Source organism: Vibrio mediterranei (genome assembly GCF_900088415.1).
In the GTDB taxonomy this organism is placed as follows: domain Bacteria; phylum Pseudomonadota; class Gammaproteobacteria; order Enterobacterales; family Vibrionaceae; genus Vibrio; species Vibrio mediterranei.
In genome coordinates this window covers 173,015-230,685 of the sequence record NZ_FLLQ01000007.1, presented here as the reverse complement: position 1 = coordinate 230,685, position 57,671 = coordinate 173,015, and the positions used below count along the sequence as shown (strand labels likewise).

Annotated in this window: 47 protein-coding genes (2 of these 47 running past the window's edge); 10 read left to right on the top strand and 37 right to left on the bottom strand. The window is 43.4% G+C overall.

The window, feature by feature from the left end; genetic code table 11:
* Together cydD and trxB are read right to left on the bottom strand one after the other, a co-directional pair.
* Nucleotides 1-1,479, bottom strand: partial view of a heme ABC transporter permease/ATP-binding protein CydD gene (gene cydD / locus VME0621_RS19745; protein ID WP_062459411.1) — the 5' portion only. Its footprint begins 309 nt before the window's first position; 1,479 of the gene's 1,788 nt are visible here — the first part of the coding sequence; its start codon is at nt 1,477-1,479; its stop codon lies off the left edge, out of view.
* Nucleotides 1,480-1,594: 115 nt separating this feature from the next.
* On the bottom strand, nt 1,595-2,548 hold the full coding sequence (gene trxB, locus VME0621_RS19740; protein WP_062459414.1) for a thioredoxin-disulfide reductase: 954 nt from the start codon (nt 2,546-2,548) through the stop codon (nt 1,595-1,597).
* Between the two features lie 515 nt (nt 2,549-3,063).
* Between trxB and VME0621_RS19735 the strand changes: the two genes are divergently transcribed.
* Entirely contained in the window at nt 3,064-3,723 is a 660-nt protein-coding gene (locus VME0621_RS19735) for a 2OG-Fe dioxygenase family protein (RefSeq protein WP_172427923.1), read from the top strand.
* The gene (locus VME0621_RS19730) at nt 3,707-4,930 is read left to right on the top strand and encodes a cysteine desulfurase-like protein (protein ID WP_062459419.1); all 1,224 of its coding nucleotides are present in this window, start codon (nt 3,707-3,709) and stop codon (nt 4,928-4,930) included. The genes VME0621_RS19735 and VME0621_RS19730 overlap by 17 nt, the downstream gene beginning before the upstream one ends.
* Before the next feature lie 46 nt (nt 4,931-4,976).
* Here the strand turns inward: VME0621_RS19730 and VME0621_RS19725 are convergent, their stop codons facing one another.
* From VME0621_RS19725 to VME0621_RS19715, 3 genes are all read right to left on the bottom strand, one after another.
* A complete protein-coding gene (locus VME0621_RS19725; protein ID WP_062459421.1) occupies nt 4,977-5,801 on the bottom strand; it encodes a DUF2797 domain-containing protein in 825 nt (274 codons plus the stop codon).
* Between the two features lie 65 nt (nt 5,802-5,866).
* On the bottom strand, nt 5,867-7,558 hold the full coding sequence (locus tag VME0621_RS19720) for a GGDEF domain-containing protein (protein WP_062459424.1): 1,692 nt from the start codon (nt 7,556-7,558) through the stop codon (nt 5,867-5,869).
* The gene (locus VME0621_RS19715; RefSeq protein WP_062459426.1) at nt 7,555-8,607 is read right to left on the bottom strand and encodes an extracellular solute-binding protein; all 1,053 of its coding nucleotides are present in this window, start codon (nt 8,605-8,607) and stop codon (nt 7,555-7,557) included. Before VME0621_RS19715 ends, VME0621_RS19720 begins: the two co-directional genes overlap by 4 nt.
* Before the next feature lie 343 nt (nt 8,608-8,950).
* Here VME0621_RS19715 and VME0621_RS19710 point away from each other — a divergent pair, with 343 nt between their 5' ends.
* Genes VME0621_RS19710 through VME0621_RS19700 form a run of 3 tightly spaced genes read left to right on the top strand, consistent with a single transcriptional unit; the run spans nt 8,951 to nt 14,205 of the window.
* Complete coding sequence (locus tag VME0621_RS19710; RefSeq protein ID WP_062459428.1) at nt 8,951-10,660, top strand: type I secretion system permease/ATPase; 1,710 nt, start codon at nt 8,951-8,953, stop codon at nt 10,658-10,660.
* A complete protein-coding gene (locus VME0621_RS19705) occupies nt 10,657-11,961 on the top strand; it encodes an HlyD family type I secretion periplasmic adaptor subunit (RefSeq protein WP_062459431.1) in 1,305 nt (434 codons plus the stop codon). The genes VME0621_RS19710 and VME0621_RS19705 overlap by 4 nt, the downstream gene beginning before the upstream one ends.
* 30 nt (nt 11,962-11,991) lie before the next feature.
* The gene (locus tag VME0621_RS19700) at nt 11,992-14,205 is read left to right on the top strand and encodes a hypothetical protein (protein WP_062459434.1); all 2,214 of its coding nucleotides are present in this window, start codon (nt 11,992-11,994) and stop codon (nt 14,203-14,205) included.
* A gap of 98 nt (nt 14,206-14,303) precedes the next feature.
* Here the strand turns inward: VME0621_RS19700 and VME0621_RS19695 are convergent, their stop codons facing one another.
* The 3 genes from VME0621_RS19695 to VME0621_RS19685 all read right to left on the bottom strand — a co-directional run bounded on the left by VME0621_RS19695 (nt 14,304) and on the right by VME0621_RS19685 (nt 17,140).
* Nucleotides 14,304-14,957 carry a SanA/YdcF family protein gene (locus VME0621_RS19695; protein ID WP_231892978.1) on the bottom strand — a complete coding sequence of 218 codons (654 nt, stop codon included), beginning with the start codon at nt 14,955-14,957 and terminating at the stop codon, nt 14,304-14,306.
* Between the two features lie 71 nt (nt 14,958-15,028).
* On the bottom strand, nt 15,029-15,352 hold the full coding sequence (locus tag VME0621_RS19690; protein ID WP_006070787.1) for a DUF3392 domain-containing protein: 324 nt from the start codon (nt 15,350-15,352) through the stop codon (nt 15,029-15,031).
* A 99-nt stretch (nt 15,353-15,451) separates the two neighbouring features.
* Nucleotides 15,452-17,140, bottom strand: a complete 1,689-nt coding sequence (locus VME0621_RS19685; RefSeq protein WP_006070785.1) for an NAD-dependent malic enzyme — start codon at nt 17,138-17,140, stop codon at nt 15,452-15,454.
* 192 nt (nt 17,141-17,332) lie between these two features.
* On the opposite strand from VME0621_RS19685, the gene VME0621_RS19680 reads away from it, so the two are divergent.
* Both VME0621_RS19680 and VME0621_RS19675 read left to right on the top strand, forming a co-directional pair.
* Entirely contained in the window at nt 17,333-19,687 is a 2,355-nt protein-coding gene (locus tag VME0621_RS19680; RefSeq protein ID WP_062459437.1) for a DEAD/DEAH box helicase, read from the top strand.
* A 241-nt stretch (nt 19,688-19,928) separates the two neighbouring features.
* Nucleotides 19,929-20,315: a hypothetical protein gene (locus VME0621_RS19675; RefSeq protein ID WP_006070783.1), complete on the top strand. Its 387-nt coding sequence runs from the start codon at nt 19,929-19,931 to the stop codon at nt 20,313-20,315.
* 71 nt (nt 20,316-20,386) lie between these two features.
* Here VME0621_RS19675 and VME0621_RS19670 read toward each other — a convergent pair whose 3' ends face one another.
* The 6 genes from VME0621_RS19670 to VME0621_RS19650 form a co-directional block, all read right to left on the bottom strand.
* Nucleotides 20,387-21,493 carry a phosphoribosylaminoimidazolesuccinocarboxamide synthase gene (locus VME0621_RS19670; RefSeq protein WP_062459440.1) on the bottom strand — a complete coding sequence of 369 codons (1,107 nt, stop codon included), beginning with the start codon at nt 21,491-21,493 and terminating at the stop codon, nt 20,387-20,389.
* A gap of 247 nt (nt 21,494-21,740) precedes the next feature.
* Nucleotides 21,741-22,151: a hypothetical protein gene (locus VME0621_RS19665; RefSeq protein WP_038230269.1), complete on the bottom strand. Its 411-nt coding sequence runs from the start codon at nt 22,149-22,151 to the stop codon at nt 21,741-21,743.
* Nucleotides 22,152-22,437: 286 nt separating this feature from the next.
* The gene (locus VME0621_RS26320) at nt 22,438-22,626 is read right to left on the bottom strand and encodes a hypothetical protein (protein ID WP_006070780.1); all 189 of its coding nucleotides are present in this window, start codon (nt 22,624-22,626) and stop codon (nt 22,438-22,440) included.
* Between the two features lie 139 nt (nt 22,627-22,765).
* Entirely contained in the window at nt 22,766-23,788 is a 1,023-nt protein-coding gene (locus tag VME0621_RS19660) for a J domain-containing protein (RefSeq protein ID WP_167542834.1), read from the bottom strand.
* Between the two features lie 42 nt (nt 23,789-23,830).
* A complete protein-coding gene (locus VME0621_RS19655) occupies nt 23,831-24,514 on the bottom strand; it encodes a DUF2786 domain-containing protein (RefSeq protein WP_038230272.1) in 684 nt (227 codons plus the stop codon).
* Nucleotides 24,515-24,653: 139 nt separating this feature from the next.
* Complete coding sequence (locus tag VME0621_RS19650) at nt 24,654-25,328, bottom strand: DUF3334 family protein (RefSeq protein WP_062459446.1); 675 nt, start codon at nt 25,326-25,328, stop codon at nt 24,654-24,656.
* Nucleotides 25,329-25,614: 286 nt separating this feature from the next.
* Here VME0621_RS19650 and ydiJ point away from each other — a divergent pair, with 286 nt between their 5' ends.
* The 3 genes from ydiJ to VME0621_RS19635 are packed head-to-tail and all read left to right on the top strand — an operon-like array spanning nt 25,615 to nt 29,749.
* The gene (gene ydiJ, locus VME0621_RS19645) at nt 25,615-28,653 is read left to right on the top strand and encodes a D-2-hydroxyglutarate dehydrogenase YdiJ (RefSeq protein ID WP_062459449.1); all 3,039 of its coding nucleotides are present in this window, start codon (nt 25,615-25,617) and stop codon (nt 28,651-28,653) included.
* 54 nt (nt 28,654-28,707) lie between these two features.
* Nucleotides 28,708-29,172, top strand: a complete 465-nt coding sequence (locus VME0621_RS19640) for a methyltransferase family protein (protein ID WP_062459452.1) — start codon at nt 28,708-28,710, stop codon at nt 29,170-29,172.
* A gap of 46 nt (nt 29,173-29,218) precedes the next feature.
* On the top strand, nt 29,219-29,749 hold the full coding sequence (locus VME0621_RS19635) for a hypothetical protein (protein ID WP_006070774.1): 531 nt from the start codon (nt 29,219-29,221) through the stop codon (nt 29,747-29,749).
* Nucleotides 29,750-29,823: 74 nt separating this feature from the next.
* Here VME0621_RS19635 and VME0621_RS19630 read toward each other — a convergent pair whose 3' ends face one another.
* From VME0621_RS19630 to VME0621_RS19520, 23 genes are all read right to left on the bottom strand, one after another.
* Entirely contained in the window at nt 29,824-30,549 is a 726-nt protein-coding gene (locus VME0621_RS19630) for a DUF3581 domain-containing protein (RefSeq protein ID WP_006070773.1), read from the bottom strand.
* Between the two features lie 52 nt (nt 30,550-30,601).
* On the bottom strand, nt 30,602-31,378 hold the full coding sequence (locus VME0621_RS19625) for a protein kinase domain-containing protein (RefSeq protein WP_062459455.1): 777 nt from the start codon (nt 31,376-31,378) through the stop codon (nt 30,602-30,604).
* A 2-nt stretch (nt 31,379-31,380) separates the two neighbouring features.
* Complete coding sequence (gene tssM / locus VME0621_RS19620; protein WP_062459458.1) at nt 31,381-34,776, bottom strand: type VI secretion system membrane subunit TssM; 3,396 nt, start codon at nt 34,774-34,776, stop codon at nt 31,381-31,383.
* 35 nt (nt 34,777-34,811) lie between these two features.
* Entirely contained in the window at nt 34,812-35,990 is a 1,179-nt protein-coding gene (gene icmH, locus VME0621_RS19615; protein ID WP_062459460.1) for a type IVB secretion system protein IcmH/DotU, read from the bottom strand.
* 3 nt (nt 35,991-35,993) lie between these two features.
* The gene (gene tssK, locus VME0621_RS19610; protein ID WP_062459463.1) at nt 35,994-37,325 is read right to left on the bottom strand and encodes a type VI secretion system baseplate subunit TssK; all 1,332 of its coding nucleotides are present in this window, start codon (nt 37,323-37,325) and stop codon (nt 35,994-35,996) included.
* Between the two features lie 23 nt (nt 37,326-37,348).
* Nucleotides 37,349-37,840: a type VI secretion system lipoprotein TssJ gene (gene tssJ / locus VME0621_RS19605; RefSeq protein ID WP_038230288.1), complete on the bottom strand. Its 492-nt coding sequence runs from the start codon at nt 37,838-37,840 to the stop codon at nt 37,349-37,351.
* Nucleotides 37,840-38,787 carry an FHA domain-containing protein gene (locus tag VME0621_RS19600; protein ID WP_038230290.1) on the bottom strand — a complete coding sequence of 316 codons (948 nt, stop codon included), beginning with the start codon at nt 38,785-38,787 and terminating at the stop codon, nt 37,840-37,842. Before VME0621_RS19600 ends, tssJ begins: the two co-directional genes overlap by 1 nt.
* A gap of 2 nt (nt 38,788-38,789) precedes the next feature.
* Complete coding sequence (locus VME0621_RS19595; protein WP_231892977.1) at nt 38,790-39,455, bottom strand: transporter substrate-binding domain-containing protein; 666 nt, start codon at nt 39,453-39,455, stop codon at nt 38,790-38,792.
* 55 nt (nt 39,456-39,510) lie between these two features.
* Nucleotides 39,511-40,554 carry an ABC transporter substrate-binding protein gene (locus VME0621_RS19590; RefSeq protein ID WP_062459465.1) on the bottom strand — a complete coding sequence of 348 codons (1,044 nt, stop codon included), beginning with the start codon at nt 40,552-40,554 and terminating at the stop codon, nt 39,511-39,513.
* Nucleotides 40,551-43,142: an MFS transporter gene (locus VME0621_RS19585; RefSeq protein ID WP_062459468.1), complete on the bottom strand. Its 2,592-nt coding sequence runs from the start codon at nt 43,140-43,142 to the stop codon at nt 40,551-40,553. Before VME0621_RS19585 ends, VME0621_RS19590 begins: the two co-directional genes overlap by 4 nt.
* A gap of 16 nt (nt 43,143-43,158) precedes the next feature.
* Nucleotides 43,159-45,765, bottom strand: coding sequence for a type VI secretion system ATPase TssH (gene tssH / locus VME0621_RS19580; protein ID WP_062459471.1), 2,607 nt, complete (start codon nt 45,763-45,765; stop codon nt 43,159-43,161).
* Between the two features lie 44 nt (nt 45,766-45,809).
* Complete coding sequence (locus VME0621_RS19575) at nt 45,810-46,766, bottom strand: type VI secretion system baseplate subunit TssG (RefSeq protein ID WP_062459474.1); 957 nt, start codon at nt 46,764-46,766, stop codon at nt 45,810-45,812.
* Nucleotides 46,757-48,517, bottom strand: a complete 1,761-nt coding sequence (gene tssF, locus VME0621_RS19570; RefSeq protein WP_062459477.1) for a type VI secretion system baseplate subunit TssF — start codon at nt 48,515-48,517, stop codon at nt 46,757-46,759. Before tssF ends, VME0621_RS19575 begins: the two co-directional genes overlap by 10 nt.
* Nucleotides 48,510-48,926, bottom strand: coding sequence for a type VI secretion system baseplate subunit TssE (gene tssE / locus VME0621_RS19565; protein ID WP_031495885.1), 417 nt, complete (start codon nt 48,924-48,926; stop codon nt 48,510-48,512). The genes tssF and tssE overlap by 8 nt, the downstream gene beginning before the upstream one ends.
* Complete coding sequence (locus VME0621_RS19560; RefSeq protein WP_062459480.1) at nt 48,923-50,320, bottom strand: type VI secretion system contractile sheath domain-containing protein; 1,398 nt, start codon at nt 50,318-50,320, stop codon at nt 48,923-48,925. Before VME0621_RS19560 ends, tssE begins: the two co-directional genes overlap by 4 nt.
* 56 nt (nt 50,321-50,376) lie before the next feature.
* The gene (gene tssC / locus VME0621_RS19555) at nt 50,377-51,855 is read right to left on the bottom strand and encodes a type VI secretion system contractile sheath large subunit (protein ID WP_006070758.1); all 1,479 of its coding nucleotides are present in this window, start codon (nt 51,853-51,855) and stop codon (nt 50,377-50,379) included.
* On the bottom strand, nt 51,852-52,358 hold the full coding sequence (gene tssB / locus VME0621_RS19550; RefSeq protein WP_006070757.1) for a type VI secretion system contractile sheath small subunit: 507 nt from the start codon (nt 52,356-52,358) through the stop codon (nt 51,852-51,854). The genes tssC and tssB overlap by 4 nt, the downstream gene beginning before the upstream one ends.
* Before the next feature lie 19 nt (nt 52,359-52,377).
* On the bottom strand, nt 52,378-52,899 hold the full coding sequence (locus VME0621_RS19545; protein ID WP_006070756.1) for a type VI secretion system tube protein Hcp: 522 nt from the start codon (nt 52,897-52,899) through the stop codon (nt 52,378-52,380).
* Between the two features lie 32 nt (nt 52,900-52,931).
* The gene (locus tag VME0621_RS19540; protein WP_062459483.1) at nt 52,932-54,311 is read right to left on the bottom strand and encodes a type VI secretion system protein TssA; all 1,380 of its coding nucleotides are present in this window, start codon (nt 54,309-54,311) and stop codon (nt 52,932-52,934) included.
* A 226-nt stretch (nt 54,312-54,537) separates the two neighbouring features.
* Nucleotides 54,538-54,840, bottom strand: a complete 303-nt coding sequence (locus VME0621_RS19535; RefSeq protein ID WP_038230304.1) for a PAAR domain-containing protein — start codon at nt 54,838-54,840, stop codon at nt 54,538-54,540.
* Entirely contained in the window at nt 54,837-55,421 is a 585-nt protein-coding gene (locus VME0621_RS19530; protein ID WP_062459486.1) for a DUF6931 family protein, read from the bottom strand. Before VME0621_RS19530 ends, VME0621_RS19535 begins: the two co-directional genes overlap by 4 nt.
* Complete coding sequence (locus tag VME0621_RS19525) at nt 55,421-57,412, bottom strand: type VI secretion system Vgr family protein (protein WP_062459489.1); 1,992 nt, start codon at nt 57,410-57,412, stop codon at nt 55,421-55,423. Before VME0621_RS19525 ends, VME0621_RS19530 begins: the two co-directional genes overlap by 1 nt.
* Before the next feature lie 144 nt (nt 57,413-57,556).
* Nucleotides 57,557-57,671, bottom strand: the 3' end of a protein-coding gene (locus VME0621_RS19520) for an MFS transporter (protein WP_006070751.1). It continues 1,094 nt past the right edge of the window; the window shows 115 of its 1,209 coding nt (coding positions 1,095-1,209); the start codon falls outside the window, past its right edge; it ends in the stop codon at nt 57,557-57,559.

Sequence of the window (57,671 nt, the reverse complement as noted above, 5' to 3'; positions counted from 1 at the left end):
CGCGATACGCTGAGCTTGACCGACCGAAAGACCTCCGGAACGATCGGTAACTTGATAATCCAAACCATGTTTTTCGACAAACTCAGCCGAGAACGACGCCAAAAGAGCATTGTTGACTTGCTCTTGGTTAACATCATTATTACCTAGGGTGATGTTGTCGCGAATCGTTCCGTGAAGTAGCAGTGGGTTTTGGCCAACCCAGCTGATGTTTTTACGCCAGTCGGTTTGGTCGAGATCTTTAAGTTCAATACCTGCCACTTTTAATGAGCCTTGATACGGCATAAAACCTAAAATAGCGTTGACCAGACTGGTTTTGCCTGCGCCGCTCGGGCCGACTAACGCCGCGGCTTCGTTGGCGCTTATTTTGAAGCTAATTGGACCGACAAGGCGAGTCCCCTCAGGGCTGAAAACTTCTAAATCTATTGCTTCGATAGAGATGCTTTGAGGGTGAGAAATGTTCTGACTGCCCTGTGGTAATGCGGTAACTTCTGTATCCAAGAACTCGACAATACTTTCTGCAGCACCGACGGCTTGTGCTTTAGCATGGTAGAAAGTACCTAAGTCGCGCAGTGGCTGATAAAACTCAGGCGCTAAAATCAAAATGAATAAGCCAGCGAACAAGGTAACGCCGACACCATAATGACCAAAGTTAAGCTCACCAATATAGCTGAAGCCAAAATAGACGGCAGTTATGGCGATGGAGATTGATGTAAAGAACTCCAAAACCGCAGACGAAAGGAAGGCAAGTCGCAATACATCCATTGTGCGTTTACGAAATACTTCAGACGCACCACGTAGTACCTCTGTCTCAGTTTCTGTGCGATTGAAGAGACGAATTGTTGTCATGGATTGCAATCGGTCATAAAAGTGACCAGAAAGACGTTGTAAAGCCTTAAAGTTTTTACGGTTAGCGTCGGCAGCCTTCATTCCGACGAATGCCATAAACAGAGGAACAAGTGGTGCGGTGACAAGGAAAATTAGACCGGCAGCCCAGTTGATAGGAAATACAACGATAAGGATGATAATAGGGACAGCAACAGCGAGGGACATTTGCGGCAAGTACTTAGCGAAGAAATCTTGCATTTCTTCCACCTGTTCAAGAACTAGTGTTGCCCATGTGCCAGCAGGTTTGCCTTTTATATAAGTTGGTCCTAGTTCGCGTAACTTATCAAGGATGAGTTGCCTTATGTAACAACGTATCTGCTCGCCACATTTGAATCCAGCGATTTCGCGCCCCCAAGCACATCCAGCACGCCCAGCAACGGCTACTAGTAACCCTAAGAAGTGCGGAATGAGTTCATATTTGTCGACATGCTCAATAATGAGTTGGTGCAATATTGTGGCGATAAGCGCAGCTTGCGCTAGCAAAAACAGGCTTGAAAGAACGCCAAGGCCAATCGCAATAGCGAGCCAGCGTTTAGCAAGCTTACTTTGCGTCTTGAGCCAATTATTCAAGCTCCGTTGTTTTTTCTTATCCATGTAGAAGGCTTAATGAGTATTATTATTAGAAGAAACGGCGATTATACAAAAAGAAACCCACAGGGCATACCTATGGGTTTCTTGTTTTCAAAAATAATGAGACGAAATGTTAAATTTATGACTGTGCGTCAAGGAAACGCTCAGCATCTAACGCTGCCATGCATCCTGTTCCGGCTGAAGTAATCGCTTGGCGGTAGTTATGGTCCATCACGTCGCCAGCAGCGTAAATACCGGGAATGCTTGTTTGCGTAGCATTGCCTTCTAGGCCGGATTTCACAACAATATAGCCGTTGTTCATTTCAAGCTGACCTTCGAACAAGTCAGTATTCGGCTGATGACCAATGGCGATAAATGCACCCATAACATCAATGTGTTCAATTTCTTCTGACTGTGTATCTTTAATTCGTACGGCAGTGACGCCCATATCATCACCAACGACTTCTTCCAACGTACGGTCGGTATGCAGGACGATATTGCCTGACTCTACTTTGTCCATCAAACGCTTAACGAGAATCTTTTCCGCACGGAATGTGTCTCTACGGTGGATTAGGTGAACCTCTGAAGCGATATTCGATAGATAAAGAGCCTCTTCAACAGCGGTATTGCCGCCGCCAACAACCGCAACTTTCTGGTTGCGATAGAAGAAACCGTCACATGTCGCACAAGCTGAAACGCCACGTCCTTTGAACGCTTCTTCTGATTCTAGGCCAAGGTATTTGGCTGATGCGCCCGTTGAGATGATAACTGCATCGGCAGTATAGCTCTGAGAGTCTCCAAACAACTTAAACGGGCGAGTACTGAAATCGACTTTATTAATGTGATCGAAGATCATCTCGGTTTCAAATTTCTCAGCGTGCTCTTTCATACGATCCATTAGAGCAGGGCCCGTTAACCCTTCGGCATCACCTGGCCAATTTTCCACTTCAGTGGTCGTTGTGAGCTGTCCACCTTGTTGCATTCCAGTCACTAGAACAGGATCGAGGTTGGCACGTGCCGCATAAACAGCCGCGGTATAACCAGCAGGGCCAGAACCTAAGATAAGCAATTTACAGTGTTTTGTGTCAGCCATTTTGTTGTCTCACTTCAGTCATTCTTATTGCACCTTCTATCGGTGCATCTTAATTACCTAATATATTGGGGTTACGGTGAATTAATCAATACTAGATTTGTGATAACTGATGTCATTTTGAGCAGTTAGTTGTTAATCGAACGCATCAAATGCATATTTTCCCTTTGTACCGTCCGATTAGAGATAAATACTAGGATTGATAATCTAGATGGTGGCTAACACTTTGACGATTCACCTTTGCAAAGACGATGAGTTAATAGTTGTTTTTGTCATATGCCATTGTTAAATAACATGATTTTTTCTTGTCTAGTTAACAATGCTAGGTTTTTAGTGGGTTGAAATTGATAATTAGAATATGTTGCTGCCCAATAACTTTATTGTAGATAATCATGCCTTTTTGTTCGAATGTATGGTTTAAAAGGCTGTGAAATGTTGATCTTGCAGAATTGTTAATATTTAATGGCTTGTAAATAAAATGTGAAATACATTGTTTTGCATAACATTGAAAGGAGTTAATGATGCTACATAGTGTTGAAAGTACATTACATCTTACTAGTCTGAGTGGTCGTTCCACTGAGCAGCTGGCACCATCTTTTGCAACGCTACCTAACACGGAACATGCTGACGGAAAATATCGCTTACGTCGTTATTCGGTGGTGCGCTTTGAAAAAGGTCAAATTGCAGACAAAGGTGATAATTGCTTTGTTCAGTCTGAGCATTTTAACCACTTTCAAGGCGATGTGATTAGACAGTTTGAACCTGTTTTAGAATCGACTTTGCAGAGCTCTGCGATGCTGGAACTGGTTACGCTTTTTGTTAACACGAATGCCTTACCTGACGGACAGGAAATTGAAATTCATCAGATGAGGATCGCAGCGGTTTACGATGAAACTGAGGTTGCTCCAGAAGGTGTACATCAAGATGGATTTGACCATATTGCCTTGGTCGGTATTGGTCGAGAAAACATCGTAGGCGGTGAGATCATGCTCTACAACGATAATGGCGAAGCTCCGTTTTTCAGAAAAGTACTGGAAAATGGGGAAGTAGCTATCCTTGACGACTCTAAGCTTTGGCACAATGCTCAGCCAATCCGCTGTATTGATAATCAAAACGCAGGCTACATGGACGTGTTTGTATTAACCGCTAAGGATATGCGCAATGCACTTCACTCCTAGTTCTGCTCGAGAGCACTTTTCTGCTCTTCATCAATCGTATAACGGCCAGTCAGTGGTATTCCTTGATGGCCCCGGAGGTTCTCAAGTACCAGGCTCAGTTCTTAAAGCCATGACGGATTACCTTGGCCAGTACAATTCCAATTTAGGCGGTCACTACTTTTCTAGCAAAGAAACAGTGGAGCTTGTTGCAAAAGCCCGCCACCATGGAAAAGCACTATTTAATGCCGAAGAAGTGGACAACATCGTGTTTGGCGCCAACATGACATCGTTGACGTTCCAGTTGAGTAGAGCGATTGCGAGAAACTGGCAACCTAATGATGAAGTCATCGTTACGGCGCTGGACCATTACTCAAATGTATCAAGCTGGCAACAAGCTGCAGAAGATAGAGGTGCGGTGGTCAAGCAGGTTAAAGTCGATGAAAGTGACTGCTCTTTGGACTTTGAACATTTAGAGAGTCTCATTTCTGAAAAAACCAGATTGATCGCCGTGACTTACGCGTCCAATACCACTGGTTCTATAACTGATATTAAGCGTATTGTGGAGCTGGCAAAACGGGTAGGGGCACCAGTCTTTGTCGATGCGGTGCACTTTGCGCCACATGCATTGATAGACGTACAAGACCTAGAGTGTGATTTTTTGGTCTGTTCTGCATACAAGTTCTTTGGACCTCACTTGGGGTTAGCTTATATCTCACCGACTTGGTTGCAGTCATTGAAACCATATAAAGTGGAACCTGCAACAGATATTGGCCCTGGGCGCTTTGAAACTGGTACGCAAAGCTTTGAAGCAATGGCTGGCTTCATTGAGGCGGTTCGTTACATAGCGAGCTGGGGTAAAGGGCAGAGTTTACGGCAACAACTTGTGTCCGCGTTTAAGGATATTGGTCACCATGAAGAACAAATAAGTCGCTACTTTTTGGAGCGACTATCGCGATGTGATTCGTTAAGCCTTTATGGGATAGCTGATTCGGCTCATAGCAGGCGCACACCGACATTTGCCCTTCGTTCAAGTGAGCATTCACCAGAATTGATGGCAAAATCTCTTGGTGAACAAAATATTTGTGTATGGAATGGGCACTTCTACGCACTAGGATTAGTCAAACAACTCGGACTAGAAGATAAGGGTGGTGTATTGCGGGTTGGTTTTATGCATTACAACACTCTCGAAGAAGTTGATCGATTTTTCGATGCCATAGAAAATATCTAGTGATAGAAAAGCCCGCGTTTGCGGGCTTTTCTTTAGATTTTTTGCGTTAGGCGGAAACTTCAACTTCATAGGAGGTGAACTTACGAATATTGATCACGCCAGTATCAAAGATTAAATACTGTCCTTTGATACCTTGTAACGTTCCTGTCACCACGGGCTCTTTATCAAAGTTATGCGACTTAATCTTGGTTGGATAAACTTCAACTGGATAGCTGATAGGTGTAATCACTTCGCTCAGTATTTCTATCGAATCGTCACCATATTGAGCTTTAATTTCTGCAATTTTGTCGGCGACAAGTGGTAATAGTTCTTGCGCTTTTTCTGCCAACTCCATCGGGTCACCATCTTGCTTTAATAAGGTTCTCCAGTTGGTTTTATCGGCAATATGCTTGGCAAGTTCAACTTCGATTAAGCCGGATATCTGACGCGTTTTAACTTTCAGAATCGGTAAACCTTGTGTTGCCCCTTGGTCTATCCAACGAGTAGGAATTTGCGTATGACGTGTAATACCCACTTTCAAGCTGGAGGTGTTAGATAAGTAGACGAAATGATCAACCATGCAATTGGCTTCGCCCCACTCGGGTTCACGACAAGTTCCTTGGTCATAGTGGCAAGTTTCAGGCTTCATAATGCACATATCGCAGCTTGCTAGCTTTTTCATGCAAACAAAGCAATGGCCTTGTGAATAGCTCTTCTTTGTTTTTTTGCCACAAGAGCTACAGAAAATGTTACCAGTATGGGTAAGGGTCAGCGTCTTTCCAATAAACGAGGTGAGTTCTACTTCTTGTTCACCAACGGGTAAACGGTATTGAACTTGCGAATCTAGAGAGGCACGCATTTTGGACAGCGTACCTGAGGCTAATAGTGACATGACATTACTCTTTTAGTTGTTTTGCCCAGTGTAGCAAAAACAAGAGTTAGAATCTGTCGAAAAAACTATCGAAAGGGAGTGTGCCAATAAGTTTGAGCATGGCCATTTTTCTTTGCTTCATACATAGCTTTATCAGCCAATTGAATGAGTTCTATGGGCTGATTAGAAGATTCTGGGTAAATGGCAACACCTATACTAAGTGATAGATTTTGATGGTGTAATCTTTCACAGCCAACGAGTCTCTCCATCGACTGATGCAGCTTGTCGCAAATCGTATGTATGATAGTCAATTGTCTAAGATTTGAAAGCAAGATGATGAACTCGTCACCACCATGCCGACATACCAGATCACTGCTACGCAGCTCTCCAGCCAGAACATGAGCTATTTTCTTTAAGAGTTCATCTCCGGCATGGTGTCCGATATGGTCGTTGACTAGTTTAAAGTTATTAACATCAACAAACAGTAGTGCAAAGTGAAGTTGATTGATTCGATGGTGTTGGATTTCGTTCTCTAACCGAACAGAAAAATCTTTTCTGTTCGGCAGGCCTGTTAAATCATCCTTGCGAGCAAGTTCTTGAAACTTTTGTTCCGAGTTCTTGAGCTTTTCATACTGGACGTTGAGATTGTTTTGAAGGTAATTGAGTGCTTGCGCGACATCTCCAATCTCATCTCGTTGGTTATATTGATAAGGAGCTGTTTTCTTTCCCAACGTAATCCTTTGTGCAAAGGAGGCAATGTGAGTGAGGGGCAGCGTAACGTATCGAAATAGAGAAAATGAAAGTACAGATGCGATTGACAGCAATACCATAGTAGTAATCAGTACGCTCTTGATTGTGTTTTCCCGCCACAGGCTACCGATGGAGTCTTGTCTGACGTGGCCCAAAATATAGGCACTCGAAGTTTGATGGATCTGAAACTTTGCTAACGCGAAGCTTGCGTAATACAAGCTGTTATCTTTAGTGTTCGTATTTAGTTCAAAGAAGCTTGAATGTCCGTGATTAACGGTTGTCAGCGCATTTGGGTAGTCATTCTGGACTTGTTCAACTTTTCCTTTCATAAAGCTAAACTGCTTGTCTATTTCTGGATGAAGCAAGTAATCTCCTTTGGTATTAGCGATCATAAACATCGTCGAGTCACCCATTAAAGAAGTTGCGTTTTCCATTAAGCTTTTGATATCGATAGTGAACAATAAAGATGTACTTTCATCACTCTTGAGATTGAGAGGATAAACGATAAATACGTAAGGCGTAGATTCATGATGAACGATACGGTCATAATGGGTTGAAACTGGAGAGACGTAGATTTCTCCCCCATGAATTTTCGTAGCTTCGACAAACAATGGAATATGAGTAAGGTTGTTGAGCTCATTTGGTTCTACAGCATGTATATTTTTGTTAGACCCTGTTTGAATTCTGAGGATTTCTCTAAGTGCTGTGTTTTGGTGGATAATCGAGACACTGTTATAGGTTGAGTTGTTTTGAAGAAATGGAATGATGGCTGCTGCCAGCTCAGTTTTAGCATACTGTTTGTCGAGCTTATCTTTGACCAACATCGCTAACATATCATTGCTTCGCTCAATATCTTGAAGTTTCTCCTGCAAAGCGCGAATGGCAATTCCTGTGGTTTGTGTCATTTTTGTTTTGATATTATCGGCAAGCAGTGCCTTAGAGCCTTGATAGCTTTGCCAGGCTAGAATTGAAAATGAAATTAACAGTGTGCATGTGAACATCAGTGTAATTTTCGTGGAAAGCTTCATTGCCTCGCTCTCTTGGTATGTTCCATTACCTTGGGAAGTGGTTTACCGCTGTACACTGAATCCCACATGGCTTCACGTTTTTCCGGTGATTCTACTGGTGAAAGCCATATCAACTTTTCCTTATTATCGCTTTCAGAAAACTGGTTAAGAGGACTTTGTAGTCCATGACGCTTAGTTAGTTCAAGTTGAACCCATGGTTCTAGCACAAAATCAATCCAGCGGTGAGCAAGTTCAGTTTGTTTGGAAGTAGACAAGATTGACCAACAATCTAACCAAGCCAATGCTCCCTCTTTTGGAATCGTATATTCTATATTGGCACCCGTCTTTTTCAGCGAATCAACTTGTTGATGGCCAAAATTCGCAAACATAATTGATAGTTCAAAGCGATTAAATAGCTCTGTTGCCTCCTCGAGTGAACGATAGAACGTTAACGTATTCTCTCTCAGTGATATCAGTTTCTTAGCAATGAGCTCGTCGTCAGACTTTGGAATCTGAAAAGGATCGGGCAGCTTCAATGCCAGCGCAGCTAAACTCACATTATGCGTCCCGCCATCATATCCAAGCGCCTTGTGATGGTATTCCGGTGACCAGAAGTCTTGCCAGGAAGTTGGAGCAGATTTTACACGATCGACATTGTAGATGATTCCCATTGATGAATAGGTATAAGGGAGGCCGTAGATATTACCGTTAAAGGTGATTTCTGGGTTTGTTGACAGTGGTGCGAATTGATTGCTAATCCATTTACTATTTTCTATCTTGTATATGTCGATTGGAACAAATTTTCGCAATTTGATATATCGTTGTAGCTCAGAGGAATTTAGGGCAACAAGGTCATAATCTTGGTTTCTATCATCAAGTTTCTCCCTTAACTGTTTGTCATTATTTACATAAGTCACTTCAATATCGATGTTATTTTTATTTTCGAAAATAGATACAATATCTGTGTCGGTATATCCATGCCAAGATAATATTTTTAAAATCTCTTTTCCGTAAACAATATGACTGAAGAAAATCATGCACAAAATTGGTGCAATATAAATGCGCATCATGATAATGCCTAGGTTAATTAGCCTTTTAGATTATATGAATCAGTCATCTCTAATTTCAAATTGTTAGTCTGGTATTAAACGAAAGTTTATTAATATAGTTATCAAAATGCGATTTATATCACAATGTTGCTGATTTGTGTGACTTGTAATGCATTAATTATGTAATTGTTGTGCAAAGGGTCTCAAAAAGTGGAACAAGTGTGGTTGGTTAGGGTTAGCCGAGCATTTTGTAAATAAAATGTCAGAAATAGGTCTAATATCGAAGTCGGCAATATTTAAATAATTCCTTTGTCATTCTTATTTATTAAATCAATGACAGGATAAATAACCGTCTGAGGCTAACATGACGTCTACTTTAAGCAAGGATGCTGGTAGTTTTAATAATACGCAGTACTTTAAAATAAACAAGAAAGTTCTTATTTTTATTACCGTGGTTTCTATTTCGGTAAATGTGCTTTTTCTTGTGCTTCCTTTATTTTCGATGCAAGTTTTTGATCGTGTTCTTTCTTCCGAAAGTCGCGAAACGCTTGTAATGCTTGCAATAGTTGCATTGTTCCTCTTATCTATTCAAGCGCTACTCGATTGGGTTCGCGGGCAAGTAATGTTGCGTTATGGATATGGCGTTGAGCAACAGTCCGCAGACTTCGCCTTTAATGTTTCTATGCTCAAGTCACAACAAAGCAATGGAATATTCAGCCAATCTCTAACTGATTTATCTCGAGTTAAAGAAACTCTCACTTCTCCTGGGATCTTTGCGTTATTTGATGCTCCATTTGCACCTGTTTTTTTAGCGGTCATGTATCTCATGCACCCGCTGCTTGGACACTTTGCGTTAGCAGGCGCAACGGTTCTCTTTGTTATATCGATCATAAGTATGATAGTGACGAAGCGCCTGCAGAATAATGCAAGCGAGCATGCGAGTACATTCAATACATTAACTAGTGATTGGCTTAAAAACGCTGAGATTGTTCAAGCATTAGGTATGAATGACAATTTGGTCGCGAAGTGGCGTAAGGAATCAATAAATCCGACAGTAGACAAAGCGAACGCAGACAGAATTTCTCGAGCGATTTTAGCACTTGCTAAGTATGCTCGGATGCTGTTGCAAATTGGAGTGCTATGCGTTTCGGTCATTCTGGTATTAGAGAACGAAGTTGGTGCTGGAGTATTGATTGCCGCATCGATGATTATGAGCCGAGTTTTAGCGCCAGTTGAGCAGGCGATCCATAACTGGCAAAGCTGGTTAGAAGGTTGGAAAGCACATCAAAGATTACGCAAGTCTTATCTTGAACAACCAAAAGAAGTCGTCGAACTACCAAAGATAAAAGGCGCTGTGGGATTCGACAAAGTTTTCTTAGGTCACCAAGGTAGTGAGAAGCCGTTGCTCGAAGATCTTACTTTTTCCATTCCTGCTGGTGCATCGGCAGCTATTGTTGGAGGTAGCGGTGTAGGTAAATCAACATTGGTCAAAGCTATTCTAGGTTTGGTTAAACCTGTAAGCGGTGAGGTGCGCATTGATGGCGCAACACTTAACCAGCGCCAAGTATCAGAACTAGGGAGGCAAGTTGGCTATGTTTCCCAAAATAGTCAGTTGCTATCGGGCACAATTGCGCAAAATATTTGCCGATTCGACGAGAATGTTGATGCGAAGGACATCGTCGATGCAGCCAAATTAGCTGGTGTTCATGAGATGATTCTGTCACTACCAAATGGCTATCAAACACTGGTTGGTGCACTAGGAATCCGATTGTCTGGTGGACAACAGCAACGAATTGCCTTGGCTCGTGCGCTATATACAAAACCAGCCTTACTTATATTGGATGAGCCCGATTCTAATCTTGACCATCCAGGGCAGGCGGCACTGATCGATTTCATTGCTCATGCACATCACAAGCAAATTACCGTCATTGTCATTTCACACCGTATGTCAATTATTCAGCATACCAGCTTATGCATGGTGTTAGGTGAAGGACGCCTCCAGCAATACGGTAAAACGACCGAGATCTTAAATATTCCTGCATCGTCAGCAAACAGCATAGGGAGTGTGTCATGAAACTAAATCATTCAGAGACATCTCGTTCGTTCAATCTCTCTTTGACCAACTTCATTCTGTTTGGTTGGCTCGTATTGTTGGTTTGCTTTATTGGAATTGGCTATTGGAGTTATAGCGCACCACTAAGTTCAGCCTCGTTGGCACCAGGGAAATTGGTGACAGAGCTCGAGAATCAGAAAGTGCAGCATCATACCGGAGGGGTAGTCGAAACGCTTCTCGTCAAAGAAGGTCAGCGTGTCGAAAAAGGCGACTTGTTACTGGTGCTCTCGGATCCATTGCTTGTTAGCCAACTCGAACAACTGAATCAAAAACGTTTTATCGTCCAAGCTCGCCTAGCTCGAATTGACGCAGAGCTTTCAGGAGAGGCGATTAATTGGGGAAACGAGGAGAACCTGACTCCGATTCAAAGTCAGATACGTCGCGATCAAGCGTCACTATTGAACCAGAATCGTCTGATTCATAAAGAACAAATGATGTCACTCCGCCAGCAAATGGCTCAATCAGAGAATGACAGAGACAGCTACAAAGCTTGGCTTTCAAGCGACGAACATTCTCTGACATTGCTCAACGAAGAAATCGAAGCGAACTCTGCCTTGTTAGAAAAGGGGTATGTATCGAAAGTTGCCTTTCTTGAACTAAAGAGAGAGTACTCAAGCTTGGTGGCAAAAATAGCGGAGCACCGTACTCGAATAAAAAGAACCAATAACAAAGTTGCCGAGCTTGAATCTCAAATGGACGCACTAAAAATAGACTTTATGCGTACCGCTCAAGAGAAAAAGCAAGAGCTAGTTTCGGAAGAGCAAGCAATCTTAAAACAGCTAAAAGCGTCTAATACGCTAAACGATCGCATAGAAGTACGCGCTCCAGTTGGAGGCGATGTGATCAATCTCGTTATTCATACTCAAGGCGGTGTTGTTGCTCCAACAAGCACGATACTGGAGATTGTCCCCAATAACACCCGAGTGGTCGCAAGTGTCAACATTCAACCCAAGGATATCGAATCGGTGTATGAAGGTTTGTCGGCAAACATCCGTCTGACTTCATACAGCTTTCGACAAGTCCCAGCGGTAACAGGTGAGCTTATACATCTCTCCGCGGACAGCATCGTAGATGAGCGGCTAGGCGGTCATTTCTATCAAGGAAAGATAGCCCTCGATGCAACGGAGCTTCTAGATCTTGGCTTAGATCTGAAACCGGGTATGCCGGTTGAAGCGCAAATAGTACTAGAGGAACGCACTGTTCTTGATTATCTACTTTCTCCGCTGATACAGAGTATGGAGAAGGGGATGAGAGAGATTTAATACAAGTTTAACGACAAAGGAAGGCTAATCATGGCATCAGATGGATATAATACGATAGTTCTTGACCACAGGAATAACTTTAAGACTGGTGGTCTTGGAAACGACCACATTTTAGGTAAACAAGGTAACGATACCGTTAATGGCCAACGAGGAAACGATATTCTTGAAGGAAATCGTGGCGATGACAAGGTGAACGGTGAAGGCGGTGATGACCTTATCTTTGGTGGTGTAGGCAATGATACTGTTTCGGGAGGTAGTGGTGCAGACGTGTTCTCTATGAGAATACTTCGAGGAGGTGATAACGTAATCAAGGATTTCGAGTTAGGTGAAGATTCGCTTCAACTGGTCTTCAACAGACGACATTTTGTTTTGGAGAATGATATCGTAGAAGCAAGGCTGTCCTCCAAATTCGACGGCGATCTTCTTGAGAGCAAGGTCGAAGCTCGTGAGGGAAAAATAGAAGCTAAGCTAGATAGTCAAGTATCGAGAATAACGGAGAAACTCGATAAGAAGATTGGTTTTGATTCAGAAAAGGTAACAGATGCGAATAGCTTTGTTGAAGAGTCTATTCAAAACCACATGACGATAACATCGAATGGCAGTGATTTGGTACTTACGTTTTTGGGTGATACTAATCTCGGAACAAGTATTACACTTAACGGCTTAGCGGCCGATCCATCTATTCAAAACCTACTGACGTTGTTAGATGGTCAACCTGATAATGCGGCAATTATCGCTCGACTCACGGACCCTAGTTGTACTTATGGAACAAGTATTGCGGACGAATTACACGGAACTTCTGAGAACGATTGCATTGATGCCTTAGCGGGTGATGATGTTATATTCGGCGCTGGAGGTAACGATAAAATCAACGGCGGCGAAGGAATTGATACTATTGGCTTCAGTGGCTCAGTATTGGATTACAATTTCCAAACATATGGCTTTATCAAAGTCACTGATACAGTATCAAACAGAGACGGTGTTGATCACCTTTCTAACTTTGAGAAGCTTGCCTTTGATGAAGGTACGTTCACTTGGATGCGTGGTCACAACGCTGGTGACAACCTGACCGCGCATGATGGTGTTGATACTATAATGGTTGGCATGCATGGTCATGACACGCTAAATGGTGGCACTGGTAACGATGTTCTTCTTGGCGACAATGGCACGAATTTCCACTATCAGGGAGGAAATGACGTACTGAATGGCGGTGCTGGCAATGATATTTTAGTCGGAGGCGCAGGTAACGATACGCTCAATGGTGGGGAAGGGGAAGATACTGCTGCTTTCAGCGGTTCGGTAACTGAATACCACTTCATGAATCGATTGACTGTAGTCGATAAAGTCTCTGGTCGAGATGGTACGGATCAACTTAAAGAGATTGAAAATGCGTCATTTTCCGACGGCACTTATGCCCTTAAAATTGGGCACAACGCTTATGATAATCTAGTGGCGCAAGATGGTGTTGATACTTTATTGGTTGGTGCCGATGGTGATGACAAACTTACCGGTGGAACTGGAAATGATGTCCTAATTGGTGATAACAGTATTGATGACACCTACAAAGCCGGTAATGATACTTTAGATGGTGGGGCTGGAAGCGACATCATTCTTGCTGGCGGTGGTGATGACTACATTCGAGCGGATGAATATGCTCCAGCTCATCTTGCTATTCATGCAGAAAGTGACGTAATTAATGGTGGTGATGGTGTCGATACGCTTTGGTACAACGATACTTTCAAGAATGCCGATTCGCTAAACATAAAGGTTGTTGATGAAGATACCTTTAGCGTTGACACTATGTTGGCTGGCAGCGTGACGTCAACAGACACGGTTACTAGTGTAGAAGTACTATACGGCACTCGTGGAGATGATGTGATTGACTTTAGCGGGCTAGGGCATGGTATGACCTACAACGACAAGTCGAGTGGAGCGGGACAAGATGAGGTTACTGGTTCCGATTACAATGACATTATTAAAGTCATGAATGGTGATGACACGGTCTATGCAAGTAACGGTCAAGATTACGTTGACGGTGGACACGGTCAGGATAAGCTAGTGTTCGATGCAGCTACGGCGAATATTCATGTTGAAGCTAATGGCCCAGCTTATATGCAGGAATATAAGGTATATGATAGCTCTCTAGTTGTGAACAATGATGCGGATATCGATAACGATATATTTACTATCGTTAAAAATGTGGAACAAGTTCACGGTAACGATGGCTATATTGATATCCTATAAAGCCCTAGTTTAAAGATTGTCGCATGGGCCCTAGATGTTTTTCTTGGGCCCTTTTAATATAGAGAGACTTGAACGGTTAGCAGAAGTAACGTGTACTTTTACTGTGACTCATTAGCGGAATCTAGAGTATTGATCTCAGAAACAATCGGCTCCTTCGGCCCCAAAAACTTCGGCTGAGTATTCATAATATACAAATCCAAAAATGCCTTAGTTCTGGCAAATACTTCTCTTAATCTTACTGAAAATCCAGACTTGGATGTCGGTCCAGACACCGCTAAACATGTCGCATTAATATCGTATGATCGTGCGATAAACAGAGCTCGTTCACAGTGAAACTTCTGCGTGATGATTAAGAAGTCATCGGTATCAAAGATCTTTTTGGCACGAACAATCGAATCTAGCGTTCTAAATCCGGCGTAGTCCAAGTGGATAGCTGGCTCAGGAACTTCTGCTCTCAACAAGTCTCGTTTCATTGTCCATGGTTCATTGTATGAACGGTGGGCGTTATCGCCACTGAGTAGGAAATGAGACACTTTACCTTCGTTGTAAAGGTCAATCGCCGCCTCAATGCGATGGGAGTAGTACTCGTTGAGAGTTCGACCTAGATACTTACTCGTGCCAAGAACGACTGCGACCTGAACATTATCAATATCGTCGATAGAGGTGAGAATCCGGTCTTCGGCTTGCCAACTCACCCAACGGTCAATGGACGCGATGAAGACGACGAACAAAACAAGTGTATAACAAGCGATACGAAGTGCTCTCTTTAAGAAAGAAAGCACGGTGCTGGATAACAACGTTTCCTTGTTAAATCTAAAGGTCACTAAATCTGACGATTCCTTTGAGCCCAAATACCTATACTCACAAAGCTTAGAACCACGATGGCGAACATCAAGCCTGGTTCTGTATTAACTAATACGTTCTTTAACAATGGGGTGGCTTTAATAATGATCAACCCATAGCCAAATGCATTGAGTAGTATAAAGCAGACCGTCCGAATTACGAAATTTGTATCTCGTAATGCGTTCCTTAAGAGGCGGTTGATATCCGCACCTAGTACGACAAGAGAACATGCGATTAGTGCCGTAGAAACTTCAAAAAGATAAGGAGCAATAAAGCGTCCTCCCGGAGCGAAAATATCGAGCATGTCAATGTCCTTGCTGCAGTATAACGATAGAAATGAGCTGACTATTAAACAAAAAAAAGGCTCTTGTAAACAAGAGCCTAAATGTGATGTCGATTCAGATTAGAATGCTGAACGTTTGTATTTACGGTAAACCGGCTGCCAGAAGTTGTCGTCAATAGCTTCACGCAGAGTTTCATCTGAGCGTTCTTTCGCCACTCCTTGTTCAATGGCTTTTTTCGCCACGGCGTAAGCAATTTTCTTAGACACTAAATGAATCTCTTCAAGTGGCGGTAACAGTTGACCTGATCCTTTTTGTGCAAGAGGAGAACACTCTGCGAGCGCACGACTTGATTCCATCAACATTTCGTCTGTAACGCGTGATGCTTGCGCTGCAAGTACGCCTAGACCAATACCAGGGAAGATGTAGCTGTTGTTACATTGCGCGATAGGGTAGGTTTTACCTTCGACAACTACAGGGTCGAATGGGCTGCCTGTTGCAACCAGTGCCTGGCCATTTGTCCAACGTAAGATGTCATTTGGTGTTGCTTCAACACGGCTAGTTGGGTTCGATAGCGGGAATACGATTGGACGGTCGCAATGTTGATGCATCTCTTGGATGATCTCCTTGCTGAATAGACCAGGCGCACCTGACACACCAATTAGAACCGTAGGTTTACCATTACGAATAACATCATGTAATGAGAAGCCTGAGTTCTCCGATGTCCATTCTTTGGTTTGTTCGTGTTTTTGTACCAGACGTTGTTGGAAGTCGAGTAGGTTAGGCATGCCTTCTTGTAGAAGCCCCCAACGGTCAACCATGAATACTTGAGAGCGCGCTTGTGCATCGCTGATGCCTTCAGACACCATCTGCGCAATGATCGCTTCAGCAATACCACAACCTGCAGAACCCGCACCTAAGAAGGTAACTCGCTGTTCAGAAAGCTTGCTACCTGCTGCTTTACATGCTGCAAGTAGAGAGCCTACGGTCACCGCTGCCGTACCTTGAATATCATCGTTGAAACAGCAAATACGATCCTTATAACGTTCAAGTAACGGCATTGCATTTTTCTGTGCAAAGTCTTCAAACTGAACGAGTGCATCTGGCCAGCGACGTTGAACCGCTTGAATAAAGTCTTCTACAAACGCTCGGTATTCATCGCCAGTAATTCGCGGATGGCGCCAGCCCATGTACATTGGATCAGCAAGACGTTGTGGGTTATTCGTACCAACATCAAGAACAATAGGCAGCGTATAAGCTGGGCTGATACCACCACACGCTGTGTACAAAGCCAGTTTACCGATAGGAATGCCCATACCACCAATCCCTTGGTCGCCCAGTCCTAGAATACGCTCACCATCGGTTACAACGATTACTTTTACGTTGTGGTTACGTGCATTGTTTAGCAAATCGTCAATACGATCACGATTTGGGTAAGAAATGAAAAGACCACGACCACGGCGATAGATGTTGGAGAAGTTCTCACACGCTGCGCCTACAGTCGGCGTGTAGATAATCGGCATCATTTCAGAGATATGATTTTGCACTAAGCGATAAAACAAAGTTTCGTTAGTATCTTGGATGTTACGCAGATAAATGTGCTTATCCATATCGCTTTCAAAGCTGGTGTATTGCTTGTAAGCGCGATCTACTTGTTCTTGAATTGTTTCTGTTGTTTCAGGTAGAAGTCCTTCAAGGTTAAAGGACATTCTTTCTTCAGCAGAAAATGCACTGCCTTTGTTCAAAAGTGGGGTACTGAGAAGTGCAGGGCCCGCGTACGGGATATAGAGCGGTCTTTTGTTGTTGTTCATTAGGTTACCTGTCTAGGAACAGTCATTTGGGATTGGGAACAATTTGCGGGATAATTTAACACAATTACCCATTCTAAGCGATGACGAAATGTTAACTATTTGTATTCGGTTTGCGGTAAAAAGCGAAGTGAGTCGAATGTTAATCCTCCTATGGGTATACTCCTTCACAATGACCTTGAATAACAAAGCAAAATGACAGTCTTACCTATTGATTCTATTGAACAAGAATTTAAACAAGCCCTGAAACAATCACACCTTATCGTTGAAGCTGAAACGGGTTCAGGAAAATCGACGAGATTGCCTCTTTGGTCGATGGATCAAGGACGAGTGCTGGTGGTAGAGCCGAGACGAATTGCCTGTACGTCGCTGGCACACTTCGTGGCGCATGGACTTGGTGAAAAGGTTGGAGAAAGCGTTGGTTATGCAATCAAGCTTGAAAACTGTTATACCGAGGCGTCAAAAGTGGTATTTGTCACGCCAGGTGTCGCCTTGAGGTGGTATGCCGAAGACCGCCTGAAGAGCTTTGATGTGGTTATTGTGGATGAATTTCATGAACGACGTTGGGACACCGACTTACTGGTTTCGATGTTAAAGCGCAATCAAACTCATAAAACAGTAATTACTTCGGCTACCATTGAAGGTCAAAAGCTAGCTGACTACTTTGATGCCAAGCGCTTGGTCGCACAAGGAAGAGTGTTTGATGTGGCAGTTCAGCACCATCGAAACGACAGTCGACAACTGCCTGATGCAAGGCATCTAGAAACACGTGTTAAAAGTGCGATTGAGCCATTGTTAGACGAGCTTGCAGCAGATATCTTGGTGTTTGTTCCCGGGCGAAAGGAAATTCAGCAGGTAGTATCCTCGCTAAAACCCCTTGCGGAGCAGTATGACGTTATTCTAGCGCCGCTGCATGCTTCTGTGACTGAGCAACAGCGTTCTGTTGCAATGTCAGTTCAAGATAAGCGCAAGGTCGTGATTGCAACAAATGTTGCGGAAACCTCTTTGACGATTCCTAATATCGCGGTTGTTGTGGATTCGGGATTGGAAAGAAGAAATGTACAGCGTAATGGACAAACCACGTTAATGCTGACTCATATTTCTAAAGCGAGTGCTGCACAGCGTTCTGGCCGAGCAGGACGAGTAATGGCAGGGACATGTATCCGTCTTTATGGTGAGCATGCTGCTCTCGATCTGGTTACCCCACCAGAACTTCAACGTGAATCGATTGTCGAGCCTATGTTGGCTGCTGCGACATGTGGGTTAGCGCTTAACGATCTCGAATTCATTGATGCGATACCTGATAAATCACTTCAAGCCGCCAAAGAGCAGTTAGTACAACTTGGTGCGATAGATGACATTGGTATTACCGAGCATGGGAAAAAGTTATACCCATTACCGATTGATACTATTTACGCTGATTTGGTCACTAAGATGCCTTCACGGGCGCTGAAGGAGGCTATGATTGACCTAACTGCTGCACTATGTGCGACAGGTAAACTGTTTCAAATCACCAGTAATGAAGAGCTACTGATGAAGCTGGACCTAGAAGAGCCGTTAGGTTGCGATGCAAGTATTCTTATTGGCCTAGTAAGAGGCAAGCAGTACACAGGTCTGACGGTAGACCAAGATTGTTTGCGTGAAGCACAAGGGTTATCGGAGCAGATGCGTAGTGTATTTGAATTGTCTAGTCTGGAAGTGGCTTCTAGATATCAACGTGATGAATTGATAAAGCAAATTATCCAAGCGAACAACGCCTTGCTGTATGTGAGAAGAGAGCGGCGACGTGACGCTTTTGGTAACGGTTTTGTCGAAGTGCTGTTAGGAAGACAGAATCGAATTAAACCGAAAACAGAAGCTGGGCTGGTATTAGCCACTCATAGCTTACCTGGCCGAGGCGTTAAACAGACGATGACACTGGCCACATTACTTTTACCAGTCGACATAACTCAGCTTAAAGAACTTAATGTTGGGGAATGGGTGAGCGGAGAAACGATCGAGACCGACAAGGGTCTTCAGCATTGTGAACATCTGATGTATGCAGGTCGCAAGCTGGCGGAGCGCAGGATTGCGCCTGAAGGCGATGTCGCTTTGAAAGCCATCGCCCAATCGATCATTGAAGGAGTTATCTTTCCCACGTTGGCAGAACAGCTTACCGAACGTATGCTGCATTGGAAGCTGTATGTTGAACTGGGTCTATCTGACCAAACCGGTCCAGTAGACGAAGTATCATTGGAGTCTTGGATAGCTGAACAGCTGTCAATGCTCGGTGTAAGTTCATTTGAAGATCTTGAGCTTATTGATGAGCGAGATTTTGTGTTTAACGGCGTTCCAGATTGGGAGTATTCAGATTTTGCAGCTAAGTACCCATTGGTCATTCAGTTAAGTGGTCTGCGTTTAACTGTCGAGTATTTTGGCAAAGGCAAGCTTATACACGTCCACTTCCATTCAGGCTCTCGAAAAGACGATCCTAAACGCAAAGAACTGCCTGCTTGGTCTGGATGGAAAGTAAAGTACAAGAAGGTGAGTCGAGTGTTAGATCTTCGTTGAGCCAATGATGTTTTAGTCAACAAAAGAATGGCGAATGCTGCTATTGATAGATGTGCTATACATAGTTAACCAAGTGGCATTGTGGTGATGTACTTTTGTTCACATTATGTTGCTATTTGGATTTTTATATCACCTTTTGATGTCTAAGTAGGGTATAAAAGATGATTTTTATATATCCTATTGCTATATAAGAAAGTTTGAATAATAGTAGTTGCATAGCATTCTGTAATTGGGAGTGGTTATGTGTGACAAGAAAACATCGCCGGTAGAATTTGATTACACCAGTTTCCTCGGTGCATCTTGTAGTAAAAAATGGACGTTCCTTGAAGCGCTCACTTCTGTAGCGCCAGTGTTTGGCGAAGCGTGGAAAGAGAGTACAAAAAATCAGAATATTGATCCAGATAGCCGTCTTTGGGAGAAAGCGCTGAGTGCATTATCGAGTCGACGAAGTGATGAGTCGAATTTGGTCGCGCTGATGAAAATCGCTCGCAAAGAAAATATCGCTTGTCTTAAGGTTGTTATGCCTTACTCACTAGAATCTGAACAGATTCAGCTTATTCAAGATAAAGGTAACGTTAAAATTGTCGTGATACCTAACGAAGATATATTAATCGCTGAATTTCACTAGATCACGTTGTGCCATGTAACCAAAAAGGGAGCTTTAAGCTCCCTTTTTTGATGTGCGCAGCGACTAGGAACCTAGTCTGCGATGAGGTCGTAGTTGGTACGAAGTATGTCTATAATTTCTTGCTTTGGATTGCTGCTTAATTCAATCTTGCGACCAGTAATTTTCTCTGCGATACCAACATATGTTTTGGAAACATCCATAAGCGCAGATAGGGGAAGTTCGTTGTCGGCTGCAAGTGCTTCACGCTCTGGCATACGCTCTTTGTTTAAAAGGATATCAGGATCAGGGAAGTGGTTTAGCAGGAACTGGCGGAAGCCTTCTTTTGAGTTCTCAACGATATCGCCTACTTGATACGCTTTAGTATCCCAAATGCGGGAAGAGTCCGGTGTTCCAACCTCGTCCATATAGATGAGCTTTTCTTCGCCTTTTGAATCGGTAACGTAGCCGAATTCAAATTTGGTATCAACAAACGTTTGATCGATAGCTTCCAAAGCGTCACTGATGACGGAGAAGCCTTCTTTAAGAAGTTTTTCATAGCCATCGATGTCGGCTGCATTCGTAAAATTAAACGCTGCAAAGTTGTCGCTAATGTTGTCGCGTGTGATGTTTACATCATCTGCTTCAGGGACTCCAGGGATACCACGCAAGATACCTTTTGTTGAAGGAGTAATTAGGACGTCATCCAGTTTAGAGTCTTTCTTTAAGCCTTCAGGTAAAGTGATACCGCAGAATTCGCGCTCACCCTTCTCATAAGCACGCCACATAGAACCGGTAATGTATTGGCGACAGATAGCTTCGATCATTACAGGTTTTGCTTTTTGAACGATCCAGACAAATGGATGAGGAATATCTAGAATGTGGCTATCCGCTAAACCATTATCCTTAAACAATTGGAACCAGTGATTAGAAATAGCGTTGAGTGCGGCGCCTTTGCCAGGAACGCCCCTTAAGTTGCCTTCACCTCGCCATATACAATCAAAGGCAGAAATGCGATCACTGATAACCATAATGGCTAACGGTGCATCTTCTGCTACATCGTAGCCTTTGTCTTTGATTAGGCGGCGGCTATCCTCTTCGGTCAACCAATAAACCGAACGAACCTTGCCGCTATGAACAGGCTTATCAGTGCGGATTGGTAGATCATCGTTTACAGCTAGAACTTGATCAGCGAGACTCATGGAGACATTCCTATCTAATGTTGTGTCGTAAAAAGTGCGACGATTATGGGGGAGTGGTAATACTCTTTGCTGCACGCATCATACCAGAACTATTCTATGCTGCCAGAAAAATAGCAAACGTTTGCGCAATTTTTATATAAGTTGTTTAAAGAGAGGATAAAAAATACGGTAAGTACTATTGAACAAGTACTTACCGTCATTAAAAAGGGGATTACATGATTAACTTAACGAGTGGTCGGAATTTGGATTAATGTAAATAACTGTCTTTACCAAGAAAGATGACTTCGCATTGATAGTCAGCGGCCAATCCTTGAAGTTGATTTTGTTCTGTTAGAGAGAAGTCACCATTTGCGATAACAGCACACGCGTTACCTGAGCGAATAGCTTTTTTGACAACCTGATACTGCGATAAATGCAATGAAGCCTTCATCTGAACCATATGGTTACCTAGTTTATGAAAATGCATGATTTGTCCCACTGAAGGGCGAGGACATTCTGCTGTCAACAAAATCCACTGTGGCTTAGAAGCCAATTGCGAAACCTTTTCAAGTACATCATCCTGAATTCGACGAAGCTGTTGTGACGTTCCTTGATCATCAAAAACTCGGTATTGGTTTGGGACATTGTATTGTGAGTGAATTGTATTGTTGAGCAACATAACCCTGTTCCTTTATACATGCTGTATGTGTATACAGTAGTTTTTGAGCGTGAAAAGATCAAGCACTTTTTGCATAAAAAAACGACAAAAAAACCTAAGTTATTGATATTTAATTATTAAAATTTAGAATGGAATGGGCGGCAATCTCATACTTTTTTGTTTTACACAGGTATGAGTTAACAACTACTGTATAAGAACACTGTATAGAGCAATGGTTTTTTACTGGGTGACAATAGATAAGGATATTGAGAAACAAAAACGCCTCTCTAAGAGAGGCGCGGTTCCTTTAGGATTGAGCTGACGATCGGTTTCTAAATTCGATTTCTGCTTGATTGAACTGCTTAACGTCCATAATGGCGAAACTCAGACACTTTTCACATGAGTGGTGACATAGACCGTCTATATACTCATGCTTGGTCACAAAACTTGGCGTTTGGCACCAATCACAGAAACCTTCGATAGTGAATGTATGCATTTTTACTCCCCACCCTTATTTGTACGGGTGTTATTATCGGGACGTATTATGACATAAAATTGCATGCAATGTTAAATAAATGTTTCTTAATTTGTTTCAAATGTTTTTCAAGATCGCGATTTTCTGAGAAATTGGTATATCAATGGATCTTTTGTGTGGCTTTTAGATGCTCCACGATGGCTTTGAAAGCAAGGTTTAATTGCCTCATTTCATCATCACTACCTTGAGCATCAGGGTGATAAATACGACACAACTGCTTATAGCGTGCTTTTACTTGCTTTGGTGTTAAGTTGTTAATTTGTCCTTGAGTGAAGCCAAAACGAAGGTAAGCATCATTAAGTGCAGAAGTTGTTGAACTAGATGCTGTGGATGATGCTCTTTTCTGAAGACTTGCAGCGTTCTTAAGTTGTAATTTGAGCTTAGTGATCAGGTCTTGTTGTTGAGAGAGCCTTGTTTTCATTTCTTGAATCGATGAGCGGCGGTGTTGGCTTGCCATATTGAATCTCTTGAAAAAGATCAATGCGGCGAAGCAAGCGCTCAATAGAATTGAGATATAGATTAGATGTAATGACCAGTTTATGCTTGGGGTAGTTGGTACTGAGTTAGATGTTGTTAGGCTCTTCTGTGTACTTGTGACAGATTGCTCTTGCTGCTTAAGCGCGGCAATTTGCTTTAACTGATGAGCATCGAATTGTTTTTTCAAAGCGAGCGCGTATTCGGCGTCAAACTCGGTTGATTGGGTTCTTGCGAGATCATACCAAAGCACGGCTTGATCTTCGTTGGCAATGTCGATATTAAAATCGCGGTAAAGCCGAGCGATTTTTCCGTAAGTAGAAGGGTCGCCTTCAGCGGCGAGCTTCGTATAGAGCAAAACGGCTTTTGCAGGATTGGATTTTATACCGCGTCCATATTCTAGTGCTTGTGCGTAATTATAGGTTGCTGCGCGATGTCCGTTTTCGCTCGCTTGTTGATACCAGTGAGCCGCTAAACTGAGATCTCTGCGAACGCCTTCACCAGTCTCATATGCCAGTCCTAGACGGTACTGAGCTTCAGCATTGTTAAGTTGTGCTTGTTGTTCAAGCTGTGCAATGGAGGCGAGAGAGGAGAATGAAAGTAACAAAGCGATAAAAACAAACAGTAACTTGGAGCATGTCTTTGCCAAGTTGATCCTCATATTTATCGCTCTCCTTGTTGTGTGGTCTTTCTATTTCAGCATCTTTGGTGCTTGAGCGCCGTCTATCGGACGATTAACCGATACTTTTCGACCTTTTTTTAGCCCAACTTCGTAGTCAGCGGTGATATTTTTCATCGCTTCTTTTAGCTGCTGTTTGAATGTCTCTCTATCGATGTTTTTGAACTCTTTATCGATATAGTTATTAATTTTATTTGCCGACTCATCATCAGGGGCAATAACAGGCAGTTTTTCTAGCGCGCCTTCTATCCACCCGGAGACAAACGAATTAACACGCTTTGTCACTTCTGTATTTGAAGTCCCAGAACCTGCGAAGCTATTTCTAAATTGACCCGTTTGCTCATTCATCTCACGATAAATGATATCAAAAGCAAAAGCAGCAAAGATGGCGCGGTCAGCTTCGCCGATAAACTCAACTCGCTTTAGGCCTTTATGGTTGAGTAAAACAGCTTCGACGCCAAATTTGGTATTGATGCCTCGGATTACGCGCAGCAACGTAGAACTTATCGTTGTAGGCAGTAAGTGCGTCGATTGTGTTTTACCCATCTTAATAAACTCAATATCGTCCTTATCTAGGCCGTATTTGAGCATGAGGCGGTGTGCCATTTTTATGGCATTGGCTGCTTCATTGACGTTCGCCGAGTTACCTAATTCTAAGCACTTAGCAATCTTTTTGAGGGCTTTCTGTTTATCCATCGACAATCTGAGTTCTCTGTACCGCGAAAGAAAAAGGGCACTATTTTAACGATTTTCGGCTAAAAGGGGAAGGGTAGAAGGTGCAGGGTGGGACTCTAAGCGGTAACTAGAGTCCCAAAAGAATTCGTAGAGCCGCCGCTTAAATACCTAGTTCATCGAGCAAATCTTGATTGTCGCTTTCTGGTTTGGTGTCTGTACGCTGTTTTTTGGCTGCGATGGCTTGCTCAATAATGGTATCTGGGCATTCGTCTGGTTGAACCTCAAACTCTTCCATTTGAATAAACTCGGTTTTGTCCATAGCGAATTCAAGATAAAAAATGTTGTTATTCGCTGTAGAGAAAGTCACTCGACGGGCTTGAGGTCGTTCTAAGTTTGTGTCGACTGACAGAACCACTTGCTTGTTGATCGATAACATTTTCGGTTGGTTTTGGGTAATGTTGGTCTGCAGTTCTTTGCGAACTTTGTTGGTGAAGTCGCCAACAAGCTGATTCATGAGTTCGCCGAGGACATCGCCAACTTCATCTGCATTGTGGTGAATTGCGAGCTCTTCCTCAGGCATACCCATGTGACGCATATAATTGCTGTAAACTTCAAGTGCTGCTTGTGAAGTGAAATTAATAACCACTAAACCCGAGAAACCGCCATCAAAGAGGACGAAGCAACCAAAGTCAGGTTTTAACGTGGTTTTGGTGATTTTCTGAACCATTGCTGAGTATGTCACACTTGATTGTGTCGCAGAGGTCAAAACAGTTGAAACGGACTGGCAGAGTTTTAACAGAATATCTTCGGTGGTGATTACTTTGGTTTTTTTCATTATTGATTACTTCGTTTAATCATTTCTTCCGTGGTTAAAGGAGTGTGTCACGAAGCAAACCTCTTGAAAAGGCATAAACCATAGTCAATCGCTATGACTTTCCGATTTGATCACATTTTTAATTGTTGTAAAGTGTCCAATACCTATAAAATCTATTCGGTTTCAGCTACGTACAATAATTAAAAGCGCGTTTATTTAAACGCCCATGCGACTAAGTAGGTGAACTTTTTATTTTACATACACTCCTTTGCTGAGCGGATCAGCAGAATTAGGGGCAGGAAGCTAAATGTTACCAAGATTACACTCTCAAACCGACATTAACCCCACCGTACTGGTTTATCTGAAACAGCTTGAGGCTGAAGGGTTTACCGGGGATATCGAAACTCAATATTCGAGTCGCCTTGCCGTTGCAACGGACAACAGCGTTTACCAAAAATTACCGCAAGCGGTAGTGCATCCAAAAACTACGGCAGATGTACAGCTTATAGGTAAACTTGCTAATCAAGAAAAATTCGCGGCTATTGCGTTTTCTCCGAGAGGCGGCGGCACAGGGACTAACGGCCAGTCCTTGACGTCAGGCATTGTTGTCGATTTATCCCGACATATGAACCAGGTCCTTGAGATTAATGAACAAGAAGGGTGGGTAAGAGTTCAAACTGGTATTGTAAAGGATGCGCTAAATGATGCCGTGCGTCCTTATGGTTTTTTCTTTTCCCCAGATCTTTCTACCAGTAATCGTGCGACGCTGGGTGGAATGGTCAATACCGATGCGTCCGGTCAGGGCTCATTAAAGTACGGTAAGACATCGGATCACGTGCTATCGCTGCAAGCGGTGTTTGCTGACGGTTCACTTTTGGAAAGTGACGGTTCATTGAATCAGCTAGAGCAAGACAGTTTCGCTGCCAATGCATTGCAGGTTGCTGAGCAGGTATGTAAGCAAAACCGAGTACTGATTGACGAAAAGTTTCCACCATTAAATCGCTTCTTAACCGGCTATGATCTAAAAAACGCTTATGATCCAAAGACAGAGAGTTTCAATGCTACGCGAATTCTCTGTGGTGCAGAAGGTTCACTGGCATTTATCACTGAAGCTAAGCTGAATCTTACGCCGATCCCTAAAGCTCGTACTCTCATCAACGTCAAGTACAACAGTTTTGATGCTGCATTGAGAAATGCTCCCTTCATGGTTGAAGCAAATGCATTATCTGTGGAAACAGTTGATTCACGCGTATTGAATCTGGCCAAGCAGGATATTGTTTGGCATACAGTGAGCGACCTTATTAGCGATGTACCAGGCAAAGAAATGCAGGGTATCAATATGGTTGAGTACGCGGGGCAAGATGAAGAAGAGGTGACCCAAGCGGTAGCGGCTTTAACTAAGAGTCTAGATGAGAAACTGAAGACAGAGCAGGACGGTATCATTGGTTACCAAGTGACCAGCGACGTTGCTAGTCTTGGACGCATTTACAATATGCGTAAGAAAGCGGTTGGCCTCTTGGGTGCCGTGAAAGGCAGCGCGAAACCTATTGCGTTTGCAGAGGATACTTGTGTGCCACCGGAGAACTTGGCTGACTTTATTGCCGAGTTTCGCGATTTACTCGATGGGCACGGGTTGAATTATGGCATGTTTGGTCATGTGGATGCAGGTGTGCTTCATGTAAGGCCTGCGCTTGATATGTGCGACCCTGACCAAGAGTCGTTGATGCATCAAATCTCAGATGAAGTCGTCAAGCTTGTCGCCAAGTACGGCGGTCTTATGTGGGGGGAGCACGGTAAAGGTTTCCGTTCTGAATATGGCCCTGATTTCTTCGGTGAGCAACTGTTTAATGAACTCAGACGCATTAAAGCCGCGTGTGACCCGTTGAACAAAATGAACCCCGGTAAGATATGTACTCCGTTAGAGAGTACGGATGAGCTCGTTAAAGTCTCGGATACCAAGCGAGGAACATACGACAGACAGATACCGATTGAAGTTCGTGATAGTTTTGCCCAAGCAATGGAATGTAACGGTAATGGTCTTTGCTTTAACTATGACACCGCTTCGCCTATGTGTCCTTCTATGAAAGTTACCGCAGACCGACGCCATTCACCAAAGGGTAGGGCTGGCTTAGTGCGCGAGTGGTTAAGACAGCTATCGGAACAGGGTTTCGACGTTCTTGAGTTAGAGACCAATATTAATCGCTCAAATAGTGCGAAAGGGTTAATTGAGAAGTGGCGTAATACATTTAATAAACGTCATGAATATGATTTCTCCCACGAAGTATATGATGCCATGAATGGTTGCCTCGCTTGCAAAGCGTGTGCTAGTCAATGTCCAATTAAGGTTGATGTACCAAGCTTCAGAGCTCGATTCCTAAACCTTTATTACTCTAGATATCAAAGACCTGCTAAAGATTATTTAGTGGCAAATATCGAGACACTACTGCCATATATGGCCAAATTCCCCAAAGTGGTCAATTTTGGATTGAACCAGAGAGTTGTTCAGACGCTCACCGAGAAAACAGTTGGCTACATTGACGCGCCGCTTCTTTCTGTTCCTACTCTCAAACAACGTTTGAAATCGCAACCTGTTGCTCAGTTTAGCCTGGAGCAGTTACAGGCCATTCCTGCGGGTCAACGCAGTGACTATGTATGCATCGTCCAAGATCCTTTTACTAGTTTCTACGATGCTGAAGTGGTCGAAGATTTTGCCAAACTAATACTCAAAATGGGTAAGAAACCGGTGTTGTTACCTTTTAAGCCCAATGGCAAAGCAGCTCACATTAAAGGGTTTTTAAGTCAGTTTGCAAAAGGGGCAAAATCAACGGCTGATTTCTTAACACAGGTGGCTCAGTTGAACATCCCATTGGTTGGAGTCGATCCCGCCTTAGTGTTGTGCTACCGCGATGAATATGTAGAGATTCTTAAAGAGGAACGTGGGACATTTAATGTGTTAACCGCGCACGAATGGCTCATGCCTTTGGTACAAGATAAAGACGCTCTTGAGATGGTGGATGAAGCAGATTGGTATTTGTTTGCACACTGTACAGAGAAAACCAAGATGCCTAATGCGGAAAAAGAGTGGGGCGCTATTTTCCATCATTTCGGCGGTCGACTAACAACAGTACCTGTAGGCTGTTGTGGTATGGCAGGAACGTTTGGGCATGAAGCAGACAAGTTGCAAATGTCGAAAGATATTTATGGCTTAAGTTGGCAGCCAAATTTAGACAAGTTGCCAAAAGAGCGCTGCCTAGTCACAGGTTATTCGTGTCGAAGTCAGGTAAAAAGGTTTGAAGATGTGAAGGTCAAGCATCCTGTACAGGCTCTGCTACAACTACTGAACTAACTCTTAGAAGCGCCCCAAATTGGGGCGCTTCTATTATTGATAAAGGAATAATCAATGAAAGCGCTTGAACTAAAAATCCCCCCAGTACTGTTGTTTATCCTGTTTGCTGTTTCGATGTATGCACTAGCTGCTATTGATAACGGCTGGCTATATATACATATTCCGCTTAAGTCGATTTGGGTTACAGCACTGTTTGTTTTTAGTGGTTACATGGGTATTTCAGGCGTGCTTGAGTTTAAGAAGGCTAAAACAACGGTTGATCCAACTAAGCCGACTAAAGCAAGTAGTGTGGTCGACACTGGTATTTTTTCGAAAACTCGAAACCCGATGTATGTTGCTTTATTTACGTTGTTATTGTCTTGGGGCTTCTGGTTAGAAGATGGGTTGAGCCTGTTCTTGTCGATGTTTTTTATACCGTATATGAACCGTTTTCAGATTAAACCCGAGGAGCGGGCGTTGGAAAAAATATTTGGTGATGATTATCTTTCGTATAAATCGAAAGTAAGGCGTTGGATATAGAATTGCAAATGATATTTATTTGCAATTGATTCTAATTTGCATTTAAATGGTTGTCGGTATTGTGGACTGGAACTATTTAGCGATGAATATTGAGGCGTGTTGGAATCGTTTTTTAAAAGCAGAACAATTAGTAGAACAAGGTCATTGGCCAGAGGCTTACCATCTTTTTGATGAAGTTTTGCACCACCTTCCTCAACATATTTATGCTGCTCTTGATGATACAAGTATAAAGCCTTGCCAGTTTGCCTGCATGTTGACCGGTTTTTATGACGCGGCGGTATCACAGTCTGCTATTTTTAATCAATTAGGTAAGCAACACCAAGCGTTTGGTGTACTAAACAATGCTCATGCTACCTTTCAATTCCTTTCAATTGAGCAAACTTCCCTGATACATAGTGTCAGAGAAGTATTGGACAAACAAAGCAATGCACTGCTCGACAAAATCGCTAAGTTTTGTTGCTGCCAAAGAAACGCCACTTGGATGCTAGAACTCGAGCATGTGCAGAAAGCACATTACTATTTCGATAGCTTAAAGCAATACCGAGATATTCAATCGGCTTCTATAACGCTCAACTAGTGAAAAATGCGTGCATAACAAACCAAAAAGCCTCGACATAAGTCGAGGCTTTGAATGTTCATTTTTACTTTTGATTAGGCCGCGTTGTTAAACTGCTCGAGAAAATAGGTCTTTCTTTCGTTGAAACGTGATACTAGGTCATCAACGGCATCGTTGTCATAAGGTTTAAGACCACTTGCAACCATTCGCTTAATGCCTTTGCCCACAACAATCCCATCTTCTTTAAACGCAAAGTTCAACGTAACCACACCGCGCTTACCCTCTACATCAAAAGTCGCGCCAGTAAACTCGACTTCAGGGTGGGTGAGGTTCAGGTGTTCAAATTCCACTTCCATGCTCTCGTAAATAACTAGAGGGCGCTGGCAGTTGATCATCATCTGTTGCTCTTGCATGAGCGGAACCATGATGTGAGGGAAATTCATACCAGAGAATTGAACATAGTTAGTGACTACGTGTTCGATAAACTCTTGGTTGTGGCTTGTCTCACCATCGTGAGTCATCTGAAGGTATTCTTTGCCAGTTTGATCTACAACGGTACTTTCTGTTTCGCCCTTTTCTACAACGTTTAGAGCGACGCCATCGCTGACCATCCCTGAGAAATCAAAGCGCATTTTCTGACTGATTCCTTCTTTTTGCAGTAATACTGCAAACAGTAGATCGCCAGGAACACAGAAACGCTTGTTGTCTTCGTCATGGATAGGGTTAAAGTCGCCCGCTACTTTTTTCGCAAAGTGGCTTGCTTGTTGGCGTGTGAACTCGAATTGTTCGTTGTTAGTAGAAACGTAAGGAGCTAGAAACATAATACTCTTAGATTAAACTCAATTGTCACGAATTATATATGAGTAATTGGCTTTAATGGTCCATCCAGTATGTGATATGACACGAATTTTGCTTTTCTTTCTGAAACTCAGCTAGTGTGTGAGTAATAATTCTCTGATAACTGGTCCGGCAGTGTGAAAAAAACTTCAACTTTTTGCTTGTTTGATGCTGAGTAATATCTAAGCCCTCGTAAGGATGTGCACGATGAGTGGCACAGTAACAGATAGCTAAGGCATACCAATCCAATATAGGCTCTATGTTACCGACCGCGTCTATTTGCTGTGGTGGAGAGTATGACGGTGAGTAGTGGCGAAAAGGCAGTGTTTCCAATGAACTACCAATTTTAATAGCCATTGAAAGATCAATTAGCGTAGCTTGTCCATTAGGTCCAATGACGATATTGCTGGGCTTGATATCACCGTGCACGTAACCTGCGCGATGCAAAGCTAGGATTTGCAGCTCAATATCATGATGCCAACTTAAAGGTGTGGTATGGCTTCGCGCGAGTTGACTCAATGTTTCGCCTTCTATCCAAGCCGTTAGGAGTAGGTGAGTCTCATCTAAAGAGATCAGAGGTTGCCGCGGTGACACATCTTGTGGGGAAATGAGCGCAGTTAGTTCGGCTTCAAGTTGTAGCTGTTTTTTAGCGGTTATGCCTCGACCTAAACGGCCTCTCAAATGACCGAACTTTGTTGAGTGGCACTCAAAAACATGGTCTGAATGCCATTCAATATTTTCAGGTTGAACTTCAAGGACTGATGCTATGAGTGATAGTCCTTGTTGATCATGTCTAAACTCAATTCGAAACATCGTTAGATATTTTCAGGTAACTTAAATTGAGTAAAAAAATCGGGTGTAAATGGGTTTACTTGACCTTGCGTCTTCACCGAAAGACGAATTTGCTCGCCTTTGTTGCCGATGGAAATCTCCGCGCCTTGATTATCCGCCTTAACCAATTGTGAGTTGATAAGCTTAAACCAATTCCAATTACCACTGAAATTGGATTGGGACAACGATGTTACGCTGTCTTTAAGTTCAATATTAAGGTTATCCTCTGCCTGTTGCTCTCCATCCCAGCTGATGGACTTCCACAGGGTTGGCCCATGTCGGTAGGTGAACAGTGGCTGATCGCTATAAATCATAAATTCTGTCGCTTTTGGACTCATTGTTAAGGCTTTCATTTGGAACTTAACCGAAACATTATCTGGTGATGCCAAAAATAGCGCGCTGCGTATTTGATTAGCAACATCAACCATATCCCAAACTTCCTGTGTGATCTCTAACCCAGAACGAGGAAGCAGACCGGGAAGGTAAGGGCTTCCTTCTGTGCCTTGTAAGAAGGAGTTTAAGTATTTTTTATTGAAAGCCTCAAAAGCACCACTCGAAGAAAAGAACGCTTTTACATCAGCAACACTTGCGTCAGTTTCTGCATTTTTGCTGAATGGGTAGTAACTGGCTAAGCTCGACTGGAATGTGGTTAGTACTGAGTTTTTCCACTGCAGGTTCAAATGCTGATGCGCCAGTGATAAAACAGCATCATTGCTAAGTTGAGTAATCGCATCAGACAAATTCTTAGTCATAGTGGGTTGAGTTGAGGCAATGAGTTGTATAGCGGCTATCGGGTTGGAACTTTGTAATGGCTTTGCCAACGTGTCATAAGCGAGTTTGCGAGCATCCTCAGCTTGATAGAAAGTATCAAGGTAAGCTTTCGCGGCTTTGACTGTAGCTAGCCATTGGTCTACTGGTTTTGGTGCGTCATTTACCGAGCTGACATAGCTATGAAAATCGGAAAAACTGACATTAATCAGTCTCATTGCTTCCAGTTGATCTTGGTCAACCGGTGTCTGTTCTTTTTCGGCGGCTTTCTCGTCTTTCGCTGGCTCTACTGGCTCTATGTTTATCGTCGTATATTTACTGACCGTATTATAATAATTTTGGATCGGGTTATCTCCCGCGCTGGTCAATAATGTCAGAAGGCGACTGAGTTCAGTGTCATCTTTAACCGGATTGACGACGATGTTATTGGTGAAGTCTTTCCAATAGTTGATGTAATCATTTTTATAGAGTTGGCGTAGGTCTCGACTAATCCGATACATTTCCAATGCGCTCGGAGCTTCGCCAGCAACACCTGCGTAGGCTGATAAAGCTTCCTTGATAATAGGGGAGTCTACGGAAAGATCTAACTCGGTAAATCCACTCGGGGTATAGATATGAGGTACAAGGTAACCTACAAAGCCAGCAGTAAATGAATAGACTTGAGAGTAGTTGCTACCGAGCTCTGAGCGAATATCTATTCGATTGGCGTATTTGGTTTGACTCTTAATATGTTGATAAAGCAGCGTTTCAATACCCGTTTGATTAATGACTTTACGAGCCAGTTGCTCCAAATCAGTATTAGATTCCAGAGGTATCAAATGATTAGCGAAGGCATCATCAAGTAAGCTAGTCAATTGATTGAGAGTACTCGTTGTACCTACTCCTTGATCCTCCAGAGATTGAACAAAATAGGCTCTCAGCTCCTCGGTATTGTTCTTGTTAGGAGTAAATAGCAAACGATAACTATTGAGCAAAGAAAGTGTTGTTGCTTGCTCTTCAAGGTTTACGTATACGAATAAGTCATTAGCCAACGACTTTTCTAAAGAAGGCATCAACACGGCTTGTAACTCGGTGATATAGGCTACTTCGACTTCTGGCTTAATAGTGTAAGAAGGCATGAATGGTAAGACGTACCAAGGTTCTGGCTTGTTATAAAGTTCGTAGATCTTGCGAAGTGAATAAAGGTTAGGAATATTGTCTGCAAGATTTTCCACATCATAAGGTGACGCGGTAATGGCTTCTTTGTAGCGCTCTAGAAGAGCATCTGCGCGAGCTTCTCGCTGGCTTTGGAAGTCGAAATCAAATTTGATGATTGCGAGTATTGCAATTAGTAATAAAGCGCATAGGAGCGTATAAGTGGTTTGCATGGTCAGCAACCAGTTTTCTTTGTTCTTATTTACTCCTACAAGTATGTGTTCAGGGATCAAAACATGAGTCATAAGATGCTGGGCAAAAAGTACTTGCTGAACTGGTTGACTAGATTTTGGATGATAGAACTCATGACCTAAGTCGTTACTGATTGTTGCGGCTAGTGCATCGACGTTCTTACTGTCGCTTCCTTCATGAGTGAAGAAAAAGCCACGGAACATCAAGCCATCACCCAGTTGATTGACGCCAAATGTACGGTTTAGTTGTAGCCACAAGTTTTGTTTTAACAGTCCAAATTGAAGTGGAGCCGCGGCGATAGACTTCCGGTAGTCTAGGTTTAGCTGCCCTGAGAGGGCACTTGTCATATTGGCAATCAGTTGACCTATCAAGGCATCATAAGCGTGATCATACCAGTCTGCGTCAATGCCACCGTGTTCTCTAAATGGCATCATTGAGCCAAATGCATCTTCACGCTTTGCGTCTTCAAAACCAGAGAAGTATTGGCAGAAGTCACTGATGCTGCTGCTGTGAGTGATAATGCTGTACACCGGAATAGACAAACCAAAGGTTCGATTCAATCGCGTTAAATCGGCTTTTATCTGATCCGCTCTCATCTTTATGGCTTCTTTTTGCCCTAGTAATGCGTCAGCATTGGTTGCTAGCAGTAACCCGTTGAGGGCCTGTCTAGGACGCCATTTTTTCAAGCAGTTGTAGAGTGTCTTGAGGTATTCTGGGTGTTGGTCCTCTCCTTGGCTAACCGATATAACCAGCGAGTGTTCGCTGAGCCAGAAAAGAATAGGGAACTCGATATCATTGCCAAACTCGTCCACTTGGTAAGCTTCGTAGCCCATTTGAGTAATGACATTGAAATCGTTTTGCGGTTTGTCACTGAACCAAAGATAGACGGGCAAATCATAACGACTCTGTAGTCTCTTGTTTGTCTTCTGAACTTTGAGTACGTTTTGAAAGTGTTTTTGCAGTAACTGACATCGTCTAGTAACAAGCTCTTTCTTTTTATTCTCATCAGGGTCGCTAGGTTTATTGTTCTTTCGGCTAAACCAATAGACGAAGATACCAAGGATGCCAGATAGAATGATGCAAAGAGCAATCGCTATGACGAGGTAGGTCTTAAGTGCTGGCGTAAACCACACAGTTACCAAAAGTAATATACAAAGTAAAAATCCGGAGGAAATACCGCTGATTAATGGCTTTGCAGTTGTCTTCTGTTTTTTTCCATCTGCCATGTCTATTTTCTTCCCTGAAAACTGTCTTTAGATCGTTATTGTTTTTTGTTTGTCTTGATCACAATTGAATCAATATTTTGGTTATCTTTGAGCCATTTTTGGGTTTGAATCGCTTGCGAACGATCCTCAACATCAACAACTACTCTAAAATACTGTTTATAACCATCGACTCGAGGCTCGTACTTGCTGGCACTCAAACGCTCAATAAACAGTTGTGCATTTTGTTCATTTGAGAAGGTGGCGAGTTGAACTAACCAGAGTTTAGAGTCGCTACTGATTGGAGAGGCGGCAACACGCGGACTCTGTTGAGCCTCTACTCGACTTCCTCTAATAGGAGGGGATGAAAGGTCGCTATCGCTTGAAATAAATACAATATCATTAACTTGCCCAGACAGAATATATCGCTGGCTGAAATCTGGCAGATAAGTAAAATCTCGGGATCGTTGTGGTAGAGTTTTACTATACCAGAAGTAGGTGAGGGCTAACGTTGAGCCGATAAGTGTAGCAAACAGCAAGCTGATAACGGCATAGCGCTTTTTGCGGCTAGGGCGGCGGACTTTAGGGTGTGGCACGCGTGTTTGACAGTGAATGCGAGTCGATTGGCGGTATTGACTTAATATCTGTTCTAGCTGGTGGATAAAGCGTTTAAGCTGTTCAGAACCTTGTGAGTGATACTGCCCTTTGAATCCAATACTCAAGAAAAGATAGATGATCTCGATAAGGTCGATCATTTTATTGGGTTGTCTTACGGCCTTTTCTGCCACGGAGAAGAACAGCTCACCACCATTTCTCATTCCAAACAGCTCACTGAGAAGTGTTTTGTTTTCCCAGCCGCGCTTTTCACCCCAATCGGTATAGACGATAAATTCGTCAAGAACTACGGCAAATAAGAAGCACAACTTATCGATGACAGCCACAGGATAATTGAGGTGACTCCCCTTGTCCTTGAGATCACTAATCCTCGCTACCAATTGTTCTCTTAGCTCGGCGATATCATCTGGTTCGGGAATACTGTCGATTTTTAATGTCACAGCCAAGAGCTCGGCACTAATATTAATAAGCTGATTTTCTGATTTGTCGAATTGCTTAAGAAACTCCATTTGCCCAGCATCTGGTGTGCGAAATACTGCAGGCTTATCAGAGCTAACTTCTGACAGTTTCTTTTTTGGGTCTTGTTCCCAAATGACGGTCTCTTCATCCAAGTAGTCGAGCATGGATTACCTCAGCGCATATAAATGTACTTCAAGATCAGGCACGCGAGTATCGACGTGAAGCGCCAAGGCATCCCTCATCGTTAGCATCTCTTGCCACATAGGGTCTGAAGTATTGAGTTCAAAATAGGTCGTACCTTGAACCGGTTTAAGTTCGCTTGGTGCAACAGGAAGAGCGGTCAGGCTGATACCCGAGAGAGAGTTACGAACCAATTCAACAATGCGGGTATTACTACTTAGTTTCGCCGCAGCTATGAAGGTTTCACTGAGTTTACCGGCCGACAATGACGAGGTGACGCTAAGCACAAAGCGCCTTGATTGGACAGATAATGGGTCTTTAATAATAGTTCGAAGTAGTCGGCGTTTTTCAAATAGTGCAGTATCCCAAGTGAACTCTATTACCGAGTCTTGTTGAACAAGCGTCAAGAGGTTACGTAAATCGGCGAAAAGCGGGCTGAAGTTACTGTACAACTTATCCACCTTTAGCGCGCTCGCCTCCGGGGCGAGTTCAGGACTTAATGCCATTAACTCAGCACGAAAACGATTGAGGTGTACGTACAAGTCGTAAGTGCTATATCGCTCATTTTGTGACGTCAAATCAAACCAAGGCATCCAACTATTCAAAGTTTGTAGCCATAGGTAATCAAGCATCAACGACTGGTCACTTTTTTGACTTTGACCTGCTTGAATACGCTTAAATAGGTTTTGTGTTCGGCTGACCAGTAAGGCATGCGTTTCTTTGACTTTATCCGTTAGATAACGTGAAGCGCCGTAGTGAAGGCACGCTGCGATAAATGCTCGGTCTAAAATGACTTCGCCAGCCTCAGTACATTCAAGTATGCGAGCGACAGGAATCAACGAGTGACCTGAGTGGTCATCGTGGTCAGACAGAAGTTGAACGTTTAATCTTGCGACATCCACTTCAAGGCTGGTGTTTTCATGAGTTGCTGAGTCAAATACATTGATGGACTTGGTGACATAACGGCTTGTCCCACTCTCATCCTCACAATAATCGTTATTGCCTTGCAGAGCTAAAGGGAGAGCGAGATATATAGTGTTATCGACGGTACCAACAGGGATATTTATAGCGACTTCTTTGACGGTGTTGAATTGAGTACCGTCGGGGAAAATCCCAGAGCATTGGGTGATGGCTAGCTTTCCAATTTTTAATAGGTCAGTGTTAATGGAGAGCTCCGTCAAACCGAAAAATGGGGCAAAATGAGAGAGTGTGTCGACGTTTTGTCTCACATAGTTTTGGACAAATCTATCCTGCTGTTGAAAATGTTGAGGGGCAATAAACATGCCTTCTTTCCATACTACTTTCTTATGCGCGTCCACGAAAAATCCTTTTTATCGTTCTATCAGAATATCTGCCACCAACTGGACTCAGGAGCGACGATGTCAAGCTCTACATTAAGTCCAGATAGTCTAAGCGCGATGCTACTTTCACCATCAGTGGGTACAGCAGTTACTGCTTTTCCATTGCTTTCACGGTAGTTGGCATACTCCACTAATGCGGCGATGTACTGGGTATTTTTGTTGATATCTAGTGAGATAGTTTGGTTACTGTCAGGCATCACTGACGGTAAAACTTGTTTGACCACCAGACTACTTCCTAGCGCTTGGAGGTCGGTGTTATACAGAGTAATAAAGCTGCTTTGTTCGAAGCTCTCTTTACTCGCGAGTTGATATAATCTCACTACGACAGGGTTGGCTGAGTCAGATTGATATTTGTTAATAGTATCGTCCGCATTAACAGTCATGCTATAGGCCGTAGTCACAGGGACGGGGTCAGAAGAACATGCTGTAATGCTGAGCACAAACAAAGCGGTTGATAGCGTTGATAACCGCATTAGTCTTCTCCTCCGCGTTGCATATTTTCAATAAACAGCGCTTTAAATTGGCGGCGAAAATCACCATTCTTCTGTCTGCGCTCGAAGGTCTTTCTGTAAATGCGCCAGTAACGTTTCTCTTTGTTCACAAACAGACTGTTGCCTACATATTCGTTAAACTGAGACTCCAGTTGCTCAGGGCAGAACTCATCTAAAAACTGTTCTATGGTTTGTTCCAAGGCAGCAAAAAGTTGGTCGTGTTGAAATGATGGGTTTTGCAACAGGCTTTGGTTTTCTTTTGATAGTGCAATAAGCTGCTGTAGCGACGAGGTAATGTCGTCGTTTTCTCTATTCATGGGAACGAACTCAATAGTCGAAGAGGGCTCTGTTTCTTCGCTAAAGTTGACGTGTTGTACGTTGTTGATTGGTTCTTCAAATCGAGAAATCTCTTCCTGTTCAAACCCGTCAAAAGGATCCGATGAAAATGGGTCTTCAGCCAGTACATTCTGGGTAGAAAAATCGTTGGTCATAGGTTCGACTTGTATTGAACTGAGTGTGCTGGTTTCAAGAAAATCAACATCATCGCTGGCGTTGATGTTGAAACTAAGGGTATCAACATCGACTTCCTTATTGACCTCAGCCGCTTTCGAGGCTGTCAATGTGCTGACGAGAAGGCTGTAATCTGCTATTGCAATGATATCGCCATCGCTAATGGGCAGCTGAAGCCCACCTTGTACCGATTTGTCATTTAAGTTAATGCCATTGCGACTTAAGTCTTGAATAAAGTAACCGTCATTGGTCAGTGTGATGGCAGCATGTTTACGTGATATTCGACTAGAGTGATCTGGCAAAACGACATCACAATCAGGGCTGCGGCCAATCACTCCACCTTCTTCTGGAAGGTGGACAATTCGGGACGCGACAGCTTCCTGCTCCGGAATTGACACTAAATGAATACTAATGGCCATAGTTACCCCTTACACTTTTCCACTGCGCGATTAAAGCTTGTTAAGAACCCGGAGTATTCGTTGAGGAATCGATTTGAAAAGTAGACCCCCATCTTCTTGGTTTCCATATGCTGTGAGCGAAAGTAGTCTTTGGATAACCCAGCTACGTCTAGCTCATTTTCGAAAACCAGTTGGTCTTCAAGTGCAATGTCGATTTCACGTTGTTTTAACAGCTTTAATAAAACTTTAGCATCTCTTGGCTGCTTCACTACGTTAAATCCCTGTCTTTTAAGCCAAAACCACTTATTTGACCCAAATTTTGCAGAAAATTTGAGGTTGAGTTTATCCAATTCGGTGATTTGGGGTTCGACACCCGCTCCGAAGTACCAGTTAATCTTCTGTTCGGCGATCGGGGTTGAAACTGCTGCATACTCATTTCGTTCCAGTGTCTCAGTTGCGACAAAAAAGCCATGCTGATTGCCATTTTGGACTCGCATTTGGGCATCAGACCAACTGGTCATAGTAAATTGGTATGGTTGACCCATTGAGCCAAGTGCGCATTTGACTGTGGTAATGGCGACACCTTTCATCTCGGCATGTTCATAATATTGATAGGGCGGCCAGTCTTGGGTTGTTAACATCAATCTAGATGGGCCTATCGTATTAGCCGCAGCACCATATGCAATCATGGCACTAGCGAGCAACAAGATACATCGCCTTGAAAATGATAGATAACTTGTCATGTTATTGGGTTTCAAGAACATCCTTATTCCTTACTAACTCTGAAATTTTTAACATAGAAACGGGGGGGAAATACCCGATTAGGTTTGCGGTATCGGCATTAACGATATAGGAAAACTGTTGGAGTGTTTCAATGGGTATATCTCCAGCAAAAGTATCTTCGGTGAGTATTTGCTGCGCTTTAAAGGCTGCAAATTGACCAGCATAGTAATAGCGGCTAACAACACCAACAAGTGCACCACTATTGCGTATTGGTGATTCTGTGGCTGAGAAAGTAGGTAGCCCCGCGCCGTGTACAATATCGGTAATGGCCTTGGCATTCGAGATTAGTAACGAGTCCGCCGGCAGGTATACTAAATCCACATTATCTTTCTTCATCTCAGCGACCAGAGATTGAATATTGCTCTCGTCTATGCCTTTAGTCGTTTTCTTGACTGGGTAGCGTTTGACGTTAATATCGTTTTGTGTCGCGACGGCCAGCAAAGTGTTTGCAGCTATTTGTGAATTGTTTTCTAGTGGGTTAAACAAAATACCAACAGTACGGATATTCCCCAACTCCTTGATGACGTTAAGCTGCACTTCATAGGGGACAATATGGCTAACTCCGGTATAGTTCTGGGTTCTTTGTGTGCTATCTACACTATCTACTATTTTTGAACCAATCGGGTCGCTCACAATATTAAAGACAACCGGAACTTCACCGCTACTGTTAAATTCCGTAGGGGCATTAGTGCTACCCAAAAGTGACAAGGTAATAGTCGTTCCAAAGGTATAAACAAGATCAGGCTTAAGGCCTTCCAAGGAATCGATGTGCTTCGCCAAAGTTTCTCGGTTCTTATCCGCATCTAATATAGTGATGCGGACGTTATCATTCTTATTCATTTCATCAACAAACCCTTGCTCTGCTTGAGTCACCCCTCGCCAAAGCAGCATGACGACATGTTTGGAGTCATACAAATTAGAGCTAGGACTATCTTCATTTGCCGAGAGTACCGACGTAAGCAGCAACGTTATGATTAAGGCGATGGATTGAAGTGATCTAGTCATGCGGAAGCCCCTTCAACGTCACTAAATATTTTTTCTTTCTTTTGCCAAAAGTAATACACCAATACAAGGCTTATGGTGCTGATAAATAGCAGTCCGCCCAGAATCATTACGGTGTTAATAAACCCATAAATGCCAAGCAATGCTCCGGTTAAAATAGGACCTGTTACATTACCGATTCTCTCTGTAAGTCTAAAAATACCAATCGCTTTACCCCGTTCACTGGTGGAGACTTTCATTAGACTCATCACCAAAGGGATCTGTGGTGAAATACCGATGCTGTGAGCGACACCAACAACGAGAACAACAACTAGTAATCCAAGGGTGCCATTAAAGTAATAGATGTTGAGCAAAGCAAATGAGGACAACAGCCCGCCAATCACTACGAAGACAAGTTTGTTTCTAAATCTGTCTATCCATATCGCAGTTAGGGGAGAGATAACCACAATGGCTAACCCATAGATCATCAAAATACGTCCAGACATGGCATTACTCTCGCCAAGGTGTTGCAGATAAACAGGGCATAAATAATAGAGAAAGCCTGTAAGCACTACCTTGGCAGGAATCGCGCTACAAAAGCTGATAAGAGCAAAGTGCTTATTGCTCAACAAATCACTAAAGTCGGATAGCTTGATTGGCACTGAGGACTGGTTATTGCCGCCTTGTTCGAAGAAACGCCAAACTAACAACACGCCAACGATGCTGATTCCCGAAGCTAAAAAGAAAGTGCCACTATATCCAATACGGTCAGCAAGTAAGCCTCCTATTGCTGCTCCGCACAAAGAGCCTGAGAAGAACGAAGACAAGAACGTAGCCATACCTTTGGTTCTATTTGAGTCGTCGGTATAGTCACTCACAAAGCCTTGTGCTGAAATAAATACTAACCCATAACCTAATGCGGTTATGGTTCGGCTGAGAAGCATAGCGGATAACGTATTGCACAAACTGGTGGAAACCATGCCAACAGTGATAACCAAACCACCGATGATAAGCGCTTTACGTCGTCCCAATCTATCTGACCAGTATCCTGCAAAGGGTAGAGAAATCGCCCAGACCAACATGAATAACGAGATTGGAAAACTCGCTTGCATACTTAATGGTATCCAAGAGACATCCATGACTAAGGTCGAGACATAGTTGGGAAAGAAAGAAAGAGACGCCGCTTCAGCAAAGACAAACAAAAATAATGGTAGACGGACAAAACGATAGTTCTGATGTTCAATTACCGATGTTTGCGAGGTGTTTGTTGCTAGGGTTGCTCGGTTTATTTTCGAAAGTAGCGTGCTGATTTCATCACGGCTTGTGACCTTAGCCGTCGTGTCTGAAAAGCCTTTACTGAGCCGAGCAACTAATTGTTTTAGTTGGTGCCACGGTGACATGATCATATAGTTACATAGGAAAAGAATCACTTCAGTAACGACTAGCAAAGAGGCAACCAATATGGATAACATATCGAGCAAGTTCTCTTTGAGGAGAGTAGCAACGAGATTCTTGTCAGATGATATGGTTAAGGCGATGGTGTCGTGGTTATTGAGTGGGAATAAATGGGTGTTGAGTTGCAACTCATCGAATTGAGCACCAGCGTTCACCAATGTTTGTGATTCTTGGACGATAGACATCGCGATAATGTCATTGTGATTGACCAGATAGTTGGCTAACTCACTATCAAGACCACGTAGGTTAGCAACATCAAAGCCGTTAGCTATGAGGTAATCTAGTAATTGAACGAGTGAGTAGGCAATAATGGAGGCTTTTTCGTTTAATTCTTGTTGATAGATATCCGCGAAGTAGTCCATCATTTGTAATGATGTCATAAAGTTGGCAACAAAAGTGGTGGTGAATGCCAACACCAGAATCAACATCGTGGTATGTCTTTGTCTGAATTTTTGCCAATGGGTCAAATGCTGTTGGTTGCCTTCCATAATTTGGCTTGCAAGTTCAAATTTACATCCAGCAATTTCTTTCGATGACAAGCATTGATCGACCTCTGAGGTTCGGCGCAACATGTGCTTTGTGATGCCGTGAATGAAAATTAAATTACACAGTGTCGCAATAGCAATCCAAATTACAGCGTAGAACGCACTTTTTGAAATGAGCCCACTACGCAACGAGCCTAAATGTTCGAGGGAGTAAGTGAGTGAGATCTCGCCGTCCAACTGACCGAATGCATTGTAAATAGGTGTGCGTAGCTGTTTAGCTTGGCTCTCAGTGACAGAGACCTCAGCTTGGTTGGCAAAGTAGAGTCGCTCAGTTTGTCTATTGGTAACTTCAAGAGCGATAAGGCCAGAAACGCTGGCTAAATGACGTTCCAATAGAGACTGCACATTGCTGATGCCATGCAAAGGAACACCGAAGGCAATAGCATTGTTGATATCGGACAAGGTTTCTTGCATCACTACCTTATATTTGGAGTCAGTCGTCTCAGTTAAACGCTTATCAAAATTTAGGTAGTTTAGGCTAGCAGTCAGGAAAATAGACAGTGACAAGACGACAAAAATAGCGAAAGAAAGCTTGAAGCTAAGTCCCGGTAACATACCGCGAGACTTGCTCTTTGCATTTTCATCCTGAATGTCCGTTTTTTGTCGACTCATCACTATCGCCTTTTTGCTAGCTAATACTCAAAGAGAAACCATTTTTGTCATCACCTGAGACCTCCACATGATTTATGGCTTCTTGTCTGCTCAAGCGATTAATACACTCTTCAGCTAACTTGGGCATGAGCGAGCGATTAATGATCTGCTCTACCGCGCGACCGCCAGTTGTTGGGTCGTTGTTTTTCTCCACAACGTAGTTAATGAACGACTCATCCCATCGGAATGATGCTTGGTATTGCTCAGCCAGTTTTTTCTTAATACGATTCAGTGATATTTCGGTTATCTTGCCTAGCTCACTATCGTTAAGTGGGTAGTAAGGCACAATTGTCGTACGGCCCAAAAATGCGGGTTTAAAGTAACGTTGAAGGTCGGGTCGAATCATTTCTAGCAGCGTGCTGTTATCAAGCTGGGATTCGGCTTCGTCACAAGCATCGCAAATCGCTTGGTCAGCCGCATTTGAGGTCATGATAATAATGGTATTTTTGAAATCGACACTACGGCCTTCACTGTCCTTGATATGTCCTTTATCGAAGATTTGATAAAAGAGATCGTGGACACCAGGATGCGCTTTCTCCATCTCATCAAGTAACAGAACCGAGTAGGGGTTGCGTCTAATCGCTTCGGTTAATACACCGCCTTCACCAAAGCCCACGTAGCCCGCGGGGCTACCAAGCAACATTGATATTTTGTGTTCTTCTTTAAACTCCGTCATGTTAATGATGGTCATGTCGTTGCTACCACCATAGAGCTGTTCTGCAAGTGCCATGGCGGTTTCAGTCTTACCAACACCACTTGGGCCGCACATCAAGAACACGCCGATAGGTTTACGGTTGTCGGTCAAGCCTGCTCTAGAGATACGAATTGCCTTAGCGAGCTCTTGTTTGGCCACATTCTGCCCAATCACACGCTTATCGAGCTCGGACTCCAGAGTAAGCAGCTTATTAATTTCATCACTCAACATGCTTCCAACGGGAATTCCAGTCCAGTTTGCAATCACTTCAGCAATCGTTCCTTCATCGACCAATGCGTGAACCAGAGGCGTCTCGCCTTGTAGTTCTGCCAGCTCATCTCGCAGCTTGTTCAGTTCTGCCGTAAGTTGAGCAGGGTTTTCGGTTTCTTCGCTCGCGTTGCTGATATCAGATTGTATTGCTTTAATTCTATCAACTAGCTCAACTTCTTGATTCCACTGAATATTCAATGCGTCGAGTTTGTTTTGTTTTTGCTCTTTTTGCTGTGTGACTTCTGCAATATCGGCTTCATTGCCACCGAATAGCGCTTGCTCTTTAGCCAATGCCATCAATTCGTTTTCTTGATAACGAATCATTTGCTCTAAAGACTCGATAATTTCTGGCTTTGCGCCTTGGGTTAAGGCAATTCGAGCACTTGCAGTGTCGAGCAAGCTAATGGCTTTGTCTGGAAGTTGTCTTGATGGTAAATAGCGTATTGACAGATTAACGGCGGCTGCAATGGCTGATTCGGTAATGAAGGCACCATGATGTCCTTGAAGTGAGTCGGCAACCCCTCTTAGCATCTGCATTGCGTCTTCTGCGTTTGGTTCTTCAATGGTGACAACTTGGAATCTTCGGGTTAAAGCAGGATCTTTCTCAAAGTACTTTTTGTATTCCGCCCACGTTGTTGCTGCGATGGTTTTGAATTCTCCACGAGCCAAGGCCGGTTTCAACAGATTAGCGGCGTCATTTTGTCCGGCTGCACCGCCAGCACCTATTAACGTGTGTGCTTCATCGATAAAGACGATAATGGGTTCCTCGGAGCTTTTAACTTCGTTAATGACATCTTTTAGTCGGTTTTCAAATTCACCCTTAACGCTTGCTCCTGCTTGGAGGAGCCCAAGGTCGAGAGAGTGAATTTGAACACCTTGAATCGCCGCTGGCACCTCGCCAGTTGCAATTCGAAGCGCTAAGCCTTCAACCACTGCGGTTTTACCGACGCCAGGTTCTCCTACGAAAATAGGGTTGTTTTGTCTCTTACGACACAAAATATCAATAGCTTTGCGCACTTCACTGTTGCGTCCAGAAATGGGGTCGATCTTGCCATCTTGAGCTTGTTGGGTCAGGTTGATAGTGTACTTTGAGAGCGCATCGCCACCGCTAGACGACTCACCACCTGTACTGGTGCCAGGGGAGGTGGTAGAAGTCGACGCACCACTTTTTCGAATAAGACCTTGTAAAGATTCAGTGGAAACATCTTTCAAACTCTCAAGTTTCAAAGTGGAAACACCCATTACGTTTTGTTGAAGCATGGACTGAATAAGGTGCAGACTGATTATTTCACCATGTCCGTAGTTTACTGAGGCAATCATCCACGCATCTTTAATCAATTCAGTGAGCTCATGGCTTAGTGTTGGTTGTCCTTCACTTCCTTTGGGAAGACGCGTGATTTTATCTGTGAGTTCACTAACCAAAGCATCTTGAGCAATGTTTTGAGAACGACAGAGATTTTCTAGACCTTTGTCTTTCTGCGAGATGAGCTGCAAAATCCAATGCTCTACTTCGATAGCGGGCACCCCTTGGTTCATTGCTGCTCCAGCCGATACTTCTAGAGCCTGCTTTAACTCGGGTGAGAGTTTGCTAACTAAATTAGTGAGTGTTACTTGTGCCATGTATAAATTCCCTTTTTTGATATCCCTAGAGTCATAAAGCTAGATCAGCGTAGCCTTATTCGTACCTTGGATTGTGGAAAACGCTCAGGAGCTAAGCAGTCGACTTCTCCCAGTTTCGCAGAGCTTAAAGCGTTGGAGCTAAGAACTGGTGCATTTAGATGCTGCCTAAGAATGAGTAGATAGATCGTTACTGGAGTATCATCTTTGAGATAATGTTGAACCGTTGACTTCACATCGTTTGCTAATCTTGAACCCCGTTTGAGCTGTTCGACTTCGCGTCTATTCTGAGGCTCGATATAAACTTTAATGCTGGCACTAGGTACATCACAGCGACTTCCTATTAATAAACCGTGTCCTAATTTATTGTTTTTCCTAGACTTAACAGATTTACCAATATTGCTAGTTGCGGCTTCAGGTAGCTTTCGAGTCTCATATGGGGTGACTTGTACCGATATCTTTAGTTCGTAGTAGTCGTTTAATAGTTGCTCTAACGTACGAATGTTTCTGCTATTTTGACCGAGCAGCATGGTATATTGAATCAAATGACGATTGCTATTTTCCAATCCTGACAAATGATAAAGCGTGTTACTTAACTTATTGTTTTGCTCATTTTGAAGCAGTAACCAAGCGCGTGTCTCTTGTTTGTAAGTAAGCTCAAATTGACGTTGGTTGAAGACATCAAGAAAGGCTTTTAATCCTTCGTCTTCCTGATGTAGTGCTTCAAGCAATTCTTCATAGATGTAATCAGGGATGACACCATATACACCGGACAAAGCCGTCTTTGCGATAGATAAACGTATTTGTCTATTGGTAACTTCTATCTGACTAATGTCATTTAAATCTCCACTGGGAATGACTTCTGATTCTAGTTTCAATCGAGTCCGGTTCTGATGATTGTCAGAACAATACGATTGAAGAACACGAATAGCTTGAGCAAACTCAAAATCATCGGGCTGATTGCAGAGACTGTTCATAGGTGAACTAGACAGGTTTAAAGACATAGCTGGTTCCCGTGAACTTTCGCGAAACAGAGGCCGCTTTGCGGCTTACCATATAGATTGACACTAAGTTGTACATAGCGGTCAAAGCTGCAGAATTGTTTGAAAAACTCGTTCATGACTATTGAGAACGAGTGATAGGGCATCTCAGAGTTGAGCTCTACCGTGATTTCTGTACCCGGGACAAATACATTTTTATTGTGAACTCGCAGGGTAGAGACTTGCGTTTGGAATTTCACATTGTTGATGGTGTTAATTTCATCGAGGTTTTTGGCATCATGAGCGAATAGCTTAAAAATTCCTTTTAGCATGGATGCGGGATCATCGCTTTGCAGCAAGGAGTTAAAGTTACATGTTAAAAGCCCAATCAGCTGGCTTAATGACTTTTCACTATTTTGTACATCTTGCGGCGCGGATGGCGGGTACATCAGGGTCATGACTCCGGGGAGATCAATGCTCTCTCGGCATTCAAGCTCACCAGACGCACTACAGGCCAGTTTGTCATTGCAGCACAATAAACGTGCAATTAGCGTGGCATTTTCCGATTGATAAAGAGACTCTGAAACGACGACTTCAAACTGTCGCTCTAAGTTCATTTTCGCTTCCCAATAGGCAGTACTTGTACCGTGTGTCTTTTTGCTGTGTTTGTATTTGTCCCCTAGAACAGGCACCAGTTCGACATCTCCGTATGCAGTGATTTGTTTGACTGATTGGATCTTGATGATGTCGATGACAGAGTCATTGCCACTGTTAGGTTGAATAGGATAAGCGAGGCGACGCCCATCGACAGTAATCGGTTCGCTTATGTGCTCGAAAGTATTAATTACGGGCACAACATTTAGACGAATGACGTCGGTATCAAATAAACGCAAAAACTCAGAAGGAATGTCATTCAGGAAGATATTCAAAGTACATTGATGGTCATTAACTTTGCTAATAGCGCTAGCGAAATTTCTTATAATGAAAAACTGTCGCTTTTCTTTGAATAAGAAAAACTCTCTTATGATTTGAAAGCCATCAAACTGATTACCTTTTGCGGGTAAAAACTTAAAATCAGGATCGCCGACACGGCTCTGTAGTTGCACGCCACTCAACTCTGCAATTGTGTTGTTTTCATGATCTGACAGAGAGATTGCGAGACAGTTCGAGAGCAGAAGTTCTACTAATAAGTCTGCGTTGTTAGCAAAACCTTTTACAAAGAAGTTTAAGTCAGAACAAGCTAGCGAGGAAAAGTAGACACCTTCATCTCCCGTTGATAATTGAATCTGAAGCGCAGCATTGGCCAGTTCTGCCTCTTCTGGCTTATGGACTGAGAACGGTGCAGTGGTTGCTGAAATATCTGTTATGCTGAATGGGTTGATCGCTAAGTTATCAACCGTTTGAAACAAGCACTCTTGCTCCCCAATCATATTTGAAAATTGACTACCCAATGGAATATTCGCGCTCTCTGTAATACCATCCGGTGCATTCAATTCTGCGTAACCAATACTTGGAACTCGTTGATTGATGGAAGGGTATATCACGTCTATCAAGCTATCGATAACTTGCGAATATTGGGTCTCCAATGCCATTTCTGTTTTAGCGTTGAGCAAGGCAACACCGTCCAGCAAACGCGCGAGGCTGGGATCTTCGATTTGCCCCTGATGCATATCGAGTAATGAGGCAATATGAGAGTGCTCCTCGGCATAGAACCCTAAGGAACGCTTTACTAAAGCTAACTCTCTTTCATAATATCGAAGCAAAGGATCAGTCATATTCTTCCTCTGATATCTTGGCACTGAAGTCACCAAGCGCTATTTTCGAGTCAAAGACGAGGGTTTGTTCTCCGTCCTGAGATAGATGCTTGGCTACAATGGTAAATTGAATACAGTTTTGACCTTCCCGGCGTTCTAACATCTCCACAGAAACATCGGATAATCGCGGCTCATATGTGGTAAGCCATGTTTCTATTTTTCTTGCTAACTGTGTTTGGTCGAGGTTGGCGGTCAGCAGCTGAACATCAGTAATACCGAAGGTAAAGCTAGAACGTCTGACCTCAGAAAGACTGTTTTCGACAGCAATTAACGGTGCTTCAGACTCTAGTAATCGAGTCAGATGGTAGCGAATATCGTCAATCTCATCGTCTTGGCGAGATGATTGAATAAAAGCATTGTAGAAACTCACTGGCTGACCTCCCCAAGCTCCGTAGTTAACACCACTTCACCGTTAAAATGGTCGAACTGATATTGGGGAACCATTCGTAACGTGCAAGAGAAATGGCCGGGAAGGGACTCTATCTCGTTAACGGCAATGTGTGCTTTGCTGAGAGGATATTTTGCCAAGGTCTCTTCATTGGCGTAGTTCACATTACTGGAGAATTTCTCAATCCAGTTTCGTAGAAACTGTTCACATTCTCGCGCATCACTGAAGTTACCAATCATTTCACGCACTTGAACTTTGAGAAAATGGGCGACACGGCAGCACATCAGTGTCGTTTGTAGTTGAGCCAAAACTTTGTCGTTATCGCTATCTGATGGTGCCCACACTGAATTGTTACCAGAGAAGTAGAGCTTGCCTGTTAGTGCGTTTCTTGCGAGAGAGATGAAACCTTGATTGGAATAAAAGCTAGCGATTCTACCAAATAAATAACTGTCACATTCGCTGTAAGTAAGCTCAGATGTTTTGTGTTTCCATGCCAGAAGAGCCCCTTGTTCTTTATCACTCCAACGAGCTTTTAGGAAGCCAAACCAACCGATACGATGGTGTTCCTTCATTACCGTAGATAGGAAAGCAATATTGGCATATCCCCAAAGCGTGTCGCCTTTTTCTTGATAAAGGAATCCACAGCGATGATCTTTGTACGGTTGACGCAATTTGATACGTGGCATCGCTAAGCCAAGAAAACGAGCACTAGGTTGCTTGCGCAGAGCTTGCCAAGCTGTGTAATCTGGGCCGTTTAAGACCTTTTCTATTCTTTGTGTATTGGAAAGCCAATCGGCGCCCGAGTCGGCAAAAAAAAGTGAATCAGGAGAAGCTAGCATGGTACATAAAGTTTGTTCACCCAGTTGACCAATTAGACCCAGTGTGTAGATGTCGTCAAATTCGCTATTGACGTCTAGGTCCATGGAAATAGGGTGTGTGAAGGCGATACAACCAAAGGGTTGTCCACCTAGCGTATTAAGTTCTTTATTGCCAATGGTATTGAACAAAAAAGTTTGTTTGATGGAATATGATTGATTGAGGTCGTTTGATACCTCTTCCCAGCTCATATCAAGAATTTTGAGTTTGGTTCTTTGCCTGCTGACTGGTTGTGTTGCTAGGTAAAGCGCTTGACGCCAACTAGCCTCTAGAGCTTGAAAGTCGTCATTGTGCAGAATGAGATCCATTTGTTTGGAAAGGTGCTCATCTAAGACAAGAATGAGTTGAGTAATTTGCGCAATAATACGCTCTGCTGAATAAGTAGAGTATTGGTGTTCTTTTTTTGCTAGTTCGACCATCATTGCGAGTGCGTCAAACAAGTATGAATCTTGTTTGGGGTCGAGCGCGTTAAATTGTTTTTGCCAGTCTGTACTAAACATCTACATCAACTACCGCAGCATTTAGCCGCAACCACAAGGGTTGCGGCTTATCACAATTAACCAGGAATCTTCGCAACCATGCGAACAGAGGTGGTAAGTTCTTCGAGTTGAAGCCATGGTCTTAGGTGTGCAATCGCAGAGTAAGCCCCAGGTTTACCCGGCTGTTCAACCACTTCAATACGAGACTCTGCCAGTGGCGTACGAGCTCGAGAATCGTTACCAATCGCGCCGGCGTTGGTGTATTGGTCGATCCAAAGTTGAAGTTCACGTTGAATATCGGGTGCTTCAATGTTTGAACCCAAACGATCACGTCCCATTACTTTCAAATAATGGGCAATTCGACCACTTGCCATGATGTATGGCAGTCGTGCGGAGATAGCAGCGTTAGCCGTAGCATCCGGATCGGTATAGGTTTTCGGTTTTTGGGTAGTTTGCCCGCCGATAAAAACGCCATAGTTGGTGTTCTTGTAATGAACTAGAGGAAGGAAACCAAGGTCGCTGAGTTCTTTCTCTCGTTCGTCGGTGAGATTCACTTCTGTTGGACATTGCTGGACTAAATCGCCAGCCTCAGTCTTGTACGTTAGGTTAGGTAGGTTTTCTACTTTACCGCCGTTATCAAGACCTCGAATAGCAGTACACCAGCCATATGCAGTGAATGCTTGAGTCATCTTAAGACCTAGATCATACGCCGCATTAGACCAGACAAGTTCATCGTTATTCTTCGGATTCGGATTACCATCCATATCCACATCCAGCTCTTCATAAGCAAAGACGTCTGTGCTTAGCCCTTTTTGTCCATATGGCAAGCGTGCCATAGTACGAGGAAGCGTCAGAGTGACATAACGCGCATCATCACTTTCCCTAAACGAGTTCCAAGCCGCGTATGCAGGAGAGTCAAAGCCTGCTGCAACAGGTTTGCCTTCTTCAAATGTAGAGAAGTCATTGAACTCAAACATTTGCGCATTGGCTGCGGCAATGAATGGAGCGTGGCACGCTGCAGCTACTTCGCCCATGTAACGAAGAAGTGCTACATCTTCATCTTTTGCGCTGAACTCATAGTCACCTATGAATGTGCCGTAGGGCTCACCACCTGCTGTACCGTATTCATCTTGATACAGGGCGTTGAAGAGAGGACTGCGGTCGATCGCTGGTGCATCTTCAAATTGTTCGAGCAATTCATCTTGTGAGAAATCAACCATTTTGATTTTCAATGAACGCCCAGTGTCGCTCTCTTTGACGAGTTTTTGTAGACCACGCCAAGAACCTTCAAGCTTTTGAAAGTCGTCTTGTTGCATCACCGCAGAAAGCTGCTTTGATAGCTTCTTGTCGATTTCGCCGATGGCGCTTTCAATAGTTTTAGTTAAGTTTTTATCCCACGTTACGGTGCCTGAAAGTGCCTGTTCAGCAAGTACTGAAAACAGCTCTTTAGTTGTATCCGCAGGAGTTTGTGTTGTGGCTTCAATCGCTCTGTCAAGGAAACTCAGTGAGCCTTCCTCAGCGGACGGTTGGCCTTGTACGTCTGATTCAGTGCTCATTCTTCTGCTCCTTTCTGTTCAATACCAAGTTCTTGAGATAAGGCGTTGATGGTGTCTGCACTTTGCAACACTTCTTTCAATAACTTCTCTAGATCACGAGAGCGATCAGCCTTAGAAAGTAGTACCTTCAACTGATTGCGAGTCTCTACGAGCTTTTTTAAGGGCTCGACTTGGTCAATGATGGCTTCAGGCTCGAAGTCCTTCATAGAATTAAACTTAAGGCTTGCTTCAAATTGACTATCATCTTCGGCAAGAACATTGTCTACTTTCATGGATAACTCAGGACCAACGCGTTTCATAACATGATCGAAGTTATCTTTGTCTAGGTTATAGAATGTGCGATCTTCAACATCTTCTTTGTCTTGTTTATGACCAGAATAATCACCGATTACACCCACAACAAAAGGCAGCTCTTTTGTTTCAACTGCTCCATTGGTTTCTACATCATATGTGATGCTAACGCGGTTCTTACTTACGCGTTTGTGCTGAGAATTTAGTGCCACAACATCTCTCCTTGATTAATTAGCTAGCGGTTGAAGTGACTTTCGCTTCAGTTGCATCAAAGCCGACTTCCGGGCCTTTCTCGATTTTTCCGCCTTCTCCCTCGATATAGTAAGCTTTTGAAATCTCGGTGTAGGTAAGCGCAAAGCTCTCACTTGGTAATGAACCGTTTGTTCCTGTCATTGTGTAGTTAGACATACGTGCGTTTTTCAGCGTTAAGATAAGGTATGGATCAGCACCAGAACCTTCGCGATTTGGTTTAGTCATCACCACTTCAATGGTTTTACCTTCAGCACCTGGTGCATATAAGAAAGTTGTAAGGTAAGGTGAGGCACCATCACAGCCACGACCAATTGTGATTTCCCCCAGAGCCACCATGCCTTGGTCAGCATTGTTGGCGTTACCTACATCAATACCTACGCCACGAACGGCGCTCCAAGAAACATTATCAATGGCAAAGAACCCATCTTTACCACCAATTTTCTCAACGGTTGCTGCACCTTTAGGTTTGGTTCCGTCAATTCTCATAAAAATAGAAGCCATCAGTTTTCTCCTTCGCGTATCGCGTTAAACCGTTACCATTCAAAATCAGAAACGTCTGAATTTGCGGTAGCTTGAGTTACTTCATTGTTGTTGGATTGGTTTGAGGCCGAGGATTCGGCATCATTCGAGTTGCTAGTAGGAGACTCTGTGTACTGCTGAGAGTGACCACCAGACTGAGTTGATAGTGAACTGTTTTCCATGTTTATAGGAGCGTCATTCATTCCAATCAGTGAATCGATTTGATTAAGTGCATTGGAATTATTTCCTACCAGAATTTTCATCAATTCTGGTAAGGGTAGTTGTCCCCAAACAATTGCCCGTTCAAGTAGGTAACTAGTTGGGTTATGTGGTTCAGTTTGCTTAAAGAAGTCCGCTAGAGTTCTCAATTGATTATAAGCGGCGTCTCTTGTGAGAGGCTGTGTAGAGATAGTTGAAACTGTCGCTGAAATAGGGGGTGTAGATTCCGATGCTTTATTAGGCGTCGCATCGGGAATACTAACGGTATCTGGATTAGAACTGACCGAGTCTATATTATCGTGAGCGTCTGACTGCTCAGAGTTATCTGGTTGAGATTGAGTCTCGCCAGAAGCTGCTTCAGTGTTCATATCGTCTAGAGGCCACTGACTATATTGGTTACCGATTAATGTTCGCAGTGCCGTTAAATGGCTTTCGAAGATTTCACGGACGAATTTAAAGCTGAGCGCTTGGACGTCATGGCTTTGGCAACGTTCTGCAAGCACAGTTTCTACCTGATTTACCTGCTCTACCAATTGCCCTAAGCCGAGAATCAAGTCGGTACATTCAAGGCTAAAAGCGTCGTTAGCTTCGTTTTGCAGATCACTCAATGTGCCGCTGCGTTCTGCTTGGAAATAGCGAGAATAAGTGATGTTACCAACAAGAGGAATGAACTGTGTGGGCATAAAGAGCGCGGAGGCCTCGGGTGCGTCACCGATGAACTGCGATAACGGTTTGATGCGAAACTCCACCAGTTCTTTTTGTTTTCCAGACTCATCCGTCGCCTTGACCTTGTTGTCAGGCAGTGTTGGATGCAAGGTATCCCAGAAGTTGTCAATGTAGTTTTGAAGAAGCTTAAAACCTTCAATCAGCTTCGGTATAGGTTCTCGGTCAAATGACAAGCTAGTTATGTACCAGCTCCAAAGTTCCGTATCTTTTGTTTTCGAACCGAGTGCTTCGTTGAGCTGTTCTCTAAACTGCTGCCAGTTTTGTTCATTGAGTTCAGACTTTTCTTCGTCAGCAAATGCATCTGGAGCTTCTAACATTTGTCTAAAGGAAGAAAGGGCGGTGTTATATCCATTTCTTATCGCTCTATATTCGCCGCGATCAAGCTTTAAGTATTGTCCACTGGGAGCGTCTTCCGATAGAGCGCCTGATAGGTCATCGAAACTGTACATACCATTCCTTGGTTTATTTCATTTATGCATATCAAAGCAATTAACAAAACTATTTACTTTTTAAAGTGTCAATAGCTTAACAACATGATTACATTGCTTTAATATTAGAAGCGTTTTTCAGAAAGTCTCGGAAATTTGTGAAATTTCGTCATTTTTTTACTTTTCGGTAGGAATATTGGAACGACGTCACACGCGAACGCTAATTAACTATAATAAAATTAGGGGTTTATCCCCCTATTAGGACTGTGGGCATTCCCGCAACAATGGTACCTCCGTGTGCTGTTGTGTCACCTAATCTAGCTGCTGGCCGATTGCAAATAAGCACTGTCGCACTGCCCTTAATTATGCTGTCCGGTGGCCCTACGCATGTGCACATGTCTCCCATGACTGACGCAGGCATGTTCCCGATTAAAACGGTTGGTACTCCTGGCCCAATAATAGGCCCTCCTACGTGCGGAATAGGGGGCACTGCTGGTGTTTGCATTGGGCAGACATGCATGTCTGTTGAACGAGCTGCTGGCAAAGTCATGACTTTCCTAAGCCTCCATGAGCTATATTGAGAGCGACTGCGATGGATTGTTGATAATAGTCGGCATGCTTGTCCCATTCAGGTATCGCAGCGGCGGTGTTAATGGCCCCAGCGCAGGCTTTGGCGTATAGCTTGGGGTCGGGGAGTACACTGGGGAGTTCAGGTGACACAATACTACCAGCACCGTTCCAAAATACAGCTTGTGCTAACCATGATGGTGCGCACTTTAACTTTAATCGAGTTGCATAGAGTTCGCAGCGCCGCCTTCCCTCTTCACTTGGTTCAAATACCCATTGTTTGCAGCTTGCAAGGCAAGTCTGTTGTGTTTTGTTCCAGTCCGGCATCCGAATCTCAAGGCATAAGTAAGCCCAAAGGATGGCTTCCCTTACCGGTAAAGCGTGTGCAAGAAATTGAACCAGATCGAAATAGAGCTCTTTCTCTTGCAATGTCGCTATAAAATCTTCAATGCTCTGTGACTGAGCTAGTATCTCAGTGAGATCCTCTGAAGCACTAAACAATGGCGTGATTTGCTCAGGGTTTACGTAGGGTATCTTTCGATACTGAAGTTGTTGAGTCATCATTAATTTACCTTCACTATAGCGCCTTTGACTTCAGACATGACAGCACCATTAATGGATGCTTTCAGGTTTGACTTGAGATCGGCTGAGAGCTTTCCTTGAGCGGTTAAAGTCGTCTGGGCGTCTAATGTCAAGCTTGTCCCTTTTATAGTTCCACTTCCCGAGGCGTCTACCGTTACAGACGCAGCGGATAATTTGGCAGATGTTGAGCCTTTGGCATCCAACGTCATGCCCTGAAGTTTAAGTGCGTTAGAGGCTTTAATTTCGATTGCACCAGATTCAATCTTGATAGAGGAAGAGCTGATGGTGATTTTGCTTGAGCCTACTTTTAGCTCTAGAGAGTCTTCGCCCTCAATGCTGACGGTCTTGGCTTTGCCGCTAAACGCTTTAGTAACGCTCATCGTCATCGCATCCTCAGCGGTATAGGTAATAGCTTTGGTCGCTTTATAGGCGACTTCACCTTTGATGGTCGTGGTGACGTTGTTTTCTACTTCTAAGGTAAAGTCCTTAGCGGCATGTTGATAAAACAGTTCGTTATCTTTTTTATCATCGAAGTACCACTCATTACTCTGACCTTTAAGCATGGTTTTAATACCAGTTTGAGTAGAGTTTGCTGTCTTATATGGAGGAGCATTCTGACTATTGTATACCGAGCCAGTAATAATTGGCTTATCCGCGTCGCCATTAATGAAAGTGACAAGCACTTCTTGGCCAACTCGTGGGATAAACTGTGTCCCGTAACCTTTCCCCGCCATTAGTTGAGCAACGCGAACATAGCAACTGGTATCATCGCCGCTCGTTTCGTTGTCCCACAAAAATTGGATTTTTACTCTCCCCTGGTCATCCTGACTAATATCACCACTTGTTTTTCCTGCAACTACGGCGTTGTGAACGCCTTGAATTGAAGGTTTGTCAATGACGGTTGGCAAATAGGGAGTGGAATTGGGCACTACAGTGATTTGAGTTTGGCAATTCGATTGACCGCTTGACTGGCCATCATATTGAACGGTTTGCGAGACTACTAAGTATTCACCCAACTGTGCATTGTCTGTGTGACTGGCTAGTGAAAAGTATTGCCCCACATAAAATGCGTCTATATCACTGGATGCCTGTATTGTACTGTACTGGCTTTCTATCGCTTCCACACGACGTTTGACCAGAGTGGACAGATCGGTCATGTCTCCAGAAACGCTATCGTTAGAAAAATGTGTTGCGGCTAGTTTAGTGTTATTGGCGATTTTATTGCTCGATTTACTTGCTTTACTGGAGAGCAACTTAGATTGACTGTAGTCGTAATCAGTGAGCTCCAAACTCGTTCCGTGAAACTGAAGGTCAGAATGCCAAGATTGAATGAGTGGGTTGCTACCAGAGGGTAGGTTAGCCATATCGAACTTATTGATATCCGCTTTGCTGTATGGTTTCTCCGCGTCTTGTAAGATCAGTTTATGGCTGCTTGATGTGTGTTCAAAGTGAAATTGAATTCCTTCTTGAGCAAGCAACCGACAGACAAAGTCATAATCCGTTTCATTGAACTGTATGCAGTACTCACGTTTGGTACTTGGTAGAGATTTGGCTGTAAATAGGCTTGAGAAACCGGCATCACTAAACACAGAAGAAACGATATCTTTGGTTGATTGGTTTTGGAAAACACGGCTTTTCTTAGAAAAGTTAAGTAACCATAGCCAAGGCCGTAAAGTGATGTTGTAAAACGCATATTGCTGAGTTTCATCGAAACCCGTGCAAACGATCTTTGCGATGTAGCCATGAAAGCTACGCACTAGGCTTTGTGAGCCTGACTCAAAAGTATAGCGATTAAGCGTCATTGTCTGACCGAGTTGATCAGAGGCAGAGAGCCCTTTTGCGACCAGTTGTAGATTGATCTCAAAAGGTTCAAAGAACCGCTCTTGAATTGTCGCATGAGTTACTAGGTACTCATTGTTCTTATAATCTTTGGCAGTGAACTCACTGGTCGATGCCAAGTATAGATCGGCCATTCTGTCTTCCTTGAACTAAGCCTTTGATAATATTCTAAGATTAGCACTAGATACTAAACAGTATAGGCAGTTAAGGAAGAATGTGAGCAATATCAAAGCACAGTATCGAGTTACTGTGCTTTGGGAGTGTAGCGAAAAGGGGCTTTAAGAGGCAGAAATGGTACGTCGGTTTTTCTGGGTAGACAGGGTGAGTAATCCTATACACAAGAGCGCAATGATAATCCCGATTAATGACAAGGTGAATACTGATGCGTAGCCG

Excerpts from the sequence above, each read along its gene's own strand:
- trxB (WP_062459414.1), bottom strand. The coding sequence starts at position 2,548 with ATGGCTGACACAAAACACTGTAAATTGCTTATCTTAGGTTCTGGCCCT.
- VME0621_RS19735 (WP_172427923.1), top strand. The coding sequence starts at position 3,064 with ATGATGCTACATAGTGTTGAAAGTACATTACATCTTACTAGTCTGAGT.
- VME0621_RS19730 (WP_062459419.1), top strand. The coding sequence starts at position 3,707 with ATGCACTTCACTCCTAGTTCTGCTCGAGAGCACTTTTCTGCTCTTCAT.
- VME0621_RS19725 (WP_062459421.1), bottom strand. The coding sequence starts at position 5,801 with ATGTCACTATTAGCCTCAGGTACGCTGTCCAAAATGCGTGCCTCTCTA.
- VME0621_RS19720 (WP_062459424.1), bottom strand. The coding sequence starts at position 7,558 with ATGAAGCTTTCCACGAAAATTACACTGATGTTCACATGCACACTGTTA.
- VME0621_RS19715 (WP_062459426.1), bottom strand. The coding sequence starts at position 8,607 with ATGATGCGCATTTATATTGCACCAATTTTGTGCATGATTTTCTTCAGT.
- VME0621_RS19710 (WP_062459428.1), top strand. The coding sequence starts at position 8,951 with ATGACGTCTACTTTAAGCAAGGATGCTGGTAGTTTTAATAATACGCAG.
- VME0621_RS19705 (WP_062459431.1), top strand. The coding sequence starts at position 10,657 with ATGAAACTAAATCATTCAGAGACATCTCGTTCGTTCAATCTCTCTTTG.
- VME0621_RS19700 (WP_062459434.1), top strand. The coding sequence starts at position 11,992 with ATGGCATCAGATGGATATAATACGATAGTTCTTGACCACAGGAATAAC.
- VME0621_RS19690 (WP_006070787.1), bottom strand. The coding sequence starts at position 15,352 with ATGCTCGATATTTTCGCTCCGGGAGGACGCTTTATTGCTCCTTATCTT.
- VME0621_RS19685 (WP_006070785.1), bottom strand. The coding sequence starts at position 17,140 with ATGAACAACAACAAAAGACCGCTCTATATCCCGTACGCGGGCCCTGCA.
- VME0621_RS19680 (WP_062459437.1), top strand. The coding sequence starts at position 17,333 with ATGACAGTCTTACCTATTGATTCTATTGAACAAGAATTTAAACAAGCC.
- VME0621_RS19675 (WP_006070783.1), top strand. The coding sequence starts at position 19,929 with ATGTGTGACAAGAAAACATCGCCGGTAGAATTTGATTACACCAGTTTC.
- VME0621_RS19670 (WP_062459440.1), bottom strand. The coding sequence starts at position 21,493 with ATGAGTCTCGCTGATCAAGTTCTAGCTGTAAACGATGATCTACCAATC.
- VME0621_RS19665 (WP_038230269.1), bottom strand. The coding sequence starts at position 22,151 with ATGTTGCTCAACAATACAATTCACTCACAATACAATGTCCCAAACCAA.
- VME0621_RS26320 (WP_006070780.1), bottom strand. The coding sequence starts at position 22,626 with ATGCATACATTCACTATCGAAGGTTTCTGTGATTGGTGCCAAACGCCA.
- VME0621_RS19655 (WP_038230272.1), bottom strand. The coding sequence starts at position 24,514 with ATGGATAAACAGAAAGCCCTCAAAAAGATTGCTAAGTGCTTAGAATTA.
- VME0621_RS19650 (WP_062459446.1), bottom strand. The coding sequence starts at position 25,328 with ATGAAAAAAACCAAAGTAATCACCACCGAAGATATTCTGTTAAAACTC.
- ydiJ (WP_062459449.1), top strand. The coding sequence starts at position 25,615 with ATGTTACCAAGATTACACTCTCAAACCGACATTAACCCCACCGTACTG.
- VME0621_RS19640 (WP_062459452.1), top strand. The coding sequence starts at position 28,708 with ATGAAAGCGCTTGAACTAAAAATCCCCCCAGTACTGTTGTTTATCCTG.
- VME0621_RS19635 (WP_006070774.1), top strand. The coding sequence starts at position 29,219 with ATGGTTGTCGGTATTGTGGACTGGAACTATTTAGCGATGAATATTGAG.
- VME0621_RS19630 (WP_006070773.1), bottom strand. The coding sequence starts at position 30,549 with ATGTTTCTAGCTCCTTACGTTTCTACTAACAACGAACAATTCGAGTTC.
- VME0621_RS19625 (WP_062459455.1), bottom strand. The coding sequence starts at position 31,378 with ATGTTTCGAATTGAGTTTAGACATGATCAACAAGGACTATCACTCATA.
- tssM (WP_062459458.1), bottom strand. The coding sequence starts at position 34,776 with ATGGCAGATGGAAAAAAACAGAAGACAACTGCAAAGCCATTAATCAGC.
- icmH (WP_062459460.1), bottom strand. The coding sequence starts at position 35,990 with ATGCTCGACTACTTGGATGAAGAGACCGTCATTTGGGAACAAGACCCA.
- tssJ (WP_038230288.1), bottom strand. The coding sequence starts at position 37,840 with ATGCGGTTATCAACGCTATCAACCGCTTTGTTTGTGCTCAGCATTACA.
- VME0621_RS19600 (WP_038230290.1), bottom strand. The coding sequence starts at position 38,787 with ATGGCCATTAGTATTCATTTAGTGTCAATTCCGGAGCAGGAAGCTGTC.
- VME0621_RS19595 (WP_231892977.1), bottom strand. The coding sequence starts at position 39,455 with ATGATTGCATATGGTGCTGCGGCTAATACGATAGGCCCATCTAGATTG.
- VME0621_RS19590 (WP_062459465.1), bottom strand. The coding sequence starts at position 40,554 with ATGACTAGATCACTTCAATCCATCGCCTTAATCATAACGTTGCTGCTT.
- VME0621_RS19585 (WP_062459468.1), bottom strand. The coding sequence starts at position 43,142 with ATGAGTCGACAAAAAACGGACATTCAGGATGAAAATGCAAAGAGCAAG.
- tssH (WP_062459471.1), bottom strand. The coding sequence starts at position 45,765 with ATGGCACAAGTAACACTCACTAATTTAGTTAGCAAACTCTCACCCGAG.
- VME0621_RS19575 (WP_062459474.1), bottom strand. The coding sequence starts at position 46,766 with ATGTCTTTAAACCTGTCTAGTTCACCTATGAACAGTCTCTGCAATCAG.
- tssF (WP_062459477.1), bottom strand. The coding sequence starts at position 48,517 with ATGACTGATCCTTTGCTTCGATATTATGAAAGAGAGTTAGCTTTAGTA.
- VME0621_RS19560 (WP_062459480.1), bottom strand. The coding sequence starts at position 50,320 with ATGTTTAGTACAGACTGGCAAAAACAATTTAACGCGCTCGACCCCAAA.
- tssC (WP_006070758.1), bottom strand. The coding sequence starts at position 51,855 with ATGAGCACTGAATCAGACGTACAAGGCCAACCGTCCGCTGAGGAAGGC.
- VME0621_RS19545 (WP_006070756.1), bottom strand. The coding sequence starts at position 52,899 with ATGGCTTCTATTTTTATGAGAATTGACGGAACCAAACCTAAAGGTGCA.
- VME0621_RS19540 (WP_062459483.1), bottom strand. The coding sequence starts at position 54,311 with ATGTACAGTTTCGATGACCTATCAGGCGCTCTATCGGAAGACGCTCCC.
- VME0621_RS19535 (WP_038230304.1), bottom strand. The coding sequence starts at position 54,840 with ATGACTTTGCCAGCAGCTCGTTCAACAGACATGCATGTCTGCCCAATG.
- VME0621_RS19530 (WP_062459486.1), bottom strand. The coding sequence starts at position 55,421 with ATGATGACTCAACAACTTCAGTATCGAAAGATACCCTACGTAAACCCT.
- VME0621_RS19525 (WP_062459489.1), bottom strand. The coding sequence starts at position 57,412 with ATGGCCGATCTATACTTGGCATCGACCAGTGAGTTCACTGCCAAAGAT.